General features: G+C 34.6%; 49 protein-coding genes and 1 pseudogene. 16 read left to right on the forward strand and 34 right to left on the reverse strand.

Annotated elements, in window-relative coordinates; genetic code table 11:
- The first annotated feature begins 31 nt into the window (after positions 1–31).
- Positions 32–772 carry a class I SAM-dependent methyltransferase gene (locus WKU33_RS13900; protein WP_340455237.1) on the forward strand — a complete coding sequence of 247 codons (741 nt, stop codon included), beginning with the start codon at positions 32–34 and terminating at the stop codon, positions 770–772.
- A 755-nt stretch (positions 773–1,527) separates the two neighbouring features.
- Positions 1,528–2,292, forward strand: a complete 765-nt coding sequence (locus WKU33_RS13905) for a MerR family transcriptional regulator (protein ID WP_340455187.1) — start codon at positions 1,528–1,530, stop codon at positions 2,290–2,292.
- Positions 2,293–2,443: 151 nt separating this feature from the next.
- Here the strand turns inward: WKU33_RS13905 and WKU33_RS13910 are convergent, their stop codons facing one another.
- The gene (locus WKU33_RS13910) at positions 2,444–2,758 is read right to left on the reverse strand and encodes a type II toxin-antitoxin system PemK/MazF family toxin (protein WP_340455189.1); all 315 of its coding nucleotides are present in this window, start codon (positions 2,756–2,758) and stop codon (positions 2,444–2,446) included.
- Positions 2,759–2,763: 5 nt separating this feature from the next.
- Positions 2,764–2,961, reverse strand: coding sequence for a DUF2281 domain-containing protein (locus WKU33_RS13915; RefSeq protein ID WP_340455190.1), 198 nt, complete (start codon positions 2,959–2,961; stop codon positions 2,764–2,766).
- 345 nt (positions 2,962–3,306) lie between these two features.
- Here WKU33_RS13915 and WKU33_RS13920 point away from each other — a divergent pair, with 345 nt between their 5' ends.
- Positions 3,307–3,621, forward strand: a complete 315-nt coding sequence (locus WKU33_RS13920) for a MazG-like family protein (protein WP_340455192.1) — start codon at positions 3,307–3,309, stop codon at positions 3,619–3,621.
- 32 nt (positions 3,622–3,653) lie between these two features.
- Complete coding sequence (locus WKU33_RS13925; protein ID WP_340455194.1) at positions 3,654–4,226, forward strand: LOG family protein; 573 nt, start codon at positions 3,654–3,656, stop codon at positions 4,224–4,226.
- 384 nt (positions 4,227–4,610) lie between these two features.
- On the opposite strand, the gene WKU33_RS13930 is transcribed toward WKU33_RS13925, so the two are convergent.
- The 7 genes from WKU33_RS13930 to WKU33_RS13960 form a co-directional block, all read right to left on the reverse strand.
- Complete coding sequence (locus WKU33_RS13930) at positions 4,611–5,126, reverse strand: GNAT family N-acetyltransferase (RefSeq protein ID WP_340455196.1); 516 nt, start codon at positions 5,124–5,126, stop codon at positions 4,611–4,613.
- Between the two features lie 201 nt (positions 5,127–5,327).
- On the reverse strand, positions 5,328–6,221 hold the full coding sequence (locus WKU33_RS13935; RefSeq protein WP_340455198.1) for a hypothetical protein: 894 nt from the start codon (positions 6,219–6,221) through the stop codon (positions 5,328–5,330).
- A gap of 364 nt (positions 6,222–6,585) precedes the next feature.
- Entirely contained in the window at positions 6,586–7,740 is a 1,155-nt protein-coding gene (locus tag WKU33_RS13940) for a glycerate kinase (protein WP_340455239.1), read from the reverse strand.
- A gap of 99 nt (positions 7,741–7,839) precedes the next feature.
- Positions 7,840–9,108: a GntP family permease gene (locus WKU33_RS13945; RefSeq protein ID WP_188859631.1), complete on the reverse strand. Its 1,269-nt coding sequence runs from the start codon at positions 9,106–9,108 to the stop codon at positions 7,840–7,842.
- Between the two features lie 129 nt (positions 9,109–9,237).
- Positions 9,238–10,371, reverse strand: a complete 1,134-nt coding sequence (locus WKU33_RS13950; protein WP_340455200.1) for a sugar diacid recognition domain-containing protein — start codon at positions 10,369–10,371, stop codon at positions 9,238–9,240.
- A gap of 87 nt (positions 10,372–10,458) precedes the next feature.
- On the reverse strand, positions 10,459–10,926 hold the full coding sequence (locus tag WKU33_RS13955) for an N-acetyltransferase (RefSeq protein WP_229782801.1): 468 nt from the start codon (positions 10,924–10,926) through the stop codon (positions 10,459–10,461).
- A 363-nt stretch (positions 10,927–11,289) separates the two neighbouring features.
- Positions 11,290–11,460, reverse strand: a complete 171-nt coding sequence (locus WKU33_RS13960) for a hypothetical protein (protein WP_188859630.1) — start codon at positions 11,458–11,460, stop codon at positions 11,290–11,292.
- A 590-nt stretch (positions 11,461–12,050) separates the two neighbouring features.
- Between WKU33_RS13960 and WKU33_RS13965 the strand changes: the two are divergent.
- Positions 12,051–12,671 (forward strand): annotated as a pseudogene (locus WKU33_RS13965) (ABC transporter ATP-binding protein); the annotation flags it as partial.
- A gap of 158 nt (positions 12,672–12,829) precedes the next feature.
- On the opposite strand, the gene WKU33_RS13970 reads toward WKU33_RS13965, so the two are convergent.
- Both WKU33_RS13970 and WKU33_RS13975 read right to left on the reverse strand, forming a co-directional pair.
- A complete protein-coding gene (locus tag WKU33_RS13970) occupies positions 12,830–13,192 on the reverse strand; it encodes a YxeA family protein (protein ID WP_336252906.1) in 363 nt (120 codons plus the stop codon).
- Positions 13,193–13,211: 19 nt separating this feature from the next.
- Positions 13,212–13,625, reverse strand: a complete 414-nt coding sequence (locus WKU33_RS13975) for an ABC transporter permease (RefSeq protein WP_336252905.1) — start codon at positions 13,623–13,625, stop codon at positions 13,212–13,214.
- A gap of 110 nt (positions 13,626–13,735) precedes the next feature.
- On the opposite strand from WKU33_RS13975, the gene WKU33_RS13980 reads away from it, so the two are divergent.
- Both WKU33_RS13980 and WKU33_RS13985 read left to right on the forward strand, forming a co-directional pair.
- A complete protein-coding gene (locus WKU33_RS13980; protein ID WP_336252904.1) occupies positions 13,736–14,446 on the forward strand; it encodes a response regulator transcription factor in 711 nt (236 codons plus the stop codon).
- 6 nt (positions 14,447–14,452) lie between these two features.
- Positions 14,453–15,859, forward strand: coding sequence for a sensor histidine kinase (locus WKU33_RS13985; RefSeq protein ID WP_340455203.1), 1,407 nt, complete (start codon positions 14,453–14,455; stop codon positions 15,857–15,859).
- A gap of 180 nt (positions 15,860–16,039) precedes the next feature.
- Here the strand turns inward: WKU33_RS13985 and WKU33_RS13990 are convergent, their stop codons facing one another.
- The 4 genes from WKU33_RS13990 to WKU33_RS14005 all read right to left on the reverse strand — a co-directional run bounded on the left by WKU33_RS13990 (position 16,040) and on the right by WKU33_RS14005 (position 20,094).
- Positions 16,040–16,222 (reverse strand): hypothetical protein, encoded by a 183-nt coding sequence (locus WKU33_RS13990; RefSeq protein WP_340455205.1) that lies wholly within the window; start codon positions 16,220–16,222, stop codon positions 16,040–16,042.
- Between the two features lie 1,577 nt (positions 16,223–17,799).
- Entirely contained in the window at positions 17,800–18,033 is a 234-nt protein-coding gene (locus WKU33_RS13995) for a hypothetical protein (RefSeq protein ID WP_336252901.1), read from the reverse strand.
- Positions 18,034–18,112: 79 nt separating this feature from the next.
- Complete coding sequence (locus tag WKU33_RS14000; RefSeq protein ID WP_336252900.1) at positions 18,113–18,352, reverse strand: hypothetical protein; 240 nt, start codon at positions 18,350–18,352, stop codon at positions 18,113–18,115.
- Between the two features lie 833 nt (positions 18,353–19,185).
- Positions 19,186–20,094 carry a DUF2268 domain-containing protein gene (locus tag WKU33_RS14005; protein WP_336252899.1) on the reverse strand — a complete coding sequence of 303 codons (909 nt, stop codon included), beginning with the start codon at positions 20,092–20,094 and terminating at the stop codon, positions 19,186–19,188.
- A gap of 611 nt (positions 20,095–20,705) precedes the next feature.
- On the opposite strand from WKU33_RS14005, the gene WKU33_RS14010 reads away from it, so the two are divergent.
- Together WKU33_RS14010 and WKU33_RS14015 are read left to right on the forward strand one after the other, a co-directional pair.
- Positions 20,706–21,011: a PadR family transcriptional regulator gene (locus tag WKU33_RS14010; RefSeq protein ID WP_336252898.1), complete on the forward strand. Its 306-nt coding sequence runs from the start codon at positions 20,706–20,708 to the stop codon at positions 21,009–21,011.
- Positions 21,008–21,451, forward strand: coding sequence for a hypothetical protein (locus WKU33_RS14015; protein ID WP_336252897.1), 444 nt, complete (start codon positions 21,008–21,010; stop codon positions 21,449–21,451). The genes WKU33_RS14010 and WKU33_RS14015 overlap by 4 nt, the downstream gene beginning before the upstream one ends.
- A 354-nt stretch (positions 21,452–21,805) precedes the next feature.
- Here WKU33_RS14015 and WKU33_RS14020 read toward each other — a convergent pair whose 3' ends face one another.
- Both WKU33_RS14020 and WKU33_RS14025 read right to left on the reverse strand, forming a co-directional pair.
- A complete protein-coding gene (locus WKU33_RS14020) occupies positions 21,806–22,978 on the reverse strand; it encodes an MFS transporter (RefSeq protein WP_340455208.1) in 1,173 nt (390 codons plus the stop codon).
- 7 nt (positions 22,979–22,985) lie between these two features.
- On the reverse strand, positions 22,986–23,360 hold the full coding sequence (locus WKU33_RS14025) for a MerR family transcriptional regulator (protein ID WP_336252894.1): 375 nt from the start codon (positions 23,358–23,360) through the stop codon (positions 22,986–22,988).
- 260 nt (positions 23,361–23,620) lie between these two features.
- On the opposite strand from WKU33_RS14025, the gene WKU33_RS14030 reads away from it, so the two are divergent.
- Positions 23,621–24,586, forward strand: a complete 966-nt coding sequence (locus WKU33_RS14030; RefSeq protein WP_336252893.1) for a hypothetical protein — start codon at positions 23,621–23,623, stop codon at positions 24,584–24,586.
- A 297-nt stretch (positions 24,587–24,883) separates the two neighbouring features.
- Positions 24,884–25,102: a hypothetical protein gene (locus WKU33_RS14035; protein WP_340455211.1), complete on the forward strand. Its 219-nt coding sequence runs from the start codon at positions 24,884–24,886 to the stop codon at positions 25,100–25,102.
- Between the two features lie 97 nt (positions 25,103–25,199).
- Here the strand turns inward: WKU33_RS14035 and WKU33_RS14040 are convergent, their stop codons facing one another.
- Positions 25,200–26,489, reverse strand: coding sequence for an MFS transporter (locus WKU33_RS14040; protein WP_340455213.1), 1,290 nt, complete (start codon positions 26,487–26,489; stop codon positions 25,200–25,202).
- A 98-nt stretch (positions 26,490–26,587) separates the two neighbouring features.
- Here WKU33_RS14040 and WKU33_RS14045 point away from each other — a divergent pair, with 98 nt between their 5' ends.
- Together WKU33_RS14045 and WKU33_RS14050 are read left to right on the forward strand one after the other, a co-directional pair.
- Positions 26,588–27,142, forward strand: coding sequence for a CGNR zinc finger domain-containing protein (locus WKU33_RS14045; protein ID WP_336252890.1), 555 nt, complete (start codon positions 26,588–26,590; stop codon positions 27,140–27,142).
- A gap of 407 nt (positions 27,143–27,549) precedes the next feature.
- Positions 27,550–28,416, forward strand: a complete 867-nt coding sequence (locus WKU33_RS14050) for a DNA-3-methyladenine glycosylase family protein (protein WP_336252889.1) — start codon at positions 27,550–27,552, stop codon at positions 28,414–28,416.
- Positions 28,417–28,690: 274 nt separating this feature from the next.
- On the opposite strand, the gene WKU33_RS14055 is transcribed toward WKU33_RS14050, so the two are convergent.
- The 6 genes from WKU33_RS14055 to WKU33_RS14080 all read right to left on the reverse strand — a co-directional run bounded on the left by WKU33_RS14055 (position 28,691) and on the right by WKU33_RS14080 (position 35,116).
- Positions 28,691–29,302, reverse strand: a complete 612-nt coding sequence (locus WKU33_RS14055) for a class I SAM-dependent methyltransferase (RefSeq protein WP_340455215.1) — start codon at positions 29,300–29,302, stop codon at positions 28,691–28,693.
- A 45-nt stretch (positions 29,303–29,347) separates the two neighbouring features.
- On the reverse strand, positions 29,348–30,106 hold the full coding sequence (locus WKU33_RS14060) for an ABC transporter ATP-binding protein (protein ID WP_336252886.1): 759 nt from the start codon (positions 30,104–30,106) through the stop codon (positions 29,348–29,350).
- 3 nt (positions 30,107–30,109) lie between these two features.
- Positions 30,110–32,425 (reverse strand): ABC transporter permease, encoded by a 2,316-nt coding sequence (locus tag WKU33_RS14065; protein ID WP_340455218.1) that lies wholly within the window; start codon positions 32,423–32,425, stop codon positions 30,110–30,112.
- An 8-nt stretch (positions 32,426–32,433) separates the two neighbouring features.
- On the reverse strand, positions 32,434–33,066 hold the full coding sequence (locus WKU33_RS14070; protein ID WP_336252884.1) for a TetR/AcrR family transcriptional regulator: 633 nt from the start codon (positions 33,064–33,066) through the stop codon (positions 32,434–32,436).
- Positions 33,067–33,206: 140 nt separating this feature from the next.
- Positions 33,207–34,646, reverse strand: a complete 1,440-nt coding sequence (locus WKU33_RS14075; protein ID WP_336252883.1) for a DUF6179 domain-containing protein — start codon at positions 34,644–34,646, stop codon at positions 33,207–33,209.
- Positions 34,646–35,116 carry a DUF6323 family protein gene (locus WKU33_RS14080; protein ID WP_336252882.1) on the reverse strand — a complete coding sequence of 157 codons (471 nt, stop codon included), beginning with the start codon at positions 35,114–35,116 and terminating at the stop codon, positions 34,646–34,648. The genes WKU33_RS14075 and WKU33_RS14080 overlap by 1 nt, the downstream gene beginning before the upstream one ends.
- A 514-nt stretch (positions 35,117–35,630) precedes the next feature.
- Between WKU33_RS14080 and WKU33_RS14085 the strand changes: the two genes are divergently transcribed.
- The gene (locus tag WKU33_RS14085) at positions 35,631–36,548 is read left to right on the forward strand and encodes a class I SAM-dependent methyltransferase (protein ID WP_340455220.1); all 918 of its coding nucleotides are present in this window, start codon (positions 35,631–35,633) and stop codon (positions 36,546–36,548) included.
- A 662-nt stretch (positions 36,549–37,210) separates the two neighbouring features.
- On the opposite strand, the gene WKU33_RS14090 is transcribed toward WKU33_RS14085, so the two are convergent.
- From WKU33_RS14090 to WKU33_RS14100, 3 genes are read right to left on the reverse strand one after another with little or no spacing between them, the layout of a single operon-like run.
- The gene (locus WKU33_RS14090; RefSeq protein WP_340455222.1) at positions 37,211–37,948 is read right to left on the reverse strand and encodes an ABC transporter permease; all 738 of its coding nucleotides are present in this window, start codon (positions 37,946–37,948) and stop codon (positions 37,211–37,213) included.
- Between the two features lie 9 nt (positions 37,949–37,957).
- Positions 37,958–38,716: an ABC transporter permease gene (locus WKU33_RS14095; RefSeq protein ID WP_336252880.1), complete on the reverse strand. Its 759-nt coding sequence runs from the start codon at positions 38,714–38,716 to the stop codon at positions 37,958–37,960.
- Positions 38,713–39,624: an ABC transporter ATP-binding protein gene (locus WKU33_RS14100; protein ID WP_340455225.1), complete on the reverse strand. Its 912-nt coding sequence runs from the start codon at positions 39,622–39,624 to the stop codon at positions 38,713–38,715. Before WKU33_RS14100 ends, WKU33_RS14095 begins: the two co-directional genes overlap by 4 nt.
- 240 nt (positions 39,625–39,864) lie before the next feature.
- On the opposite strand from WKU33_RS14100, the gene WKU33_RS14105 reads away from it, so the two are divergent.
- Positions 39,865–40,590 (forward strand): response regulator transcription factor, encoded by a 726-nt coding sequence (locus tag WKU33_RS14105; RefSeq protein WP_336252878.1) that lies wholly within the window; start codon positions 39,865–39,867, stop codon positions 40,588–40,590.
- The gene (locus tag WKU33_RS14110) at positions 40,587–42,005 is read left to right on the forward strand and encodes a sensor histidine kinase (protein WP_340455227.1); all 1,419 of its coding nucleotides are present in this window, start codon (positions 40,587–40,589) and stop codon (positions 42,003–42,005) included. The genes WKU33_RS14105 and WKU33_RS14110 overlap by 4 nt, the downstream gene beginning before the upstream one ends.
- A 952-nt stretch (positions 42,006–42,957) precedes the next feature.
- Here WKU33_RS14110 and WKU33_RS14115 read toward each other — a convergent pair.
- From WKU33_RS14115 to WKU33_RS14145, 7 genes are all read right to left on the reverse strand, one after another.
- The gene (locus tag WKU33_RS14115; RefSeq protein WP_340455229.1) at positions 42,958–44,184 is read right to left on the reverse strand and encodes a hypothetical protein; all 1,227 of its coding nucleotides are present in this window, start codon (positions 44,182–44,184) and stop codon (positions 42,958–42,960) included.
- Between the two features lies 1 nt (position 44,185).
- Positions 44,186–45,337: a hypothetical protein gene (locus WKU33_RS14120; RefSeq protein ID WP_340455231.1), complete on the reverse strand. Its 1,152-nt coding sequence runs from the start codon at positions 45,335–45,337 to the stop codon at positions 44,186–44,188.
- Positions 45,315–46,142, reverse strand: coding sequence for an ABC transporter ATP-binding protein (locus tag WKU33_RS14125; RefSeq protein ID WP_336252874.1), 828 nt, complete (start codon positions 46,140–46,142; stop codon positions 45,315–45,317). Before WKU33_RS14125 ends, WKU33_RS14120 begins: the two co-directional genes overlap by 23 nt.
- Before the next feature lie 34 nt (positions 46,143–46,176).
- Positions 46,177–46,953, reverse strand: a complete 777-nt coding sequence (locus tag WKU33_RS14130; protein ID WP_336252873.1) for a hypothetical protein — start codon at positions 46,951–46,953, stop codon at positions 46,177–46,179.
- Positions 46,946–47,530, reverse strand: coding sequence for an RNA polymerase sigma factor (locus WKU33_RS14135; RefSeq protein ID WP_336252872.1), 585 nt, complete (start codon positions 47,528–47,530; stop codon positions 46,946–46,948). The genes WKU33_RS14130 and WKU33_RS14135 overlap by 8 nt, the downstream gene beginning before the upstream one ends.
- A gap of 780 nt (positions 47,531–48,310) precedes the next feature.
- Entirely contained in the window at positions 48,311–48,781 is a 471-nt protein-coding gene (locus tag WKU33_RS14140) for a hypothetical protein (RefSeq protein ID WP_336252871.1), read from the reverse strand.
- On the reverse strand, positions 48,782–48,971 hold a 190-nt coding region (locus WKU33_RS14145), incomplete at its 5' end, for a helix-turn-helix transcriptional regulator (protein WP_336252870.1). It abuts the gene before it with no gap.

A 48,971-nucleotide genomic window follows, 5' to 3' on the forward strand; every position in this document is an offset into this window, starting at 1 on the left:
GGCTATCTTAATAATAGGAGATGTATTGAAAATGAAACAAAATAAATATGACGATCCAAATTTCTTTTCCGCTTATGAACAAATGCCACGATCAGTTAAAGGACTTGAAGGTGCCGGAGAATGGCATATATTTAAAAAACTAATACCAAATCTAAAAGATAAAAATGTTCTCGATTTAGGTTGCGGTTTTGGCTGGCATTGCCGATATGCTCGTGAGCAACAAGCAAGCTATGTTATAGGTGTAGATATCTCTAAACAAATGATTCAAAGAGCACGCGAAATGACAAATGATCCTTTAATTTCGTATATAAGAGCTCCAATTGAAGACATAGATTTTTCAAGCTCTCAATTTGATGTAGTAATCAGTTCGTTGGCTTTTCACTATATCAAGTCGTTTAAATTAATCTGCGAAAAGGTTCATGATTATCTAAAGACCGATGGAAATTTCGTTTTCTCAGTTGAACATCCAATTTTCACTTCTCGGAATGAACAAGATTGGTATTATGATGAAAAGGGCAATCCTCTACATTGGCCAGTTGACAATTACCAAATAGAAGGAGTACGTGAAACAACCTTCTTAGATGAGCAGGTTACAAAATACCATCGTACGATTTCAACATATATAAATGATTTAATTAACATTGGTTTTACTGTAAAAGCTGTGAAGGAATCGGTTCCTTCCAATGAAATGTTAAAAAGTATTCCTGAAATGAAAAATGAGACTCGAAGACCTATGTTCTTAATGATATCGGCAGAAAAGGATAACAGCTAATAGGCCATTTACACCCTTCCATAACAGGCGCGTTTGTTTAAGATGATTCTAATAAAAAAACATCATTTTTTAAGTCAATAATGAAGTAAACAGTAGAAATAAATGAATATTATCCGAACAAAAGAAGCAGCTAACTTTAAAAAAGTTGGCTGTTTTTTTATTGCTTATTATTAACTCAACTTTCGCACTCTGAAATATTAAATGCAAATCATCCTAATTAAGCGCCCCTAGCCTTTCATGTTGTACTAGCTGCTATTAATTAAAAAAGTCTTCTCAAAATGAATGAATGCTATCATTGAACGTAAGTATCTTGCCCGGTCATTATTTTTGTGTCCTGATTACCGTTCAATCGCCCGGCGGACGGATACTTTCCCAATTAAGTAAGATAATCATGCGAATGGGAAAATAGGAATCGTTTGTTTTCTTATTAGAACAAGGTAAGCGCCCTAATAGGAAAATAGTTCCCAATTGTTTTCTCATTAAAGTAAGATGAATATGCTGATGGGAGAATAAACCCCAGTTGTTTTCCCATTACAGTAAGATGAACATGCTAAAGGGAAAATAAACCCCAGTTGTTTTCCCTTTAAAGTAAGATGAATATGCTGATGGGAAAATAAACATCAGTTGTTTTCCGAATGCCGAAGTTAACAGTCAGGTTTAACATAGATTTTAGGGTATTTTTTATAAAATTTATTTAATACTGTTGACATTGACGTTGCGTAAAGGTGTAACATTATTTACAAGGAGGTGATCTGATGGAATATACAGTGCAAAGTCTTGGAAGGCTAGCAGGTGTTAGTGGAAGAACATTGAGATATTATGATGAAATTGGAATTCTTAAGCCGGCAAGAATTAATTCATCAGGGTATCGGATATATGGTCAGGCAGAGATAGACAGATTACAGCAAATCCTATTTTATAAAGAGCTTGGCGTCAGCTTAAGTAGCATAAAGGATATTTTATCTGCACCTTCTTTTGATGGAGTCACAGCACTTAAAGAACATCGTCAGAAACTCCTTGAAAAAAGAGAACAGCTAGATCTACTAATAGCAAATGTAGATAAAACAATCGCTTCAAAAGAAAGGAAAATTAACATGTCAGATAAAGAAAAGTTTGAAGGATTTAAGAAAAAAATGATAGATGAAAATGAGCTTAAATATGGGAAAGAAATTCGTGAAAAACATGGAATTGAGACAGTGGAGAAATCGAATAAAAAGATAATGAACATGACTCAGGAAGAACATGAAGCTGTGATAAAGCTTTCAGAACAGCTAACAGAAACATTATCGAAAGCTTTTAAGACTGGTGATCCAGCTAGTGATATCGCTCAAAAAGCAGCTGATTTACACAAACAATGGCTAACTTTTTATTGGAGCAAATACAGCAAGGAAGCACATGCAGGCCTTGCTCAAAGATATGTTGACGATGAAAGATTTACAGCATACTACGATAAAGAACAACCCGGTACTGCCGCATTTTTACGAGATGCCATTCACATCTATACAGGAATGAAGAAGTAATAGTCGAAAAGCATCCTGTAGTCATATTATATGGTAGGTGCATTAAATATTAAAGATATGAATGATCTATTCCGTATTGAAGAAGATGATGAATAATATAAATTATGGAGTGGCACGAATTCTTAGATAGTTAGAATCCGTGCCATATGTTTTATTGTATAACTTCATTTATTTTCACCCGAACAGCTTCCAAAATTTCAGTGTTCACATGTCCAAATTTTTTTCTGACAATATTTTTAGAAAGTGTGTATACTTTGTCTGCCCTTATTTCTGATGTTTTTTTAAGTTCTCTCTCTGTCAAATCTTTTGAATCAATTACAATAGAATGTAAAAGATCCCTAATTTTTGAAGTGATAGCTAAAACAACGATATCTTCCATCACCTCGTTATAACTGTCGTTTGAAATAATGAGCACAGGACGTTGCTTTTGTTGTTTTAAATCAGTGAACGAAACTGGTATTATCACCCTGTTTATACATTGTTCCAAACCTCATCGTCAATGTCATTATCCCAAAAATCCAAGTTGCTCTCACTAGCTTCTGTTAAATCCTCAGATACACTTTTATCGCTTTTAGCTTTTAAAAACTCGGCAAAATCCAGAATTTTATCTACATCTTTTTCAGGTATTTCATCAATAATTTTAAGTAAACGATCCTTAGCAGTATTCACGTATTCATCACCACTTTTATGAATATTTTATTTTATTATATCACTCCATATTACGTTTCACTCTATATTCATGATTCAAACATTGGTATATATTCACGATCATTGCTTCATCATTATTTCTTTCATTCATCCCTGGACTTATTTGTATATAAGAAATGCCACTCTCTGTGGTCATTATAGGTGCTTAGATGTTACAATTTATGAAGATTATTATGTAGTTTATGGTTGTAATATCATTCAAGAGATTATAGCATTTCTCTTATTCACCTAAACGGTCATTAAATTTAAGATGTTTCAAAGAATAATTTTCATTTAATTTTATTTGAAGTGTGGTGAGAATCTAAAATGGAAGCGAAGGAATTTCAAAATTGGATTGCTGAATATTATAAATCAAGAGGCTGGGCTGATTTAGATATTTTTGTACGCATTGGCTTCCTGTCAGAAGAGACGGGAGAAGTCGCTAGAGCAATAAGAGCACTGGAAATCGGACGAGACCGACCAGATGAGCATCCTATTTCATTGGAAGAAAGTAAGAAGAATTTAACGGAAGAACTTGGTGATGTATTAGGTAATGTAGTTGTTATTGCGAATAAATATAATATAGATTTGGAAGAAATTTTCTTAGAACATAAACGAAAGCTATCCAATAGATATCTTTAGGTAAATAAACAGGGAGCAAAGGTGTGGTTGAAATGGAGATTAAAAGTCTTGCTGTATTTTGTGGGTCAAGTACGGGAATAGACAGTATTTATATAGAACATGCAAAAAGATTTGGAGAAGAATTAGCCAATAATAATAAAACATTAATTTACGGTGGAGCCCAAGTGGGATGTATGGGTGCATTGGCTGACGCTTCCTTACACAGTGGTGGTAATGTGATCGGAGTGATTCCTCAAAAATTAAAAGCTGTAGAGATTGCTCATGATCAATTATCAGAGCTACATGTTGTTAATACAATGCACGAGCGTAAATCAAAAATGGCAGAATTAGCGGACGGATTTGTCGCTTTGCCTGGGGGCGCAGGAACATTAGAAGAATGGTTTGAAGTATTTACTTGGTCACAGCTGGGTTATCATGCAAAGCCTTGTGGATTGCTAAATATAAATAACTTTTTCGATCCGCTAATTACCATGTTAGATCATACGATTGAACAAGGGTTTATGAATAAAGATTATCGAGAAATGATAATTATCTCCCCAGATCCCAAAGAATTATTAGAAAAAATCGATTCCTTTAGTCCGAGCCACGCTGTGAAATGGACTTAAATGATTTCTATAATACTGCAACAAACGAGCGTAAATTTATATGAAGATAAATTAAGAATGGGATTTATATGGAACTAAAAATTATTGAAAAAATCAGGACAAATAATTTTAATGACGAGCATGTTATGCAAAAAAATAATGGACATGTGGAAAAAAGCATCAACTGCAACTACTTTATCTAACAAGAATGACAATGGGAAAGAAACTTTGGAATTCGTTGTGTCCTAATTTCAGTTTAAAAGCTGGATTCTTTGAGATATATCCTTCCTCATGAAAGAGCATAAGCCTAACTTTCTCTTGAAATTTAAGAGTAAGTTAGGTTTTTTAATGAAAAGATACTTAACAACTATCTTTCCTCTTTTACTCGCCTGATTTAACACAGCTTTAATGAAGTTCAATCCAGTATCTTTTTAAGATATTATTCTGCTCGTCTATAAAATTCTCGTCGCTTATTCCACCGTTTTTTAAAATAACTTTTTTTGATGCTGCATTAGTTGAATTACATACTAAAAGTATTTTATCCAAGTTCAGTTCTTTTGATTTTTCCAAGGCTAAAGAAAGAATCTCGGTAGCATATCCCTTTCCTCTTTTGGAAGGTCTAATCCCATATCCGATATGACCGCCAGCTTTAAACAATAGTTCTGTTAGACGATGACGAATATTAACGACGCCAACTATTTCGTTATTATCCATTAACCAGTATGTAGAGCTTGCTGGTATCCAAATTTCTTGCGGTTCAATCCCTTTTTTGCAATCAGATAAATATTTCAGCATTGATTGAAAGTCCACTGGATTCTTTTTAATTACAAATGGTATCATTTCTTCTCCACTTTCTTTCCACTCTTGGTAAAAATCAATATACTCCTCTTTTAAATCCATTGTTGGATGTGCTAAAAACATATCGGTTTCTCCCTTCGACTTGTACTTTTCATTTGGTTATCCTCCCTAAAGCGAATGATTTTCAACTAAATGACCGGTTTGTTGAAGGAAACGGACCTGGGAATTAACCTTTTTAAGTTAGTTTAATTTACGCCAATCAACCATAATTCCGCACGCTAATCGGATACATTGGTAAAAAATATAAGGTCTTTATTTTTGTAACTAGTCTTTGAGGAAAAGGTTATAATAATTTTTTCCTAAATCAAAGTTAATAAATCTATGAAGTTTTGGATAGCCGAAATAATAGCAAGTGAATATATGATTGGTGTCAACATATTTTTTGAACCTTTTCAAATGTTTATGATTTTCAATTTGATCTTTAAAAACTAAGATTGAGGGTTCATTGGTTACTCTTTGATTTTCACTTATATAGAAGTGTTTTGTAATAAATTTAATAATATAATATTTATCTTCAGGTTTTCTTTCGAAAATTATTGCCTTTCCGAAATAAACATGAAGTTCATAGTTTATTTCGCTTGTAACATCTAGATTGAAGAATAGATTTTCTAAAGTACGAGATGATGAATTTATGTTTATTGTAGTAGTCGAATTATCATATTCTAAGGACTGGTAAATATCAATTAGTTTTCTAAAAGATTTTGTATTACTATTTTTTTGGTGGGTTTTTCTTGTTGAAGATGAACTTTTGGTGTAACTAGTTAAATTAGTATTATTGTCTTCTCCTGTAACGCTAGGATTATCACTTTTAGGTCTGTTAAAACCATTTGAGCCAAGTATCAGATTGAAATTTCCAGATTTTTTTACAGAGCTACTATTTGATCTGCTCTGTTTTTTTGTTGTAACTTTTTGTTTGGTGTACTCGCAGTTTAAAGAATGAGAGCTTTGTTCACTTGATAATTTAAAATGAGGAGTTTGTCCCCATTCGGAAGGGGGTTTGGAAAAGTTAACACATGTAAGCTGAACTTTACAATCATCACTGCCTGTACACAAAAATGCTCGATTATCATTTAATTTTCCTTCCCGGCTAAGGTGATTAGCTTTGATTGCAGAAATTATTTTTCCTAGTTCTGTGCTATAGGCATTTTCAATTGACATTATTTTCACTTCCTTGTTAATTAAATTATATTTCAATTTTATCAATATCTATTATTTTTTTCAAAAAATGATTAGTCCATAAACTCTTTTAAAAAACAAAAAAGAGGATAGCACATAACTAGTATGTGTATCCTTTTCCCTTTTGCCCCGCAATCATCACTGTCCATTATTCATTTAGTAAATCCATTATTTGTTCTTTTAATTTTGGTATTTCCTTTTCAATCATATTCCAAACAATCCCGTTGTCCACACACTATTCTACCCCTTTTAACGATTCAACCATATCGATTTCCCGGAATTGAATATGGTCGGCAGGATATGTATGAGCAACAACTATAAAAAAACGAGCAGACGGCTCGTTTTTTTATGACTTTTCAACTGTTAAATGTCCGCTCACGGCTAGCGTTCGGGCAATATTTTCAGAGAGTTTCATCGTATAGACTTTTGCCTGTTCCAAAGATTCCTCTAATGTCACTGCCCCAGGAACAATGGAAAACATGGCGTCAATCCCATGATTGTAAATAGCGTCACTTTCATGACCTATCGCACCAGCAATACCAATGACCGGAATGCCGTATTTTTTCGATATGTTTGCGACACCGATGGGCGTTTTTCCATAAATCGTCTGAACGTCGATTTTACCTTCACCTGTGATGACAAGCGTAGCACCTCGTACACATTCATCTAACTTTACAGACTGGATAACAATATCGACGCCGCGTTTGAGCCGTCCATTCAAAAACGCTACAAATCCTGCACCTAACCCCCCGGCTGCACCGGCCCCGGGCATATTCATCACATCTTGTCCTAGTTCATTTTTCAAAACATAACCGTAATGCGTAAGATTTTGATCTAATCTGGCGACCATCTCAGGTGTGGCGCCTTTTTGTGGGCCGAATACAGCCGAAGCACCGCGCTCACCTGTCAAGGGATTGTCGACATCGCACGCTACATCAACCGTCACATTGGCTAAACGCGGATCTAAGTCTGCTAGATCAATAGATTTTAATTGACTTAATGCTTCGCCCCCGTAGCCAATCTGCTCTCCATTTTTATCGAGCAGCTTAGCTCCTAAAGCTTGAGCCATACCTGAACCACCATCATTTGTCGCACTACCACCTATTCCGATAATCATATGATCAATTCCTTGATCAAGTGCAGCTAAAATTAATTCCCCCGTTCCTTTTGTCGTTGTCTGAAGTGGGTTGCGAGATTCTTTTTTAATCAAATGTAAACCAGAAGCGGCAGCCATTTCGATTATAGCTGTGTTTCCATCCCCCGTTATGCCGTAAAAAGCTTCAACAGGAGTTCCCGCCGGACCTGTCACAGTTTGCTTTATAATTTTCCCATCAGTAGCATCAACAAGAGATTGTACCGTCCCTTCTCCCCCATCCGCCATGGGAACTTTTAGATAAGTGGCTTCAGGCCATACTTTTTTAAAACCTGTTTCAATAGCTTCAGCCGCTTCTAAAGCGGTCATACTCTCCTTAAATGAATCAGGAGCAATGACTATTTTCATAAGGGTCAACTCCATTTCTTATCGTAATAACTAAAACTAGTAGAGAAGTCATTAAACAACATCTATTTCTGATATCACTAAGCCTTTTAAAACTCCATTTTAGATAAATAACTTAAAAACACCAAAGATGAGTGTTGAAATAATGGCTAAGGTTAAACCAACAAGTGATTCATAAGGGATCAATTTCATTCGTTCTTTCATATCCATAAATACACTACCACCTGTGGCGTGGAAAAAGCTACCATGTGGCAAATGGTCAAACACCGTTGCTCCTGCGTGAATCATCGCACCACCTGCCAAACCAGCAACTCCCAGTTCCATAATCGTTGAGCCGAATACGTTACTCGCCACCACCGTTCCAGCGGTTGTTGAAGCAGTAGCCATGGACATGAGTGCGCCCGAAAATGGAGCTAATATATAAGCTGGAAGACCAAGAGCTTCAAGGCCATTCGTGATGACTTGGTCCAAGGCTGAATTAGAAATAATTCCTGCAAGCGTCCCAGTTCCAAGCAACATGACAGCAACCCCTGTCATTTTTCCAAGCCCCAGTACAGCGTATTCATTTATACGTTTCATTCTTCCCATTGCGAGTGCTCCAACGATTCCACCAATGGGAAGCGCAATCATTGGATCGATAATAATATCAAATAGAGGTCGCAAGGCAAGTAAAACAATCGCTGTTAAAGGGGCGATGATGGCTAGAAGAAATGATGGTGCTTTCTCGCCACTTGCTGCTTGTAGTTCTTCTGATGTTGTAAAGCTTCCCTTGTTTATTAGTCGTTTAGCAATCACGTATGTGACCACAATACCAAACATAGCGGGGATAATTCCCGCAGCCATGATAGACGTTAACGGTACATCAAAAGCATCAGATGCTGCAATAGCATTAGGGTTCGGTGACATAATATTACCAGCCTTACCTCCACCAATCATCGCGATGAGTATAGCCATTTTTGAAAGCCCAGCTCGATGTCCAATCGCTAAAGCAATCGGCGCCACAGTTATGACGGCAATGTCAATAAATACACCAACCGTTGTTAATAACAAGGTAGCAAGTATTAAAGCCAAAAGCGCTTTCTTTTCACCTAGCCGTTGAACTATTGTTTCAGCAATTGTTGATGCTGCTCCCGACTGAATAAGGACCCCTGCTAAAATTCCTGCCGCTAATATACGAAGAACAGCCGGAATAATGCTTTCAGCTCCTTCAATCATGAGCGTCACTGTATCTTCTATACCGACTCCGCCAAAAAGACCACCTAACAATGCTCCTGCTACCATCCCGTATGCCGGTGGTACTTTAATAAGGATAAGAAAAATAGCAATAACGAGTGCAATGATAGCGCCTAAAGCGCTTACTTCTATTTCCATCTAGTGTCATTCCTTTTGTATTATAATCATGATGATAATACTATTGTATCGTTTTGCAAAAGCGATTACATTAAGCAAATAAACAAAAGAAGGCACATAAAAGATTATACTTTAAGTCATCTGCACAATTTAAGATTGTAATTTATATGCTATTTGTTCGATATACAAATTTAACAAATCATGTATGTTTCTAGGGTCTCTCCCGGTAATACGTTTAATTTTTTCCAGTCGATAACTCAGCGTATTACGATGGATGAACAATCTCTCTGCAACACGAGATAACTCCCCTTGACTATCAATATATGTCTCTAGCGTCGTTTGCAAATCACCACTTTGATCTTCCATAACGAGGGAATGATAGTGTTTTGAAAAATCAGCAGGCAAACGATTGGCATGTAAAAGAATAGATAAATATAAATCGTCATAAACATAAATTGTATTTTCGGGATATAGTATCGTCCCCACTGCCAAAGCTTCTCGAGCATATTGATATGAACGTTTCGCATCTTCTAACTCGGAAAATGGATTACCAATACTGGCTTGCCACTGTCCATTTGATCTAAATGTTAACTGCTTAAGTAATGCCTCTATTCTTTTATACAATGATTCAATGGATTGAGACTCAGAAAATTGTTTTAATATCACTATTTTAGTCGTTTGCACGCTTGCGACAAGATCATTTGTATCACAATAATTTTTTAAATAAGTTAAACTATCTTGCTTAATTTTTGCTAACTCTCTTTCATTCTCATCAGACATAAAATGGAGAAGGACTGCGATGCGCGGTGTGCGTAAGTCAATCCCCATTCTAGCTGCCCTCTCGATTAATAAATCATTCGTCCGATCGTTAATGACCTCAAAAACTAATTCTTCACGCAAACGTTCTTCCCACTGTAATTGATGAGTGAGTGCAGCCTGTTCCAAGGTAAGTTCCGCTCCCATTTTAACTAACTCTCCAAACTGGGAAATATCTTCGGGACGACCTGTAATACCTACCACGCCGACAATCTTTTTTTCAAACACAATCGGCAAATTAATCCCAGGTTTCGTTCCCGGTAACTGCTTGCTTTTAACGTGATCTATATCTATTCGTTTATTTTCCCGAATTACCTGAAGTGCTGCCGCATGAAAGTGACCTAATCTATCTTTTTCACCACTTCCTATAATCACGCCGTCTTGATCCATTACATTAATATTATGAGTAAGTATCCGCATCGTCCTGTTCACAATATCTTCTGCTATAGCCTTTGTTAACATAGTCATTGATAGCCCTACTTTCAAAAAGATGTATATTCATTTTCATCACGATATACCATTGTTTAAATAAACAGCAAACTCGTCAAACGACACTTAATCCTTTTCCCATTCCATTAAATATTCTTCCTCGGAAGTCTGTTCATCTAATGTTTCTTCTTTTATTACAAAGCCATTTTTTAAATAGAAATCAACAGCTTTGTTATTTTTCTTGTATACTTTTAATTGTATATTTTCCCTTTGCCTTTTAACAAAATCTAACAAGCCCTTTCCATATCCTCCACCTTGATGCTTAACATCAATAAATAATGCAGCCAAATAATTATTCATCATCGATACGAAGCCGACAATGTCTTTTTCATTACTTACAACATAGGTTTCAGACATTGGGATATACTTTTCTTCCATCTTCGTTTGCTGTGATTTCCAATAATTCTTATCAATAAAGTCGTGTGCTATTAAAGAACCCTCATACCATATCTCTACTAATTTATTGACTTCTGTTTTCTTGTTTGGTCTAATATTCACCTTATCATCCCTATCATATAAATCTAAATGCTTCATTCAATTAAAAGACCCTATTGTTGAATTGATAACTAAATATTAAAATAACTATCTACACATATTTAATACGTTTTCAAGATCATGGCTATGTAATTCTCCCAAATGACGTTTCAATTCTGTGTCGTGAATGGAAGTAATTTTGGAAGTACGTACAAACTAACGGTTTTAATAATCCGGCTTCTTCCCAATACTTTAAGACTTTGACAAATTGGGGACAAATTGATTTCCTGATCGGTAACTGGTGCAATAATAACATCTATATCCAAAGCTAATTCGTTGCCGACAATAAAACATTAGCACTGTTTAGTTTGCCGTATGCCTTTAAATAGAACATCTGCCAACCAAACTTCACCCTGCTTCTTTTTACTGCTCACTGTATATATCATCCGCTTCGTTATCCCACCAGGAGTAGTTTTCCCCCAATAAAACAACGTCCTCAGCCATATATATTTCTTTAATTTTATCTAGTTCCTTTTGCTGTTCTTGTTCACTTAACATATCAATTTCTTTTATGATTTTATCAGGAATAGACATATGACGCACCTCCGTCACTCCATACACTTATTATACCTTATTTTTTCGCTAGCCTAAACGAACGATCTTCCTTCATCATCGCGTTTCCCAAGATACCATTGGAGTATGACACCACCCGTGTTGATGTTCAATCTCAAGTTTGGAGAGAAACTTTGGAATTTGTTGTTCTAATTTTGGTTCTTTCAGTTTAACAGCTGGATTCTTTGAAATATATCCTTCCTCATGAAAGAAAATAAGCCTAACTTTCACTTAAAATTTAAGAGTTAAGTTAGGTTTTTTAATAAAAAGATACTTAATGTTCCAAATTCCTATTTCTCTCGCAAAAGGCAATTTCCAATTTTGGCCAAATTATTCAAGCAATTATTCTTCACTTTTAATAGAAATACATGTCTCAATAAGAAAAAGTTACATACTTGCTGGTTTAATAATTTTGATTAATAGAACTCTGAATATGCCTTTTTAGTTGATCAAGTGAAGTGAATGAATTTGATTTTTAAATTCTTAAGGTAATCTTCAGGTAGCTTTCAGGAAGGCGCAAGGTTCACTCGTTATACTTACATTAATCATAATGATATGGAGGAAATGACATGATGAATAAACCGATTATAGTACAAACAAAAAATTTAACCAAAACACATGGTGCTGTTAAAAGTGTAAACAATGTTGACCTTCACGTACCAGAAGGTGAAATTTATGGTTTTTTGGGGCCAAATGGGGCGGGCAAAACAACAACTATCAAAATGTTATTAGGTTTGATTAAACCTTCTGCAGGAGACATTCAGGTATTTGGAAAGAATCTTCGTAAGTCTCGGGCATCTATTTTACAGAATACGGGTTCCTTAGTGGAGTCTCCATCTTACTATGGACATTTAACAGGTTTAGAGAACCTGCTCGTTATGAAACGTCTTCGAAATGTCCCAAGGAAAAATGTTGATGAAGTACTTCGTATTGTCAGATTAGAAAAGCAAAAAGATAAGAAAGTAAACCAATACTCTTTAGGTATGAAACAACGATTAGGAATGGCTATCTCCTTACTATCGTTTCCCAAATTATTAATTTTGGATGAACCAACCAATGGGCTTGATCCATCAGGTATTGGTGAGATGAGGGAACTTATTAAATCTTTACCATCCCGTTATGGAATAACAGTTTTACTATCCAGTCATCTTCTATCAGAAATTGAACAAATGGCGACATCTGTCGGGATTATCAGGTCGGTCTTTTCTATGGTGAGTTTTTTCTGCCAATTCTTATTGCCATACATAATGATGTTCTATTAAAATGAAAACACATGAATCAAAATTCATCTATTGGTTGATGTGTTTGATGGAAGAGGACATAGAATTTTTATTATGCATATTTATAGCTTCTATTCAAATTGTTCTTGAACTGTTGCAGATAATTCTTCTAAGTCAACTTCTTCCCAATAAGTAACTCCCCGAAATCTTGTATAATAGAGTTGAATATAAGCGCCCTCTCTAAGTTGATTACTTGCCGAAAACTCTAGCTCTTTTTCTTTTGCATTTTCATCATATGCCATCACTTCATAAGTGTATCGATCATCACTGTCTTTCGTTCCTTCACTAGTAATGACGGTATAATACATATCTTTCCCTTTTGGATGATCATGAGAGAGTTTATCATAATCATAAAAAAGTACCAATGAGCCTATTCCAATAATCATTACTAAACCAACAATCAATAGTATGACTTTCCATAACTTAAATTTCATATAAGAACCTCCTCGTAAATTAAGATGAAACAATATCTTTTGTTTTCAAATGGCGAATAGATAGGCTGGAGAATAGTACAATGAAGAAAATAGTCATTACCCAAAATAATATATTTTGCATCCCTGCTAAGCTATCCTGGCTAAGTACACTTAAGCCAATCGTCAGTAAAGAAAATGGAAAAAGCACACCTACACGTGATACATACATCAATAAACCAAAAAAGACGGCACACAAGCTTATTCCTATCGGGGTAGCAAAACTACGTAAGCGGAGTGAAAGACCTAATTGAAAAGTAATAATAGATAAAGAAGCAAACCAGCCTCTTAATGTCCATCCGATTATTTCCACAGGAAATGAACCTTGCAAGGATAGTAAAGTTCCTGCGACCCAATATAGGCCAACAAAGACAAGTTGGGCAAACAAGATTAACATGCTAATTGTTTAAATCATGATGTATTATAGTAAACTTATTACAGCCTGTAATTCCATTTTTTATTTTTGGTATATTTATTAATATGAATGAAATGTTGCGGAGGTATTTTATGAATAATATTAATGATAAAAAAATACTACTTGTGGAAGATGAAAAGGAAATAAGAGTAATGATAGAAGATATACTACGAAAAAATGGGTTTACGCAGATATATCCAGCCAAAGATTATAAAACAGCAATTGAAACATTCCATTCTGTTAAACCAGATATTGCGATATTGGACGTGATGTTACCAGACGGAGATGGATTCACTTTGTTGTCATCGATAAGGAAATTTAGTGATTTACCAGTGATATTTCTAACTGCTCGAGATGAGGGAGATGATCGGTTACTTGGTTTAGGGCTTGGTGCGGACGATTATATCGTGAAGCCTTTTCTTCCTCGGGAACTTGTATTACGTTTAACAGCTGTTTTAAAACGAGTGTATGCCCCTCAAGAAACCAATCTGACTAGCAAATTTCAATTAGGAGAAACAATGATCGATTTAGAAAGTGCAACGGTACAAAAAGGTGAGCGTACGTTACAATTAACAGCGAAAGAACATGCAATATTAATAAAACTTTATGAAAACAAAGGCAGGATTGTAACCATTGATTCTTTATGTCAATTTCTATGGGGTGAAGATAACTTTGGTTATGAGAACACTCTGATGGTTCATATAAGAAGAGTTAGAGAGAAAATTGAAGCTGATCCTTCCAAACCTCAATTTTTATTAACAGTAAGAGGACTTGGATACAAACTGCAAGCAGAAGAGGAATGAGTTTAAATGGCTGGTGTAATTCGAATAATACGTCGTTATCTCATGATTACAATATTAATTGCTTTTTTGTTGGTTATTGTCAATTTTATTCTATTAGGAACCTTGATATTTAGCGATGAAATGAGCAATACCCCTTCTCCAGAAAAAGTAATGAAAGGTGTAACACAGGATTTAACATTACAAGATGATAAATATACGTTACAAAATCGTAGTCAGACGTTTCTCCAAAATAACGATATGTGGGCAATGTTAATAAATGATGACGGCAATGTGGTATGGGAATATGATTTACCAAGTGATATTCCACATTCCTATAGCCTTACAGACGTTGCGAAGTTTTCAAGGTACTATTTGAATGAATATCCGGTATACAGTTGGGAACACCAAGATGGATTAGTAGTAGTTGGCTATCCCAAAGCTAGTTTATGGAAATACCAAATACAATTTTGGTCAGAAGGGGCACAGTCCATTCCATTAAGAATAGGGATTTTAGTGATCGTGAATATAGTGGTAGCGATACTTATTTCTATTATTATCAGTACAAAGCTCATTAAGGGGATTCGTCCATTAATTAGCGGTATTCATGATTTAAGTAAAGAGAAAAAAGTAAACTTAGATACAAAAGGGTTATTCAGCGATTTAGCAAGAAGTATTAATGCAACATCTTCAAAAATTCAAGAAAATAAACAAGCGTTAAAAGAAAGAGATGCGGCACGGTCCAATTGGATTGCTGGTATTTCTCATGATATACGAACTCCTTTATCCGTTATATTAGGTTACGCAAGTGATTTGGAAGATAATAAAAATTTGCCTGATGAACAAAAGGAGCAGGCTTCCATCATTAGACGTCGTACGGAAAAAATTCGAGAACTTGTCAATGATTTAAACTTAATTTCAATGTTGGAGTATGAAATGCAACCACTAGATTTAAAAGAGTTGCGACCTTCTGTCATCGTACGGAATGTAGCAGCAGAATTTTTGAATGGAGGATTAGAAGAGAAATATACGATTGACTTAAAAATTTCTAATGATGAAGGAAAAATTATTGCCGATGAAAAATTACTGGCACGTGCTATTACGAATCTAGTACAAAATAGTATTACTCATAATCCTGAAGGGTGCAATATCGTCATAGAAACACAAATATCCGAAGACCTTTCGGTGTATTATTTAATTGTTAAAGACGATGGAATAGGTATTCCCGAAGAAGTTATTTCTCAATTAGCGTTTTTACCTTATGCTTCAGAAAGAATAAATAAGGTCAAAAAAGGGCATGGCTTGGGATTGCCTATGGTATCCAGAATTATTGAAGCACATAAAGGAACATTTCAGATTGAAAGAAATACTTCTCAACAAGGTGTGAAAGTGATCATAACAATTCCTTTATCCAATAATGGAATAGATAAAAAGTAAGTAGTATACTGTCAACTGTCTCATATGGCAGAGCCTGCATACAGTTAAGTAATATATGGATATACAATCATGAAAAGATCACCACTTGTTCAAGTAGTGATTTTTTTATTTTCTTAGAGTCATTGAAAGGAAAGGTAAGTAAATTAAAGGACTTCACCGTCTTTATCAAAATTTAATCAGTTAATTCTCCGCTATTCGATTAATTTCAAGCATTATGGCCCGCTGTTCTAGCTCAAGAAAATTAATAAATTTTATCAATTCAGGAATAGCATAGTCCATTGTATACACATTATCTGCCATCAAGCCATAGGTGACTTTTACTAGTTTTTCCCCTATCTCAGAAAAGTGCAATTTTCGATTCAATTCATTCCTTAAAAACATTCCTTCTTTCTATTTTTAACTACACTAACCACCTTTTACTAAACCCACATGTACATATCTGTCCGAGAAAAATGCCTAATAATCAACCTATGTTTCCTGCTATATTGTTCCCTACCAAAATTAATGAAAAAAACAAAAATGCCCTAACTGATAAGTCTTCATCAGCAATCTACCACGATTGCGCGAGATTCATTGATTATCGCTCATCCCTATTGGGAGTCATGGAGTATGAATCTAGTAGCTCATCATCAGTAGAACATATCTGGTTTTTGTTTATAATGCACGGCGTTATCTTCCGTGCTTTCTTTGTCAAAGAACAAAGATATGATGAATGAAAGGAGAAAACTAATCATTTTGTGTTCAAATCTTGAAAGGTAAAACGGATTATATAAGCTTCGGCTGCAAGCGATTACATGCATCTTCAACAACGCTCCAATAAGTAACCCATGCTTAACACGGAGTTACGCATGGACAAGTTTGTTATGTGGCTTTATTTCCTCTCCCTTTGTAACTGCAAAGATGGGTGAAGATTTCCCTCTTCATAACTTTCAACAAGTATTTTTAAGAAATGGCAAAAATAAGTAAAATTTTTTTAAAAAAATTATCCAAACTACAAAAAACCCAACTGAATATATATATATTAGGTAATATCTGTAGATATATAAATTGTATCTGTAGTTAGCTTATAAAATTTCAAATTTTTCTGGAGCATCAAATGTTACCAAATCAAGTGTGGTAACGCTCTCAAAACTTCTTATAAATTGTTATTTATTACATCGTTCCTCATTCTTCTTTATCTTACGTTTAGCTAATATCATGATTACTAAGCAAGGCCCTAGGTTGAAGCATATGTTTTCAACATATTTTGTTATACCCAGCCATAATGGCAGAACGGGAGTAAGACTTTAAACAAGACTGGATATTTATGTGGGATTGTGAAGAAATGCACTTAAACTAAAGGGGCAGTTTAGTTTAACGATAAAAGACAGAACCTTATTTTAAAGGTTCTGTCGCTGTTTCATTACTTTTTGTAGTATTTAATATTATAACACCACCTATTATTAACAATATACCCATAACTTTAAGAGTATTTATAACTTCACAACTTTCATTTTACTGTAGACGCTTTAAGAAAATAAGATGAAAAAAGTGCAACATTAGAAGCACAGAAACCCCTAGAAAACTTTTGATCCATGTCGGGTCTTTGGCGCCATTCATTGTCAGGAGCAATCAATTGTAAGCCGATCTCATCTATCAAGCACATATGGTGGTGAATCGACCTGTACATGCAAAGTACGCCACAATGCAACCCGTATTGCTGTGTGGTCAGGTTCTGTATTTTTTTATCATGCATAATTTTATTTCTCCTTTCTATAGTCACTCCTGTTATTCTTTCAGTTAGTACGTAAAATACACAGCTTTTATTACGTAAAATGGCCCGTTTGTTGGAGGAAACGGGCCTATAAATTTTATAGTTAGTTTAATATACGCCAATCAACCATAATTCCACACGCTAATCGGAACCATTTAACTCAAAACATTGCTTTTCGTTGCAATTATCATTTTGCATTTTTAAGAATTTTTACTTCTGCTTGCGTGTCTAGTAACCCCTCTGATAATACGGTTACTTTAGCATCCAACTTGTCGATTTTATCAGCATTTTTCTTTATCTCTTGTTTTACATCTCTTACCTCTTGTTTTAAATCATTTACCTCTTGTTTTACATCCCTTGTTTCTTTTGACAATTCAGTAATAGCTTGTAAAATATGCTCATTAGTCACTTCTTTACTCATATTATTACCTCCTATAGTTTTATCTAATTAATTACTGCTAAATTATTTTTCCTTTTTCTTCTATATAATCGGGCTCTTGTTACTCTATAGAATCAAAGTCAATGTCTGGATGACCGTTTATATTCACTAATTCATCATCTTTTAATCTATAACGTTTTACTCCAAATCGAAGATTATCTTCTTTATCATAAACAACAAATTCTATATATTTTCCATTTTCTCTCATTATAATATCTAAACTACTTCTCAAATCATTTCTATAATCTATACTAGAAATATTATATTCTATATTACTTCGTTCAGCGATTTCTGACTGCACTTTCTCAAGTAGCTAAATTTACTATATCCTCATAGGTTAAATTTTTTTGTTTTAGCTTCTGAATTTCCACATCTACTAGGCTGATAGAAAAAATCATCAATACCATTCTTTTTAACACGTGTTTATGAAAGAAAATCACCTCAATTAGAATAACTTTCATTTAACCTATAATAACATATAATCAATACTGAAAAAACTTAATAATGATGGGATATAATTTTTTATATGAGATACTTGTAATATCTTACGGAACAGGGTGCGATTGCAGTGCAAGATATTAATTGCACAATACTCACTATCACTTAGACATTTATAATCTGGGTGTTTTTTATCGTCTTAACTTGTGGATCAATTCGCATGTTAATTCGCACACCAATTAGCACCGATACACTATTTTTTAATGTAACGAATTGGATTGCTAATAGGTTTACAATTATAAGGTCATTTTTATTAAAAACATTGGTACATCAATAAAAAACAGGGTACTACATCCCAATTGATTTAATACCCTGTTTACGATATAAATTGCGTTCTTACACTTTCAAGAGAACCCGTTAGGAATTTCCCCTTCTCTTCACTAAAATATATTTTTTCGTTAAAATCGATTACTCAAGTTTGGTTAAAAATCCACTTCGGTGGGAGAAATTGCAAGGAACTATCTGCTTAAATGTTACGCTAAACAAATAACTTTCTTTTAAATCCATTTAAAACAAGGAAAGTTGCCCTTGGTTACTTTGCCTGTCATTCCCACTCTTTAATAAAAGAGGATAGCACATAACTAGTATGTGTATCCTTTTTGTCCCAAAATAGCGCCCTTTTGCAGACTATGAGGGTTACTCAGAAAACAAGTCACATCCATGAATTATTTCATCAGTGGAAGCCAAAGTTGCTTCGTAAATTGTCTTATTATACTTTTTCATATAGGACTGAACAGCCTTATATCCTACTGCGTAACCGGCACAGAAAGGAAGCCCAACAGGTTGATACCCTTCTTGTGCCGCAATTTCATCACCAAACATATAACTGCTCACTTCGGCAAACCCTTTTACGTCAAGAGCTTCCCTAATAACATCGGTTGAATACTCTAATTCCTCTTTATCCATGCTAGTAACCCAAGGTCCTAATTGTTCTGTTCCGTATAATTCTTTGGCAAATGACTCGGCTAAACCTTCTATAACAAGATAATCTCCTAATGTTACGTTACCATGGTCCCAATCAAAATAAGAAAAACGAATATTGTGATGAAATTCATGAGCTATAACTGCGGGAAGTTTCGGTAAATTATATTCATTTGGATAGATATTCACAGTAATAAACCCGGGAATACCTCCGAACCCTGTATATCCTTTCTGTAGCTTTAGTTTATCAGGATTTGCAACATACAATCCAAACTTTATTTCATCAGCGTTTACTTTCAAACCCGACTTATTAGCGTTTTCTATACAGTTTTTGATGGTATTATCCGCCACTATATAAGCGTTATTTTCATTTAGGATTGATAACCCCTGTTCGATTTGTTTACCGTTGGAAATATCTGCATAACCAAGCATTTTTGTAGCCATTATAACATCATAACCATTTTCTTGTTTTGCTTTTAAAGGAACATTAATTAAATTCCACATTTCCTTAAATGGCTCCATCATTGTATAACGAAAGTAATTTTTTCTTTTTTCCAAATCCGTAATCGCAAGTAATTCTTCGTATTGTTCCACTGTATCGATTACCTTATAAGTCACACCCATTTTAATCACCTTTTTAACAAATATTTAACATTATAATCTTGAAGCAACTTTATATTTTCCATAAAATTTTCCCGGAGTCAGTTAGGTCTAAATGAAATAATATATTTTTTAAGTTAGCAATTATTTGTGTTAAGTCAATTTTAACAAATCCTAATGAAGGTTGTCGGTTTACTAAATCTTTAAGTTTATAACCTGTAATCTTCCCGGCAAGTATTTATGCAATTTTTTCTAAGACTAATTTGGATAAAACTAACTGGCCGTTAGCATTCTTTGCTTTTAATTAATCCAAATTAGAATAGTATCGTATGTAAGTCCAGTTCTTTTGCAAACGTCGCCCGTTGTGGTGTAATTCACCTCCATATTTCAAGACTAAGGTATTACGCTACGTTAAAGTCAAGTAAAATTATAAGCATCGACTGCAACTACAAATAAAAACCGCGGTCAATTAGATAATTAATTAATCGGGTATTCGGATTATCGTGTGGAAATACTTTTAACGATATAACTTAACACGAATTAATTTATTTTATTGACATTATCTCAAATATAGTTTATTATTACGTCATACGATATAACACTGAACGTAATAATTATTAGAAGGGAGTGGGAACGTGGTTAATAAAAACAGATTTTCGGAACCTTCATTATTGATATTAATAAGTCTTGCTGAAAAAAAACGTCACGGCTATGCAATTATGGAGGACATTGAAAAAAATTACGACATCAAGTTAGGCCCAGGTACATTATACGGAGCAATTTCACGTTTAGAGAAAGCAGGGTATATAAGTGTCCTTGAATCACAAGACCGTAAAAAACCTTACAAGCTGACAGAGGAAGGACAAATATATTTAACTGAGCAAATTAAAGAAATTCAAAAAGTTACCTCACTTGGTATGAAAAGGCTTGGTTTAGTATGAAGTGGTTTATTTATCTTTATCCTAAAAGCTGGAGAAAACGGTATGGCAATGAGTTAATTGAGGTATTAAAACAAACAGACATGTCATTTAAAACAATATTTGACTTGCTTTTAGGCGGAATTGATGCTTGGCACATAGAACTAAGGGAAAGGGAGATTTATGGATTTCGTATGAGTCAAGTATTAGCTTTAATTAGCTTAATTAATGTCCTTATTATTTCAAAATTGATATCATTAAGGGAGGTTATCTTGTTGGAACAAATTGCGTTGATAGTCGCTATGTTATCATTTTTCTTAGCGATTGTTGTTTTAATAGTGAATATGTTTAAAGTTGGAATTATACCAGCCTTTTCAATTAAAACAAGGTTAGCTAAAATATCAGTTGCTTTAATGGGATCATATGCAATCTTTTTTATAACATTTTTAGTCTTAGCAAATTAATTAATCAAACATTGTGTTACTAAAGAGTTGTACGGTTCTTTCTCTCACAGTATAAATGAATTTTAGAAAGAATCCATTTTGAACCAAGCCTTTCTCAAAATGGATTCTTTTTTTGTTTTATTAATTAATCATGTCTAACTCTTACCTAATTTAGTTCAAAAATTTCCCTGCCAAAATTTTTTATTGGCAGGGTTTTTGGCAGGGAACTATATTATTTTTAACTTATTTTGTCCATTTTAGCTTAAAACAAATGCTGTTAAACAGGCATTCTCTTTTCAAATTAAGTTAGCTCTTTACTCCCTTAAAGTAAGGGTGAAACATTTATAACTGGCTCTTCTTTCATTATATATTATATTAGGAAAATCTCGATTTTACTTTCTTATTAGCTGTTCTATTAATAAAAGTAAATAATACTAATGCAATAAGAACTAATACACTACTTCCTATTCCCACATAATTTACTGAACTTATACTTATAACGCCTCCTCCCACAAATGCTCCTAATCCAATTCCAATATAAAGAGCCGAGGCACTGAATGATAAAACCATTTGGGCCTGCTTAGGATTCAAAGATATGAGAAATGAATTAAGAGCAGGGTTCATACCAAAACCAGGGATTCCCCACAATATCGCCACAATTGAAACCATTATAATTGCAAATGTAGATGGATTTAACAGTGATAATAATGAGAATGCTGCTAATAATATAGCAAAGCCTCCTAGCGATAGTTTTAATGTTTTTGGAGCGCCAATCTTATCTGTGAAGTAACCTCCAACTAAATTCCCGAAAAGTGCACCTATTCCAAACAACATAAGAAAAATACTAATATTCTCTACGTTCGTGATACCTGTAATGATAGGAGCTATATACGTATATGTCATGAAACCGCCAGTGGTACCAATAATGTTTACACATAACGTTAATAGAATAATTTTATTGAAACCTTTTAATCTTTCCCTAATCGTTAGTTCTGCTTCTCTTTCAATTTTAGGCAAGAATATCAGAACTCCTATGACAGTAATGAAAGAAACTACAGCAACAAAAACAAAAGAATAACGCCAAGTAAAAACATTTCCAAGCCATGTTCCAATCGGTGCTCCTAAAACTAATCCCATGGTTATTCCTGCTAATATAAATGACAATGCTTTGCCTCTCATTTTATCGGGTACTAGACTGGCAGAAGCAGTCATCGCTAACGGGGTGAATATAGCAGCAGCTAACGCAGCTAATATTCTTGTTAAAAAGAGCATTTCATAAGAAGTCACAACTGATGACAGTGTATTAGCAATAGCAAACATCAACATAGATATAACCAAAAGCGATTTTAAAGGTAAATTCATCATCAAAGTTCCGAAAAGAGGAGCTCCTATAGCATATGCAATAGCGAATGCAGTTACTAGCTGACCTGCTGTAGCAATTGTAACATTCATTTCATTAGAAATATGAGGCAGTAAGCCAGCAATTACAAAATCATCTGTCCCAATGATAAATATTCCAAGTACTAATATAAGAAGTCTGTAATTCATTTAATCCCTACTTTCTAGCTTTTTCTTTTTCTTTATCCCAATAATCCACAAGGTTTTCTAGCTGGTGTTCAATCTTTTGCAAGTAATTTATCTGCTGACGGACATTTGTTAATCGCTCAGAGTAAAGCTCTACTGCAATATGAGCACACCCATTATTTTCAGTGAGATGGAAATCATCACAAGATAATACATGATAAATCTCATCTGTATTCATTCCTATCTTTAAAAACAATTGAACAGCTTTTACTTTTTCAATATCAGATTTCTCAAATTCTCGATATCCATTTTCTAACCTCGAAGGTCGAATCAGATTCTTCTGTTCGTAATAACGTAACGAACGAATGCTTACTCCCGTTTTTTTTGATAATTCTCCAATTTTCATTTTTCATTCCCCTTTTGATCTTTTACTGTAGACACATCATAAACCATAACACCGTGTCAGGGTCAACTGTTTACTTTACCCAGTACACTTATCATTATTAGAATGAATTACAAGCATAATTTGTTGTACATGACTTAGAATTGATTCAAATTCAAAGAATATTCCCAAAAGGCAAATACAGAGAACAATAAACGTTTTTACAGCTCTACCATTGGGAATAAGTCACTATACAATCTTTTAAAATGGGAGATGAATTATTAATGCGAGCATTTGTATACCCTGGTTTACTAAGTTTCATCGTTATTCTTACAGCATGCACCGGTTTAGGCTCAGAGGAAACAGACATTGAAGATCGTAATGCAACAGAAAACGAAGAAAATGAACAGCATGGAGAAGCAGAGCCGGAAGACAACGTATCTTCTAATAATGAAGAAAACCATCAAGAGCAACCTAGTGATACAAACGGAGAAAACGAGGGGAATGAAGAGAATCGAGAAACATCTGAACCTGGCATTTATGACCCTGAGGAAGTGAGCGGGCGAGAAGATCCAGATGGTGATGGTAATATCGTATACCCTGAAGCCTTAGAGAATCTTGAATTACCTTATATATATGAAAATACGGTTGTTTATAGCGGTACGATTAATCCTAATCAAAATATTCGATTTGAGCTACCGTTGCCAGATACAGATGATACGGAAACGGTTGAACCAGATGTGTCAGACGAAGGTTATTTTACAATTCCACTTGGAGGAACAGAACTTGATGCTGGTGATGAGTTGATCGTGTATGTTATGGGTGACATGCCCCATGAGCAGCAATTTGTTCTCCCTATTCAGCCGGCAGAAGAAGGAATGGAATTGATAGAAAGTAGTTCAGCAACAGAAGCAATAGAAGAAATCAAAGAGGCTACTTATTTACCGGAATTTTACGAGAATACATCGACCTATTATGGAAAAACATTACCAGAAGTTGATGTGCAAGTCTCAGAGGTAGACGCATTCATCGGAGATACAATGGAATTGGAAGCTGATGAGAACGGAGATTTTAGCGGGGACTTTTCTAATTTCCCATACGTAGCAGCAGGAGAAGCAGGATTGCAAGAAGGGCAGTCGTTGTTGTTCACCATTAGAGACGAAGAAGGACATGTCGCTTTATTGATGACTGAAATTCAACCCCCTTCTGATAATCCCGAATATGATGGTCCAGTATCTGAAGATGATTGATGTACTATCCTGATTCCGTTTCTGCTTTCATTACCAGATGATTTTTGGAACTATGTCAAGAAATTGGACATTAGAAATGCTGAACTTCTTGACATAGATTCATATTTAATCAGATAAGTCCACTATACGATTAATTTCAAGCATTATAGCTCGCTGTTCTAGCTCAAGTAAATCAATAATTTTGATTAATTCAGGAATAGCATGCTCTAATGTATAAACCCCGTCTGCCTTCAAACTATAGGTATCTTTAACTAATTTCTTCTATTTCTGCAAAGTACAATTTTCGATTCAATTCATATGTTTATAAGCGTTCTTTTTTCAAAATTATACGGATTAATACAGCAAACAGACAACTTAATTGATTTAGTCATCGATTTAGAGGAGTCCGCTGAATTTCCAGAAGGTAAAGAAGTTGAGTTTCTCTATGCAGAAGCTGATGGGGTATTCATTCAAGCAACAGAAAAGAATAAGAGTCACGAGGTAAGCCATGCGATCGTTTATGAGGGTTGGGACTGATACTAAACATCTTATTGGATTTTCACAAAAAACTCCTTTGCAGTTAACGAGAACTCCTGACCCTTTAAGAATACTTAAGCAGTTGTTGGGTTTACTGTCAAAATGTTGTTTTTCCTCCAATTAAAGATTCCTTATTTTTTAATTCTTCTTCATTCAAAGTTTCTACACTAGGTACAGGTGAAAATAGAACCCAAAGAACTGCTGCAATAGATCCTAGCCCACCTACCACAAGTGTTAGTCTCAAACCAATAATGGTACCGAGAGCGCCACCTAACAATGCTCCCAATGGAGCCACTCCAGTAACCAAAAAACGATAGCTAGCATTCATTTTCCCTAACATTCGGTCAGGAGTCACCGTTTGGCGCATACTAATGACATGAATATTAGAAATCACAACTCCCATTCCACCGAAAAAGAACGAAATAATTAAAATAGGTGCTGAAATGTAAATAGGACCTGTAGCTATAGGAATTAATAAAGGTGAACTACAAGCAATAAACATTGTCCAAAGAATCGTCCTACCTATTTTAAACCGTTGAGCTAAGTAATTTGCAATCAGCGAACCAATAATAGCACCAATACTAGAGGTAGCCATAATGACTCCAAGTAAAGTAGGTCCTATTTCTAATTCTCGAGTAATGTATAAAATTACAACTGCCCAAGTTATTTGATTAAAAAAGTTATACGTAGCAGCTTCGCCCGAAATTGCACGTATGTATTTATTTGATAGTACAAACTGTAATCCCTTTTTTATATCGGTAAATATTGGTGTCACTTTTTGATGTTTTATAGGAGCAGTTTCTTTTGAACGAATAAAAATTAATAAAAGCGCAGATATAAAAAGTGTAATTGAATGAATCAGCATTGCAAAAGGTGCAGCTATTAAGCTGACTAATCCTCCCCCAATTCCAGGACCACTTATTTGTGCAACTGAACGGCTCATTTCAAGCTTACTATTCGCTTCAACAAGAGAATCCCTAGTAACTAAAGAAGGTAAAAAGGATTGATAAGAAACATCAAATAAAACGGTTAGAGTACCAATAAAGAAGGCAATTATATATAAGCCTTCTATTTGTAAAATTCCAAAATAATAACTCAAAGGTATAGATAGATAAAGAAAAGCCCGAAGTAAATTAGCGATAATCATTAAAGGTTTCCTTCTTACACGATCAATCCAAACACCAGCGAATAGTGTTACAAGTAGAAATGGAGCAAATTGTGCAGCATTTAATAACCCCATCTGCATTGGTGTAGCTGATAATGTTATTGCTGCAACTAATGGAAATACAAACGCAGCAATTGTAGAGCCAAACATAGCCAGTGTTTCACCTGTCCAAAACTTCATAAAATCTGCGTGTTTCCATAACTCACCCATCTTTATTTTCATAAATTAAATCCCCTTTTTGTAATGGTTAATTTTTATTTTAAACATTACATGATATAATAAATAAAAGCAACACAAAAAATAAAGAAGGAGAAAACAATTTGGCTAATGATATGATTTGCTTAGATATTATTAATACGATGTGGTATGACTATCGCGGGACAGGAAAGTCCGAAGACAGGTTAACAAACCCTAAATGGATAGAATATTTTATGAAGGATTGGAATCTGACTCATTTATCTTACCCTTCCGATGAAACAATTAAGGAACTGCAGAATTTACGTCAACTAATGAGGGATATTCTTCAAAAAACAACTCAGAATCAATTACCTTCAGCCGATGAATTAATGAAATTAAATACTTTTATGGATAAAGCAAAACGGAGTCCCGTATTAATCAAAAAAGAAAATCATTTTGAATTAGAATTGGTAGCTGATAAACAGAGTTGGAGCACTTTCATGTCTGAAATTGCTCTTTCCTTTTCAGAGTTATTCACAAAAAATGAATATAAGCGTGTGAAATTTTGCAAGAATGAAGATTGTCGTTGGGTCTTTCATGACAATACAAAGAATGGCCGTAAACACTGGTGCAGTAGTGATACATGCGGAAACTTATCCAGAGTACGAAAGCATAGAGATACTCTCAAGGAGGACTAGCATTGAATACTAAAGAGTTATCATTATCACAGTTAGATGCAGTTCATAACAAGATTGGTTGGTTTGTCACGTCTTGATAACACAAGCATTAAAAGATGTAACTGTTGACGAAGCAAGGTGTCCTAGAGGAACTCGTTATAAAATTAACACAAATGCACAGTCCTTTAATAACCTAGAAGGATATTCGTAGGAGGAAACATTAATTTCTATTCATCAAATTATGCAGGAATGGAAGCAAGTCATTGAAGATCCATATGTAATCACTTCAGTGAAAAAGTGGAGAATCTTACCCATTTAACAATTCATAATGCTTATCATATTGGGCTAATTGTAGACATTCGAAAGCAACAAGGCGCTTAGAAGTCGGAACTTGGTGTAGATTAATTTGAAAGGTTGGTATATATATCATGATAATTCCTTTACATGAACCGTTTAATTTCAAAGCTGCTATCACTGATTATGGCTGGTGGATGTTGGCACCAAACTATTGGAATAACGAAGACCATTTATTTTATCGCCCTGTCCAGTTAAGTAATGGTAAAAATATATTATTGTGTATTTCAAAACACGATAATCAATTAATTATCGAAACTGAAACAAATATTTCTTTAGAAAATAATGACATCAAAGAGATTAAAGACCAAGTATCATGGATGTTTAGATTGCAAGATACCTTTGAACCGTTCTATGCTCTATGTCACGATTATGAAGAGCTTTTACATATTCCTACTAAAAGAAAGGGAAGACTTTTGCGTTCGCCTACGCTTTATGAAGATGTAGTAAAGGTAATATTAACAACAAATACGAGATGGAAGCAGACCATGAATATGGTGAGCAATCTTGTGAATGGATTGGGCGAATCAGTAGAAACCAATCATCAGCATGAATTTAAAACCTTTCCCACACCAGAACGCGTGTTAGAAGCAGGAGAGGCCTACCTAAAAGAACACGTGCGAGTGGGATACCGAAGTACATATATTATCGATGCATCCACAAAAGCTTTAGACCCTGATTTTGACCTTGAATCTTATAAATTATTAAAAAGTGATATTACAAATTTAAGTGATATTAAAGGTATTGGTCCTTATGCATTTAATACTCTCGCAATGATACTTGGAAAATATGATTTGTTGCCTGTTGATTCAGAATATAAAGCTCATGTTATCAAAAAATATTTTAATGGGGAGAAGCCTGGTAAGCAAAAACTTGAAAGTGTATACGATAAATGGGGAAATTATAAATTCCTTGCATATTGGTATGATATATATTCCTAAAAGGAAACTCCTACAATTAGAGGAACTATAATGAATTGTAATTTCCTATAATTGGCATAACGTAGAATAAAACAGCCCCATAATACATGTATAAAAGCTAATGTTTATTTATTCATCAGTTCTGTAGTTGTGTGTAACTTGAACAATCTGTTGTTCACCGTTTATATCATAGAACAAATATTGCTCAAGTTACTTGACGGGATAAAGTGAAATAATGAAAGTAATAATCTGACTATGTTTCTTTATTCACCTGATATTATCCTTGCTGGTTTCTCTAATAACAATGAATATGATGACCAATTGCCAAGAGAAATCCTACTTTATTGGCTAATGTCAGCACGTTTTCTCTCTTTTGAAAATGTGGATCGAATATTGTTTCTGTTACCGTCAAAACGCCACCAGACTTTAATGTATTATAAATTTCTTTAAAAGCTGCTTGCTGATCGGGAATTTCACCTAAAACATTGACAAGCAAGGCATGATGACACGAAGAAAGCTGTAGTTCTCCTGCCCCTATTTTTCCTTGCACAAATTTAATATTATTTAAATTTCTTTCTGCCGCTTTTTTTTCTACCCTTTGTAACATTTTCACCTGCATATCTACTGCTGTAACTGTTCCATTGGGACCAACACAATCTGCCAATGGAAGAGTAAGCCGGCCAGGTCCACAGCCAAAATCAATGACATGCATGCCCGGTTGAATGTTGGATTGCTCAATGATTACTTTAGCTTTGTTACTTTTTGTCAATGGATTATCCATCTCCACTAAACCTCGCAACCAAAAAGGGCAAGGAATTTCATGTTTACGTGAAGCAAATCGCCATAGATAAAAGACAATAATACTCAAAGGAATCATAATAAAAATTATATATTTAAATGTTTTCACTTAAAACCACCTCCTAGTTCCTAAATTCCTATTCCGTAAAATAGGCTACATTTCTACTTTTAACATTTTCCTTGTTACTTTTTCTATTCGATTCTCTAAAAACGAATTAGAAAGCTTACCTAAATGCAGTTCATCGACAATTTGTCCATCCTTCATAAATAATATCCGTTCGCTTTGGGCAGCAACTTTCGCGTCATGCGTCACCAAGAGAATTGTTGACCCTTCTTGATTAATTTGTAGAAAACTTTTCATGATTTCTTTGGCAGACTTTGAATTTAAAGCTCCTGTTGGTTCATCAGCAAAAATCATTTTCGGTTCATTAATCAAAGCCCGACAAATCCCAGCTCTTTGCAGCTGCCCGCCAGATACTTGGTTTGTCATTCGGTAGGCAAGATCACCAATCCCAGTTCTCTCTAGAAGCAGCTTTGCTTTATTTGCTAACTCTTTTCCTTTTTTACGATTATCTCGCATTACTGGAAGTACAATATTATCGATAATCGTTAAGTTTTTTAAGAATGTAGGCTGTTGAAAGACAAAACCCATTTGTTGACGACGGATATCTGAGCGTTCTGTTTCTCCACATGCTGTAAGGCTTTGGTCGTTGAAGATTACCTCACCACTGTCGATTGTATCCATGCCGCTCAAAGTGTAAAGTAACGTTGATTTCCCTGATCCTGATGGTCCCATAACGGAGACAAATTCTCCTTCGTAAATGGTTGTAGATACATCCTCTAAGACCCTGACTCTTTCTTTTTCCACAGCAAACGTTTTATGAATGTGTTGTGCATGAATTACTTTTTTCATCAGTTACTCCTTTATATTTTCTGCAATTGCTATTTTCCCCGCTTGACTCGTACCTAGTTTCGTTGCCAGTAACGTAACCAATAACATCAATATTGGAAAACCCAAATAAATGAGTGGATGACTGACAAAGGTAAGTGCCTCTATACCAAAAGAAGCCATAACCATTCCTGCGATGGATTCTCCAAAGGTATTAGCCAATATGCTTCCACCTGCAACTCCAATGATTAGAATAAACATTCCACGAGTTGTATATTGCTTAGGAATGTCTTGATTGGTAAAACCAATGGCTTTTAACATCGGAATCGCTGGTCGATCCTTGGCAACTAGTAATTTCATAAATAACAGACTTACTAATCCTGTAATAAATAAAGCTACAATCAAAGAAACATTCGCTGCTGTTTTAATGGAAGCCATTGTCGCTCCAAATACTTGCTGTTTATGGTTATCGGCATCTGTCACTTTCACAAAAGGCAGAGCTTCCGACATTTCTTTGGCGTTAGCCGCTATCTGTGTCGTATCGCTTAGCTTGATATAATAGTTTAGCCACATCGTTGGAGCCGACTCATCAGAAGAAATAGCTTTCGCTGTCTTTCCCCCATTTAAAATATTGGAGTAAATACCAGATACAATAAAAATCTCCGAACCATGATCCGAAATAATTTCTATCGTATCCCCAACTTGTTTATCAAATTCAGCAGCATTCATGGAAGATAATGCAATTTCATTGAGCTGTTCTGGTGCTTTTCCAGCAGTGTATTCGATAGGAAACGCAGTATGATCACCAACTTCAATAATTATTTTTTCTTCTGAACCGTCCTCTTTTTTTGCTTTAAAGGATTTTGAGGTAATTTGGACGTATTGTTCAATAGATTCATTCTCATTTAAATAGTTTACAACTTGTTGTTCATTATCTACTGGTTCATCGGACTGATACATACTGACCATCAAATCCATCTCTCCAAAGCCAAGATATTTCGTGAAGGTTGGAGAAGAAACAGTTTGGTAAGTATTCCAAGGAACAATCATTATAAAACAAGAAAGCAACAATACAATCAGCATGGTTGTATACAGCTTCTTTCGAGACAGGACATCTTTTATTCCAAGAAATACATTGGCAGGTAGTAGCCTATTTTTACTAAGGAAAAAATAATTTTTTCGAGCAATTTTTTCCTCTGGACTACCTGTACGGATGGCTGTAGCGGCAGATATTTTTCTAAAGCGTCTCAATAAAAAATGAATGTAAGTAATCACGAATAGAAAAACAAGGCCACTTCCCAAAATAGCTAGTAAGATACTCCAACTAGCATAATCACTTTCTCCCATATAAAGGCGGATATTCTCTAATAAAGGTTCACTGAAAATAAATGATAGCAATAACCCGATGAAACATCCTATAAAAGCAAGCAAAGCATACTTAGCCAGATAGATTTTTTTGATATCCGTCAGTCGTAAACCAATTGCTTTCATCGTTCCAATCTCTCGATAATCCTCTTCTATTTTGGTTAATAAGGTAAAACGAATGCACATAAAGGCTATCATCACAATTAAAAAGCCGACTAATAGAATCATTGCGATCATAATCCCATCAGATAATCCATTAATAATCTTGAACAAACCACCTGTTAATGTGGGACCATTTGCCTCTAGGCCTGCTTCAGCATATGCCGTTTCAAATTCATTGGTTCTAGTTGGATCTTTCAATTGAAATTCGATTAAATATTCAAGGGCTCCTTCTGATACCAGTTCCTGATAATCCTTTTCATGTACTAAAAAACGTTTGGAGGAGGCTAACGGTGAATTCATCAGTGCATCTCTTAAGAAACCGGCAACTTGGAATTCCTTTCCAGCTATTTTAGCTTCATCACCAATTTGAGTAATTCCTTCCTTCATATAGCCGATTGGTACATATAGCTCTCCTTCAGCTGGTTGAATCGGCTGTCCATCCAAGTTTAATAGATGATCAAAATTCGGACTTTGCGTGGAGAAACCATTATCCTGTACACTATCTATTAAACTGTTTTTACCTAATTGAATTTTTGCCCCTGTAATATTCAGAAAGTCAAGGACCTGCATATCTTTAACATTCTCATGTGCTGCTGCAAAACTTTGTATTTGTTGCTTATCAATATCTCCACTGTGCATTTGCAGGAAATCTGGAACCTGTGCTTGTTTCGTTAAGGTATCGATGGACCCGATAAGATTAATCGTTAGAATAGCTACTAAGCTGACAAGTGTTGTCGCAACAGTAATAAATAACAGCGTCGTTATACTTATCAGTTTATTTCTGAAAAGATCATTTCGTATGATTCGAGAATACATTTTTTCCTCTATTCTTTTGTCAAAATTCTAATCAACTGTTGACTAACTGCACCTTGCTCTGTCCCGAGAAGTCTTTCTGCGTTATAAGCAAAAGCTGTCATTCGCTGAGATTGTTCCTCTTGTGTTAATTCGATGGTTCCATCATCGAAAATAGTAGAAGCATATATCAACAACATCTCTACCGTTTCAAAAGGATAGTCTGTATGAAATATGTTTTCTTCTATTCCATCTTCAATAATGAGTGTAATAATCGGTGTGACTTCTTTAAATAACACCTTTTGAATCTTTTGGTGCATAAGAGCATTTTGCGGCTTATGAATATGTGTCATCAATTCTTCAGAAACAGCTCCAGTCACATTCAATGAAGTAATTGACATAAGTAATCGTTCAATCACAGGCAGTTCTTTTTTCTCTGCAATGGCTTGTGCTCCTTCGATCACCTTTTTATGATAGCGGTCAATAATCCCATCCATAATGGCTTCCTTACTTTCAAAATGATAATAAAGCGTACCTCTAGCAATTCCAATTTTTTTTAAGATATCATTCGTACTCGTTCCGTCATAACCCTTCTCATTAAATAATACTTCTGCCACATCTAATATTTCATTTCTTCTTTCCTGCGCTTCTTTAGACTTCCTCATCTATACCGCTCCTTTAACTTTAGACCGTCTGTCTGTCTATTGAATAGTATAGATTATAATCAAAAAAAACACAAAATGTATTCTTCTCTATAGTATAAAGTTGATTTTCCTTATAGTTATAATTACTTTACAATTCAAAGTTAGTAAAAACTAATTTCTTCATAATCAATATCATTAACGCACCCCTCAATGGCGTTTTTTTTATTAATATCAATGCTTTGAATGAATTCAATAAAATGATTTTGCCATTCGTTTTCATACATCTTTTCCTCGACATAAAGAGAAGATAAATCTGTGGCATTGTCCCGTAATTCTTCATAGAATACAATCTTCACCAAAATGGCCAGCTCTACTTCGCCAAACGTCTTAAAAAGTTGTTTATACTCATCCGCCAATAAACAGTCGCTATTCAGCATATCGATATAATCAGGAAGTGAATGAAAATTATTTCGAATCAGGTTCACTTTATCCACTGTCTTTTCGTAATTTGTGATTTTTTCAACTAATGATCGAAAACGATTATCACTCATTCTATCGGAGGCTTTGAATGCTGTTACAATAGATTTAGAAGTCAATTCCTTCTCTACGATGACCACGGTCTCAAGGCGGTTATGTTTTATAACATTTTTAATCCTCTGCACAAGGTTCATTCCACATTGGTTCAAGTAATCATTCATTTGAAGATCAATAATATTGAAATGTTCTTGTAAACGATCCACAGCTTTTAAAATAATGGATTGAATCTGACTATCATTTAACTTATGAAACAAATCATTTAACTGTTCATATTGATTGATTGAGATTTTTATTTGATTAGCATGTCCTCCTGATAACGTGGAAAAAACTGCATTATTGAATACTAATTCAAATATATTGAATAGTTCTATTCGATAATCGAAACCGCATATTCTCCCATAGTTAACCAAAAGATGTTGAAGATCATCTTTATCAAACAAAAGACAAAACTGGGTCTCCATTTTTAAATGCGTCAAATATTGTCTAAGGTAATAAACACCTTGAATGCTCATATCGTCAATCGCTAATGGATAATCAATACTGGCCATTGTATTATGTGCATCAAAAATAATGCCATATTTCTTTAAAAACACAGGGATGGACTCATCGATGGTTATATTATAAGCTTCTACCGCAATATCCAGTTTATTATTATTGAGCTCTTTATATAGTTGTTTTGTTTCCTCCAAACAATGGCGAATCAAATCCACACCTTGCTCGTATGCACTTGCTATATTGCCTTTTTTTAATACGTCAATTGCCTTATCTGGATCATCTAAATGATACAGATAAGCGTCTACAGCATATAAAATAGAAGTGAGTATACTGACAGCTGTTTCAGACGTGACAGAAGAGCTTTCTCCCTGGGTATACCGTCTAATCAAACTTTCTAATATAGACATCAATTGTCTTTGTGTACCCTGTACTTCTTCACTATTTAGTAAACCTACTCGTAATCCTTCATTTAAAATGGAAAGTGTATACTGGTTTTGTAATAAACGAGCTTGATTTATTTTTCCTTGTGTTACTAAGGAGCAATCGTTGGATCGTTTTTTTGATTCCATTATTGTTCCTCCTTTTCAAGAAAAGAGTTCCTAAATGAGAGATCACTTCTAAATTGTTCCGCAAATTCTTCAAGCTTACTCTTTAAAAGTTCCAAAGAACCATTGCAAACATTATCAAAGTAATCCTTCATGATACAAATCAATGGAATGTCCCCAATCTTATCTTCCGTCTCATTTTTTAAGTAATAAAATATTTCTTGCAGTTCATATAGGGTGGATACATAATTCTGATCATCAACGTAAGGGGAAGCACAGAAGACCCCCGCTAATTCTTTGATTACGTCAACACTTAGTTCCACTCGACCATAGCTTTGGAGGACTTGATTTCTAGCAACTATGATGTTTTTTATTTCATTACGAGTTAATATGAGCCCAAATTCTTTTGCTTTTTGGTTTATCTCTTCTATTTCATCGGTATGTTTTTCCAACATCGAAGAATTTAGAGTGTGAAGCATTTTGGGTAAAAACATATACACATTTCCTCCTTAGAAATATTTTTAAAAAACTATTGACTTTCAAACGGAAAAATGTTACGATATAATTACATGCGTAAAAATTAAGATTCAAGAGTATATTTTACTCTTCTCTTCCTCTTTTGTCAACGTTTGATTCTCCATACAAAAAACTGAATATTCAAAACACAAATCAGAATATTTGTATCCTTTGTCATACATTCACCTAAACTTATAAATTCATACCTAACTGATGTATGATAAATCGTATTTCATATCGTTAACATAATATAAAAGCGTGGCTTCGAAAGAGGTAATAAGGAAAGCAATCTAATTGCGAATAGATAGAGGATTGTAAAACAATTATTATATGATTGCCCACGTTATGAAAGAAATCTTTTTCATTAAAATGAAGTCGTTTTATTTGACAAAAAATTCACTTATGCTATAATTTACAGTTAAAATATTTGTGTATATAATAAGATTCTCCTGGCCAGGGGAATCTTATTTTTGTTTTTAGGAGGATTATTGTATGAAAAAAAATGAATCAAGCTTAACTTCCTTAATCTCAGCTTTTGGGCGAGCTTATCACAGCAAATATGACACACCTAAAATTTTCGATGATTTTATTGCAAAAGATTTTATTACCCAAAAAGAGTTTTCAGATATCCGTGAGAACATGATCAATGGAATTCAATTCTTTAATAGTCAAATTGCAAATGAGTTTCAAAATGATCCAGAAGAAATATTAAAATGGATTACACAAGTCCAACTTTCTCCAACCCCTTTAGCACGTGCTGCCTATTGTGAAAATGTATTATTGCATGAGATGTCGCAAGGTGTTAAACAGTATGTCATTTTAGGAGCTGGCTTAGATACCTTTTGTTTCCGACATCCCAATTTAAACGATAGTTTAGAAATATTTGAAGTCGAACACCCAGCCACACAAGATTTTAAAAAGATCAGATTAACAGAGGCTAATTATCAAATTCCAGACAATCTTCATTTTGTTTCAGCCGATTTCACTAAAGACTTTACTGTTCAACATCTTATCGAAGAAGGTTTTGAGACGGATAAAAATACTTTATTTAGTCTTTTAGGTGTTTCTTATTATTTAACAAAAAAGGAAACAACCAACTTACTTAATAAGTTATTTACCAAGGTTCCATCGGGAAGCTCTATCGTTTTTGATTATGCAGATGAGAATCTTTTTAAAGAAAAAGGATTGTCTAATCGCGTTCAAAATATGGTTCAATTGGCTTCAGCTAGTGGAGAGTCTATGAAATCATGTTTTACCTATTATGAAATAAAAGAATTATTAAAAGACTTAGGTTTAGTCATTGATGAACATTTATCACCTGTTGCGATTAACGAAAATTTCTTTCATGACCGTACGGACTATTTGTCTGCATTCGAAACAATTCACTACATCCATGCTGTAAAAAGTTAATACCCCAACTAAAAAATGAAAAAATATTTAGTTATAGATATTTTTATATCTTTTTCTGATAGTACTCTTTTATTGGGTGTTGGAACAGTTTTACTTCCCACTTTATGGGCATAATGACTCGGTAGCACTTTAAAATGCTTCTTGATATGAATTGTAATAACCAATCAATGTCTGCATAAATAAACACGGTGATAACCTCCTTCATACCGCCGTGTCCTAAAAAAGGGCGCACTTAATACACCCTCCAAAATCCTATTTTTAAAAAGGGAAAACGGCGGCTTTGAATTTTCTTATTTTCAAAACCGCCGTTTGATATATTAGCTGTCTGTATTGTTTTTGCACTCTAAACAAACAACGGTTTTAGGTTGTATTAGTGAGTGAAGAAATATGCAGTATGCTCAAAAAATCAGATCCCATTTTTAAGATTTTAAAATTTTTCTGTTTAGACCTCAGTCAAAAACCTAATGTGCTTATAAATTTTATAAGATAATCCGATTACCCTAAAATATTTCTAATGGTTTTCTCATCAACACCGACAGTTTCAGCTATCTTTACGCAAAGATTTTATCAAGAGATTGTTCCTCAACCAGCTTTTTAAAGTTCTTTAGTCATTTTCCGAATTCTATCGACTGAAATAACTCATTCGAGCCCGCTAAATGTAATTAAAAAGTATCCCGCTTAGTAAAATTCCGTAAACCATATATTAGTAAAACTACGAAGGTTCCAATAACTAGCGTATAAAATAACAAGTAAGACTGAATAGGTGATTCATCTTCAGGTGACATAGCTAGCATAGGTTGCGTCCAAGGATAAATCTGCCCTAAAGGTGTGCTGGCAACTATAATAGCTGGGAGAGTAAAAACAATACTAACAGCCAATGGTATACCAAAGGTTTTAGCCCTTATGGATATCGTTAGTTGTAGAAGAATCAATGGTAAACACGCAAAAATCCCTCTAATCACGAATCCGAATATTGTAAATATCGGAAGACTGCCTTCTATTCCTTTTACATAACCAAATCCTATAAAAAAGATTAATAGGATAACCATTGAAATAACTACCATTATTACTACCGTTAAAAACTTCCCTAAGAAGATATCCGAATATTTGATTGGTAAGGCTAATAGTTGTTTCCATCCTCCGCCGACATGTTCACTTCTGCAAACAAGAGCCGTGAATATCCCCACTAGAATTGGCAATACAAAAGGACCCATAAACAATGCTACTTGTGTCCACTCCTCTATCCATTCATTATCCCCAGGCTGCATAAAAAGGTCATAGTTTTTAAAGAAATTGATATAAGCCAGGCACACACCTAATAACGGACCTAGCAAATAAAGTAACCACAACTTGGAGCGTTTTAACTTTAATCGTTCAACATATAATATATTTTTCAACATAATCCCTCCTTACTGCACATTCTGTTTAGCAAAATGTATAGTTCCGATAAACATTAGGATGATACCTAATAACAAATTGATGACGAGGAAGGCAGAAAAATCTTGATTATACCCTAATCCTTCATATTGCAATATAATCGTTGAGACTTGACTTGGATAGGCTAAGGGTAACCATCTTGTCGTTTGAGCAGCTGCTAAAAATAAACCCATAATAGCAGAAATTGCTCCAATAAGAATTGAGAAAGCCTGATTTTTAATGGTCATGGATAACCAAAATTGAAACGCCATAATTGGTAATACGGTAATCAACATGCCGTAACTGTCGCCTATCAATAAGCCCCATGGAATATTCCCTTCAAATCCGAGTACCTTCCCTAGAAAAACCATTCCAATCAGAAAAATAGTAACAGAAAAGAATAGACTAATCATTAACCAAATAAATTTACTTAAATAGATTTTTCCTCTTGAAATAGGCATTGAAAGGGTTTGTTTCCATCCATTTGCCTGATGTTCAATATTCGCTATCACTGATGCAGTAAGTGTAACGGCTAATGGGAAACCTAGTCCAAATAACAAGCTATTGTCATACAATAAAAATATCCACATGGAATCAGCACCGAACATCTCCGCCTGTTTTTCCACAAACCCAGCACGATAGGTGAAATTCACCAACTCATATGCCAAGATAAGTAATGGAACCAATAATACAATAATCAATAACGATGAACGTTTTAATTTTAATTGTTCTGCCCACAATATCTTTCTCATAAGCTACCCTCTGTACCCGTTAATTCTAAGAAGATATCTTCAAGTGTTCTTTTCACTTCTTCCAGTCGGTAGACAGATACATCTGAATGAACCAAAGTAGCGTTAATATCTGAAACAAACGCAGGTTCCGTTTGGGCTAACCACAAGAAATCGTTTTGTAAATCAGCCTTTACTCCTTGCTCTTTTAATATTGCATTTGCTTTCATGACATCACTAGCGCCGACTTTTAATAGTGGTTTCTGTTTTTGCCTTAAGCGTTCAATCGAATCTTGGAAAATCATTTTTCCATTATTAATGATCCCTACCTGTGTAGCCATTTGATCTATTTCACTTAACAAGTGGCTGGATACAAGAACACTCATTCCTGCTTCAGGCAATTTTTTAATCAACTCCCTAATCTCTTGGATACCAGATGGATCTAAACCATTAGTTGGCTCATCAAGTATTAATAAATCTGGATTACTAAGCATTGCAGCGGCAATCCCCAGGCGTTGCTTCATTCCAAGAGAATATTCTTTTGTTAGCCGGTTCGCAACTTTGGTTAATCTAACTATTTCCAATACTTCATTCACACGTTTTTCTGGAAGATCTCGTAACCTTCGAACCGCCTCTAAATTTTCACGGCCAGTTAAATTTCCATAGTATGTTGGGGACTCCACCAACGATCCAATCTGTTGTAAAATTTGCAGACGATTTTTTTTCAGGCTTTGCCCAAAAATTTCAATATTACCTTTTGTGGGTTTTATCAAGCCTAGTAACATGCGAATCGTCGTCGTTTTTCCAGCCCCATTTGGCCCAAGGAATCCGTAAATTTGTCCACGTTCAATCCGTAAATTTAGTCCATCTACAGATATGTGTTTTTTGTACTTTTTTGTTAGATCATTTGTCATTAATATTTGATCATTCATCTGTTTCTCACCTCATTTCTATCGTAAACGAAATAAATTAAACATGAATGAAACTTTCCCTAAACATTTGCTTAACAATCCAATTCCGAATATTTCTCCATCTCAATTACATACTTAGAGTAGCTTGGGTTATGGAGTAATTACACTTTTCAGTAACCTAAACGGGATATAAATTCTTTACTAAATGGGCTTTTTTATTTATGTTTAATGTAATAATGAAGATAGGAAGGGAGATAAAGTGTGACTTTAAAACTTGAGGATCATAAAATTCTTATCATTGATGATGATCGGCATATTTTAGATTTATTAATCACAATATTTGAAAAGGAAGGCTTTCAAAATGTCTTAACAGCCGCTACTGGAGCAGAAGCACTTTTAATGACAACACAAAATCATCCCCACATTATATTGTTAGATGTTATGTTGCCTGATATAGACGGCTTTACCCTATGTGGCAAAATTCGTTCGGAGACAGATGTGCCTATATTGTTTCTTACAGCAAAAACAACAGATTTAGATAAGTTGCAGGGTTTTAGCTTTGGAGGAGATGACTATATTACAAAACCTTTTAATCCATTAGAAGTAGTAGCTCGTGTGAAGGCTCAATTACGACGTTCTATTCAAATTCCATCCCAACATACACGGAAGCAAGTTTACGATTATGGCGTTTTTAATATAGATCCCAATACTGGAAGACTCATTGTTAATGGTGCACGAATAGAGTGCCCTACCCAGGAGATGAAACTTTTACTCTATTTTTGCGAACACCCTAACCAAATTTTAAGTAAGCATCAAATTTATAAAGATGTATGGGGAGAATTGTATGGTGGGGACAGTACGGTGATGGTACATGTACGGCGTTTACGTGAAAAAATAGAAGAAGATCCAAGCAGACCTAAATGGATTAAAACAGTCCGAGGATTAGGATATATATTTGAAACAGACGTAAATGAGGAATTGTTGTGAAATTAAAAAACCGTGTCGCCTATTACTTCGTATCACGACTTTTCTGGTTAATGCTTATTTGGGGCTTACTCATTGTTCTTAGTGTTATTTTGATTAGCTTTTTTCTCGGTCATAACAAAGAAGAAAATCCACAATTATCGATTAGCAAAATCGTTGAACATACGGATATGGTTGATCAAAAGCCTACAATAGGCTCGAAGACAAAAGAAGATTTGATAAAAAACAACATGTGGGTACAAATCTTGGATGAGCAGGGTAATGAAGTCTTTTCCATTAACAAACCAAAAAGCATGCCAGATCATTATGCCCCTGGAGAACTAGTGTCTGACTACTTATATCCTGCCAAAAAGGGTTTTCAGTTATCTACATGGTATGAAACCAAAGATAATCAGGATCTAACATGGGTTTTGGGGAAACCGATGACAAGTAATAATCCCTTTCAATATTGGGTGAATAATTTATGGGTTCTTTCCATCATTATTATTGGAATATTAATTGCCTTATTTTTTGGAAGACAATTAGGTGCTCCTTTACTCTATATTGTATCTTGGATTGAAAATCTATCTATAGGTAAATATGAAGAACCTTTTAATAATCGAAAGTTTAATTCAAAGCAACGCTGGCGAAATAAAGCTGAATATAAAACGTATCAAGAATTGACGCAGGCTCTTTCTAGGCTTACATCAACTCTTCAGAGAAACAAAGAAGAACGAGAGTTATTAGAAAAGACAAGGGAAGAATGGATGACGGGAGTCTCACATGATCTAAAGACGCCTTTGTCTGTTATCAAAGGGTATACTGTACTCCTTTCTTCACATGAACATGACTGGGAACAAGATAAAGTACGTCACTTTTCCAAAATCATGGAGGAACGTGTGGAGTATATGGAGCAACTAATCGAAGACTTCAATTTAACTTTTCAATTGAAAAATGATACTATTCCGATACAACTTGAACAAAAAGACCTTGTAAATGTTCTCAAAGGTACTTTGGAACAATTGAAAAAAATGCCTGAATCAAAAAATAAGGTGTTTTCATTTGAAACGAATAAGGAACAAATACTTTTTAATATGGATACGAAATACTTAAAGCGAGCATTTGAAAACTTAATCGCGAATAGTATCAAACATAATCCGCCTAATACTGAAATTAATATCATACTTCATGAAAACCTGTCTCATCCAAGACAAATTCGTGTTTTAATTGAAGATGATGGGGTCGGTATGGATCAAGAAACGATTGAACATTTATTCGATCGATACTTCCGGGGGACGAATGCAACTTCCAATAATTCCGGAACAGGACTAGGAATGGCAATTGCAAGGCAAATCATAATAGCTCATGGCGGAGAAGTTGAGATAAATAGTAAACTTCAATTAGGAACCCAGTGTAATATTACTTTCCCAATCGAATAGAATCATCAAGACTATAAAATAACTTATCGGTTCCGATTTCCTTCATCTTTTCGTCAATCTGTTTAAGAATGTACTGTCCCAATGCATCATCAATTTGTATTTTTAAAAAGATGTATCAATCATTGCGTTTCACCTGCATCTGTATATAAAGATGTTTTGTATACAAAAGTATATACATAGATAAATCGACTATTTAAAAAATCAGACGGCTGTTGGTACAGCCCCACGGGAATTTCACCCCTGCAAGTATTGGTTCCAGCCCTACTCATAGCCTGCGACGCTTCAAACGCTGGAACCATGACGGTAGGGGAGTATCATTATCCAAACTGATGAGGCATCACCAATAATTCACCACGATTACGTTAGATTCATTGGTTTTCGCTCGTTTCTATGAGAAGTCATGGCACAAGAATCAGGTAGCTCACCATCAGCAGAACGTATCTGATTTTGTGTTTATATTGCACGGCGATCTGGGTCTGTCATGCATTTCTTCTCCCTTCGCAACTGCAAAGGAGGGTGATGATTTCCCCTTTCATAACCTTCAACAAGAATTTTTATGAAATGCAAAAAATAAGAGTGATTTGCTTGAAAAAATTGTGAAATACACAAAAAATCCTAACTGAACATAAGCCAGCTAGGCATAAAAATTGACTCATTTTGTTAAAAATTGTGTGTTTGCACACGATAACCTCCTTCCTACCACCGTGTTCTTAAAAATGGCCGAACTTAATCCCCCTTTCGTAATTCTGTTTTTTAGAAAAACAGCGCTTTCCCCTGTTTCAAACAGGAAGAGAAAAAATATTAGGAAACAGTAAATCATACGTAGAAACGTTGGTGTATAAGTGTTTTGATCGATTTGAAAGTGTCAATTTTTTTGGAATAGTTGACATCTTAAACATTAGATATCCAATCCTCTTCTAAATAAGTTTCTTTTTAAATCCATGATGGTAAATCAATCCAATAAATCTTTATTTTGTTGACGAATACAAAAGATGATCGGTAAACTGATACTGATAACCAATAATAGGATGCTCGCATATAATTCAATCATTGGAATTTTTATCCATTGATACAAATCATTTTTGAGATAAAATGCATCTTTAAGTACTCGATTAGCAATGAAAATAAAAACAAAGCCAACTGGAATGATTTTCATTAATAATGACAAATAATGTTGACTGGTCTGAGAGAGGAATAAGAGAATTCCACTATAAGCCATCCCAATCAAATAAACTAACAATACAACGTTCACTATCCACTCGGCAAATGTCCATTGATAAAAAGAGAGTAATAAAGGTTCTTCATTATCGATAAAAAATGAATTCAGCCCATTCGAGAAATATTGTGTAAAATCAGTAAAATACAACAAACTTCCAAAAAATCCTACGACACAAGTAATCAACAGAAAAGTAGCAGTCATACCAATAATAAATTGTGTCCAAAGAATGTTTCGCCCATGACGACTGCTCCATTGAATTTTTTGTAACCCTAACAAGCGATCTCTAACAAAAACAGAAGGAATCAATAAAGACAATAGAAAAATAAACAAGATAAGAATATTTTCAAAATAACTAGCAACTGTTGAAGTTAAATAACTGGGCAAAATATTCCGCCAACCTTCTTCCATAAACAATGTTTCTGAAAGCCTTTCTCTTTCTTTTTCCGTATAATGTTCATCATTGAGAAACACATCTGATGAATCAAATTGTTTCATAGAGTGATATAATTTTTGTAAGACATCGATTTGATCCGCCATTGAATGACCTGTATTATCTGTTAAATCTTGCTCAATCGCTTCTTTTTGTTTTACGATTTCTATCTCTTCTTCATTCATCTCGTTAATTGCCCCAAGGGGAGCATTTTCTTGATACCATGATTCAAACTCAGCATAATTTCCAAGTTGAAGTTTTTTTGCGATAGGGTTTTCCGAGACAATCTTGTCCGCTTGTTTGACCAAGGTAACATACTCCGCTTCGATTTCTGCTATTTCTTCATCTTCAAGCGTTTGTCCAAATCGATTTTGCCAATCAGAAGCATGCTCATAAATAGGAATTAAACCGCCATTCGGCCACAATTTATGGATAAAAGTCAACTCTTGATTGAAGAACACAATCGTTATCAAGAGTGCGACAAGAAGTAAAATCGGTTGAAATAATTTTTTAAACTCCACAGTAAACACTTTATTTTACCTCCTTCGTGGCATAGAATTTACTTGTTAAAATACCGCCAATACCTAAGAGAAATATGTTGATGACCATTGCAATTGATTCTTGCCACGGAATTGTTGCATAAGGTCCCATTTCCGTAAACCAATAGCCTTGTACTTTCCACAAGGAAATTGGATGCCACATCAATAGAGAATGCAAATTCCACCAACCCATTTGATTAATGATTTGTTCCAGCCCAAGAAAGACAACATAAATTACAATGAATACAATAAATCCTCGAAATAATTGATCTGTCCATAAGCCGACAAGAAAATTAAATCCGTGACAGAAGATGACTAATAAGCCGCCTAGTACAATAGATAAAATAGTGTAGTTTAACAATGTCATTGGTTGCCAAGGGATAAAGGGAATTTCCAGCAATTGTGGAAAATAAATATTGACATGAAATTGTGTCGACATACTTGTTTGCCACAAAGTTCCAATAGGGTGTATATAATTAAAAATACCAAAAGTCAACAGGACCATCGCTCCATAAAAAAGAAAGGTGAGAATGAAGCTCGCTGCATATTTGCTCACTTGTGTTTTACGTCCTGTTTTTGAAGTCATCACTAGGACATCTGTTTTGGTTAATCTCTCAGAAGTACTTCCATATAACCCAAGCAATAAAGCAAAAATTAAACTTTCACCCAAGATTGCATGAAATAATCGATTTCTAATAAAGGTAAAAACGCTCATTGTTTCTCCTGCCGCGCCCATTTCCAATGCAGCTTGTTCTTCTGCTAATTCATGGACAATGGGAGTTAATTTTTCATATTTTCGCTTCATTTTTTCGGTGACCGAGCCTTGTATTTGATAAAAGTTGATGATTTCCTGCCCTAATGCTTCTGTTGAATAACCTTGAAAAATATTCTCCAGTTCAGCAGTTTCTGTCAGTAATCGCTGTTGTTGCCTACTTGCGGATTGATTGGAAAGCTTTTCCCGAAATTCAGATGTAATGAACGACCCTGATTTTTCTTTAGTTTCCTGAACATAATCTAAATAAGATTGATCCAGTCCTGCTGTTGCAATATAGATTGTATTTAACAATAAACTGGCGATAAAAAACAGGAGAATCATTGGCTGTTCCAATAGTTTACGAACTTCAAAGGGGATGATCCGAAGCATTTGCAGCCACCCCATCTCGATAAATATACAGAAATGCGTCTTCCAAGCTTGGGCGTACTTCCAACCCTTCCTTTGGGATAAATGGACTGGCAATTCTAAGTAAATGACCTTCATCGCTTTCTGTTTCACTTAATAGCAATTGCTCTTGAGTTAATTGATAAGTAGCAGGAACTTCAAAAATTTTCCCTTGCACTGATCGCGTAATTTGAGAGGGCGTTTCGCAACAGTGCAATTGATGGTTTTTAATCATAATGATTTGTTTGGCAATCGTCTCCACATCCGAAACAATGTGTGTAGATAAAATGACAATCCTGTCTTGAGCAAGACGATGAATCAAATTACGAAAACGAACACGTTCTTTTGGGTCTAGGCCTGCTGTTGGCTCGTCTAAAATTAGTAACTTCGGATTATTTAACATCGCTTGAGCAATGCCTACCCGTTGGATCATCCCTCCTGAAAAACGTTTCATTTTCTTGTTTTTTACCTCAGAAAGTGCAACAAGCTCTAAAAGCTCATCAATCATTTTTTTTGCTTCTTTCTTATCCATTTTTTGTAATGCTGCAATATATTTTAAAAACCTTACAGGAGTGTAATTGCCATAATAACCAAAGTCTTGCGGCAAATAACCTAATATTCCACGATAATCCGCTCCCAGCTCTTTAATTGATTGTCCATTCCATAATATTTCACCAGAAGTAGGGAATAAAAGTGTTGTAATCATTTTTAATAATGTCGTTTTTCCTGCGCCATTTGGAGACAGTAATCCGTAAACACCATTTTCAAAAGTTAAAGAAATATCTTCCAAAACGAGATTGGACTGAAATTTCTTACTGACGTGGTTAAGCATTAGCATAGGTAATCGTTCCTTCCTTTTTCATAAAATAGTTGTGACGCAATAAATAGATAAACAAAAGGAGTAATCCAAAAACTATCCCTGCGACAATTAAATGCGGGAGATACAACAGAAGCTGAGTAATCCCTTCTTGTTTCCAAATAAAGAAAGCTCCCACAGTACCCCATATCATTGGCGTCACCCAATAACTGCAACGCAACGGTATTTTAAATTCTAAAAGGAGTTGAATATTCGCAAATAAAAACAAAGAAGTAAATGACAAACTAAACAATCTTATCAACGAAAGTTCTTGACCGAGTAATTGCCAAATAAGGACATTAGTACCTACAGAAACAATCAAAGAAATTCCGCTAAACGCCAACATACGTAAGATGAGTAGTTCCTTTAAAGAAACTCGTAGTGTCATCTTTAGTTCGAAGGTTCCTAATAGTTTTTCTTTCCAAATCCCAAGAAAATACAAAAGTGCATAGCAAAGAGGCGAAGCCATAAAGACAGCAAAATAAATTCTATCACTATGGCCTTTCTCAAGTGAATAATGTAAATCAGGAAAATACAGTATCCATGCTCCGAACAACAAAAGACCAACAATAAATAAAATATCTCCCATTCCCCAAAAAAGATAACGGAAACCAACTTCTTGAAAATAAGAACGAAGAAATCTTCTAAACGTTACAGGTTGAAGATTGGCTTCTTTTAAAATAAAAGCAATGCTATTTTCTTTTTCATCTTGTGTGAAAGGGATATGTTTACTTTCTCTATTCATAGTCACGAAACTCCTCTCTAATTTTTTTAATCAACCGATAATACTGAGCTTTGATTCGTTCTTCTTTTTGATCAAGCAATGAAGCGATCTCTGGGAATGATAACTCCCCATAAACTCGTAACCGGAAAATTTCCTGAATTTCCGGGCGAAAACTTGCAACATACTGATTAATCGCCTCTAACAGTTCCTTCTGACACAAACTTTGATCAAAATCCTTTTCCTCTATCCACTCTACATCTTTCAATTCTAACCAAGTCATTTTCACCTTACGTCGTGTGTCAATGACTTTATAGGTTCCAATACGAAAGAGCCACGTCCGAAATGAAGATTTGCGATCATCATAAGAGCTAAGCCCTTTTAGAGCAGCGATAAAAACTTCCTGTGTTAAATCAAGAGCGTCATTTCCATTACCCACTTGACGATAAAGATAAAAATACAGGTCATCGTAATAACGCCGAATCAATTCATCCGCAGCTTGATTCGACCCTTTTTTTAATATGTAACGGATTAAACGCTTATCAGTTAACACTTTTCTACTCCTTTCGACTTCATTACTCTTATATTCGAAATCCAACATGCAATCGTTGCACTTTTTTACTTTTTATTTTTAAACTATATCAAAGTCAGATTTCTAAGAATAAAAATTTATTGTGCCTTACCTAACTTAACTTTCCTCCAAAAAATACGAGCTTTCACCTTCCCTAGTTGTTGCTTATTATGAAAAGTTAAAGATTCAGGAAAATATTCCTGAAAAATGAACATTTTAGATGTTTATGGCGGGGTTATATATGAAAGGAGCCTTCAACCTTTTTCAAGATTGAATATTAAAAGTACCATAACATAACCAATCTGAATCAACCTTCTTTTTAAGGATATAATTTCTTCGTATAATTCCATTTTTCATTTCAAAATCTATTGCTCGTGTTCCCTTTTTTTGTAATGACACAAGTGTTTACTTTGTCGATATTGCCACGGTGGATCAGCATAAATAATGTTGTATTTCATTTTTCACCAGTCCAAAGTTTAGCTACAACTAAAAAACGACCTTTTGGCGGAGGAAAGTCCTTCAAAGGGCGCTTAGGTGTGCTGATAAATTTATAAATGTTTATCCCAACTTAATTAAGAATATGCAAAAAAGGCTTGATAAACAGAGACCTGCAAATATCTAGAAAATAAAAAAGAGATATTGCTTTTACACAATATCCCTCACTTTTCTCCGTTTCCTCTGGCGGAGTCTTGGCGGAGAACCTATTCATTATATTCATTTCATCCATTTTATGTACCATCAAAATGCAGTCAAATCAACGTTTTCGCTTCAAATGCTCTTAGTGAATTATTCCCGATTGATGAATTACCGTTAGTCATCTGTCAGATCCTTATTCTTTTTGTAAGAACGCTTCAGTGAAATGTAGTCAAATAAAAAATAAAAAATCGTGAAAAGTATCGGCAATGCAATCAAGTCTAATCTATCTTCCCAATTACCCGGAATTCCTTTAACTATTAGAATTATAATAAAAAAGATCACGCCTACTAACAAAGAACGTTTAACAACCTTTCGTCTTCTTTTAATATAATCCTGCTTATCCGATACTTCCGTATGTTCTATTCCTGAGAAAATATAGCGGAAATAAGAATATCCCATCATAAGGAATGGTCCTATCAATAATATAAATTGAGTATCTATATTAATATTTAAAAAATACTTTAAAAGCCCTAATACTAGTAAAATTACTATTGTTAAAAATGTGGTCTCAGCCATAAAATAAAGTATTCTCGTCCGTTTGTACTCGTCTTCTGGTAAAAAAGCATTTAAAAATGAACGTATCATTTAATCACCCTCCCAAAATAAATCATCTAATGTTTTGTTTAACTCTTTAGCAATAGCAATACACAAATTCAGACTGGGATTATACTCCCCTTTTTCAATCAGTCCGATTGTTTGCCTTGTAGCATTCACTTGTTTTGCAAGTTGTGCCTGAGTTAAACCTTTTTCCACCCTTGCTAATTTCAACTTACTT

It is taken from the genome of Oceanobacillus sp. HCA-5259, assembly GCF_037892815.1.
GTDB lineage: Bacteria > Bacillota > Bacilli > Bacillales > Amphibacillaceae > Oceanobacillus > Oceanobacillus indicireducens.

Bases quoted from the DNA above. Each gene is read 5' to 3' on its own strand.
- WKU33_RS13935 (WP_340455198.1), bottom strand. From the start codon at position 6,221: ATGTCAATTGAAAATGCCTATAGCACAGAACTAGGAAAAATAATTTCT.
- WKU33_RS14005 (WP_336252899.1), bottom strand. From the start codon at position 20,094: ATGGGTGTGACTTATAAGGTAATCGATACAGTGGAACAATACGAAGAA.
- WKU33_RS14040 (WP_340455213.1), bottom strand. From the start codon at position 26,489: ATGAAAATAAAGATGGGTGAGTTATGGAAACACGCAGATTTTATGAAG.
- WKU33_RS14065 (WP_340455218.1), bottom strand. From the start codon at position 32,425: ATGTATTCTCGAATCATACGAAATGATCTTTTCAGAAATAAACTGATA.
- WKU33_RS14070 (WP_336252884.1), bottom strand. From the start codon at position 33,066: ATGAGGAAGTCTAAAGAAGCGCAGGAAAGAAGAAATGAAATATTAGAT.
- WKU33_RS13995 (WP_336252901.1), bottom strand. From the start codon at position 18,033: ATGAGTAAAGAAGTGACTAATGAGCATATTTTACAAGCTATTACTGAA.
- WKU33_RS14030 (WP_336252893.1), top strand. From the start codon at position 23,621: ATGCGAGCATTTGTATACCCTGGTTTACTAAGTTTCATCGTTATTCTT.
- WKU33_RS13925 (WP_340455194.1), top strand. From the start codon at position 3,654: ATGGAGATTAAAAGTCTTGCTGTATTTTGTGGGTCAAGTACGGGAATA.
- WKU33_RS14060 (WP_336252886.1), bottom strand. From the start codon at position 30,106: ATGAAAAAAGTAATTCATGCACAACACATTCATAAAACGTTTGCTGTG.
- WKU33_RS14135 (WP_336252872.1), bottom strand. From the start codon at position 47,530: ATGTTGGATTTCGAATATAAGAGTAATGAAGTCGAAAGGAGTAGAAAA.
- WKU33_RS13985 (WP_340455203.1), top strand. From the start codon at position 14,453: ATGGCTGGTGTAATTCGAATAATACGTCGTTATCTCATGATTACAATA.
- WKU33_RS14015 (WP_336252897.1), top strand. From the start codon at position 21,008: ATGAAGTGGTTTATTTATCTTTATCCTAAAAGCTGGAGAAAACGGTAT.
- WKU33_RS14050 (WP_336252889.1), top strand. From the start codon at position 27,550: ATGATAATTCCTTTACATGAACCGTTTAATTTCAAAGCTGCTATCACT.
- WKU33_RS14020 (WP_340455208.1), bottom strand. From the start codon at position 22,978: ATGAATTACAGACTTCTTATATTAGTACTTGGAATATTTATCATTGGG.
- WKU33_RS13975 (WP_336252905.1), bottom strand. From the start codon at position 13,625: ATGTTAATCTTGTTTGCCCAACTTGTCTTTGTTGGCCTATATTGGGTC.
- WKU33_RS14080 (WP_336252882.1), bottom strand. From the start codon at position 35,116: ATGTTTTTACCCAAAATGCTTCACACTCTAAATTCTTCGATGTTGGAA.
- WKU33_RS14100 (WP_340455225.1), bottom strand. From the start codon at position 39,624: ATGAATGATCAAATATTAATGACAAATGATCTAACAAAAAAGTACAAA.
- WKU33_RS13980 (WP_336252904.1), top strand. From the start codon at position 13,736: ATGAATAATATTAATGATAAAAAAATACTACTTGTGGAAGATGAAAAG.
- WKU33_RS13905 (WP_340455187.1), top strand. From the start codon at position 1,528: ATGGAATATACAGTGCAAAGTCTTGGAAGGCTAGCAGGTGTTAGTGGA.
- WKU33_RS13945 (WP_188859631.1), bottom strand. From the start codon at position 9,108: ATGGAAATAGAAGTAAGCGCTTTAGGCGCTATCATTGCACTCGTTATT.
- WKU33_RS14025 (WP_336252894.1), bottom strand. From the start codon at position 23,360: ATGAAAATTGGAGAATTATCAAAAAAAACGGGAGTAAGCATTCGTTCG.
- WKU33_RS14090 (WP_340455222.1), bottom strand. From the start codon at position 37,948: ATGTTGAAAAATATATTATATGTTGAACGATTAAAGTTAAAACGCTCC.
- WKU33_RS13950 (WP_340455200.1), bottom strand. From the start codon at position 10,371: ATGACTATGTTAACAAAGGCTATAGCAGAAGATATTGTGAACAGGACG.
- WKU33_RS14075 (WP_336252883.1), bottom strand. From the start codon at position 34,646: ATGGAATCAAAAAAACGATCCAACGATTGCTCCTTAGTAACACAAGGA.
- WKU33_RS13920 (WP_340455192.1), top strand. From the start codon at position 3,307: ATGGAAGCGAAGGAATTTCAAAATTGGATTGCTGAATATTATAAATCA.
- WKU33_RS14140 (WP_336252871.1), bottom strand. From the start codon at position 48,781: ATGATACGTTCATTTTTAAATGCTTTTTTACCAGAAGACGAGTACAAA.
- WKU33_RS14095 (WP_336252880.1), bottom strand. From the start codon at position 38,716: ATGAGAAAGATATTGTGGGCAGAACAATTAAAATTAAAACGTTCATCG.
- WKU33_RS13960 (WP_188859630.1), bottom strand. From the start codon at position 11,460: ATGTCTATTCCTGATAAAATCATAAAAGAAATTGATATGTTAAGTGAA.
- WKU33_RS13900 (WP_340455237.1), top strand. From the start codon at position 32: ATGAAACAAAATAAATATGACGATCCAAATTTCTTTTCCGCTTATGAA.
- WKU33_RS13970 (WP_336252906.1), bottom strand. From the start codon at position 13,192: ATGAAATTTAAGTTATGGAAAGTCATACTATTGATTGTTGGTTTAGTA.
- WKU33_RS14085 (WP_340455220.1), top strand. From the start codon at position 35,631: ATGAAAAAAAATGAATCAAGCTTAACTTCCTTAATCTCAGCTTTTGGG.
- WKU33_RS13955 (WP_229782801.1), bottom strand. From the start codon at position 10,926: ATGAAGCATTTAGATTTATATGATAGGGATGATAAGGTGAATATTAGA.
- WKU33_RS14130 (WP_336252873.1), bottom strand. From the start codon at position 46,953: ATGAATAGAGAAAGTAAACATATCCCTTTCACACAAGATGAAAAAGAA.
- WKU33_RS14035 (WP_340455211.1), top strand. From the start codon at position 24,884: ATGTTTATAAGCGTTCTTTTTTCAAAATTATACGGATTAATACAGCAA.
- WKU33_RS13930 (WP_340455196.1), bottom strand. From the start codon at position 5,126: ATGTTTTTAGCACATCCAACAATGGATTTAAAAGAGGAGTATATTGAT.
- WKU33_RS13940 (WP_340455239.1), bottom strand. From the start codon at position 7,740: ATGAAAATAGTCATTGCTCCTGATTCATTTAAGGAGAGTATGACCGCT.
- WKU33_RS14120 (WP_340455231.1), bottom strand. From the start codon at position 45,337: ATGCTTCGGATCATCCCCTTTGAAGTTCGTAAACTATTGGAACAGCCA.